Genomic DNA, 56,812 nt, shown 5'->3' with positions numbered 1-56,812 from the left:
TCCGGCCTCGTTGGCCCCGGTGCGTGTCAACAACGTCATGCCCTCCTACACCTAGCCGCGCCGCGCGACGGATCGCCGGTCCCGGATAGGCTCGGTCCATGTCCGAGACCGCGCCCGCTGCACCCCGCGAGGAGGCGACGATCCTGCACGTGGACATGGACGCGTTCTTCCTGTCCGTCGAGCTGCGCGAACGGCCCGACCTCGAGGGGCGTCCCGCCGCCGTCGCCGCCCCGAGCGGCCGGTCCGTGGTGCTCTCCGCCTCGTACGCGGCGCGGGCCTACGGGGTCCGCTCGGCGATGCCCCTGGCGCACGCCCGCGCCCTGTGCCCGCCCCTCGTGGTCATCCCGCCGCGCCAGCAGCTCTACCGGGCCGTCTCCGCCGAGGTGATGGCCGTGCTCGCGGACGTGACCCCCGTGATGGAGCAGCTCAGCGTGGACGAGGCGTTCCTCGACGTCGCCGGCGCCCGCCGCCGGCTCGGCCCGCCCGAGCACATCGGCCACCTGATCCGGGAGCGCGTCCGCTCCGCGCTGGGGCTGCCGTGCACCGTGGGCGGATCGGCCGTGAAGTTCGTGGCCAAGACGGCGTCCACCGCGGCCAAGCCCGACGGCCTGCTGATCGTGCCGCCGGAGCGCACCCTGGACTTCCTCCATCCGCTGCCCGTGGGCCGGCTGTGGGGCGTGGGCCCCAAGGCGGCCGAGCGGCTCGCCCGGCGGGGGGTGGCGACCATCGGCGACCTCGCCCGGGTGGACCCCGCGCGGCTGGAGGCATCGTTCGGGGCCGCCGGCCGGGAGTGGGCGTCGCTCGCCCGGGGCATCGACCCGCGCCCCGTCGCCCCGCGCCCGGCGGCCCGCAGCATCGGCGCGGACCACACCTTCGACGTCGACCCCGTCGACGTCGCGGGCGTCGACCCGGAGGTCCTGCGCCTGTGCCACCGGGTCGCGGCCCGGCTGCGTGCGGAGCAGGTCACCGCCGGCGCGGTCACAGTCCGCCTCAAGGCGCCGGACGGGTCGGTCCGCAGCCGCACCGCCCGCCTCGCCCGGCCGACCGCCACGGGCCACGACCTCCTCGGCCCGGCGCGGCGGCTCGTCCGCGAGCTGCACGCCGAACGGCCGCATCCGGTCCGGCTCGTGGGCGTGCGCGCCGAGCGCCTCGGGGACGAGGCCGATCAGCCCCCGGCCCAGGAGGCGCTCTTCGGCGGTCCCGCCTGGGGGACGGAGGGCGAGGCGTCGGAGGCGGGCGACTGGGCCGGTGCCGAGGCCGCCCTGGACGCCGTCGCCCGGCGCTTCCCGACGGCGGCCGTGCGGCCGGCGTCGCTGCTGGGTCGCCGCGAGGCCCGCGCCGACGCCCGCCGGGACGCGCCGCGGCCGGGCCCCGGAGGCCCGGACCGGGAGTGAGGGGTTCCGGGGCCGGCGACGTCGCCACCTGGCTGGGGTGGGGCGGCAGGTCCTATCCTGGAGGGCAAGTCGGACGCGCGGGCGTCCCCTCCCGGTCCCGGAGGTGTCGGAGGCCGCGTTCGAAGGAGTCGCCATGCCCCTCTCAGAGCATGAGCAGCGGATGCTGGACCAGCTGGAGCAGCAGCTGCGCACCGAGGACCCCCGGCTGGCCACCCAGATGGCGGACACGGGGCGGCATCGGCTGCCCGTGGGTCGCGTCGTGGCCGGGGCCGTCCTCGCCGTGGTCGGGCTGCTCGTCGTGGTCCTCGGGGTCGCCCACCACGCGATCCTCCTGGGCGTGCTCGGCGTCGTCGTCATCGGGGCCGGCATCTTCCTGCTGACCACGCGGCCGCGCGCCGTCGCCTCCGGGGCCTCGGGCCCGGTGGCCCGACGGTCGGGCGCACCGCGACGGCAGGGGGGCGGCGACTTCATGGGCCGCCTCGAGCGGCGCTGGGACGAGCGGCGGGCCCGAGGCGACTGAGCGCCTGGCCCGCCGGGCCCCCACCCTCCTCCACTCCAGGCCCCGATCCGCTCCGGATCGGGGCCTTTGCGCTGCCCGAGGCCCCGTCGTCGCCGCGGCCCTCCGCCGGGGGCCCACCGGTCCTCCACTTCCCTCCACGGCGACGCCGGCCCCGGGACCCGCGGGATGGCGTGCCGGACCCGGAAGCCTCGACACGCCCGTGGCGCCGGGACCCGCGTTCCTGGGTTGATGGTGGAGGGAAGTGGGGTAATGTGGAGGAAAGGAGAGAGCATGGGTCCCGACCTTGGTCGGGAGGGACCGCTCGACGAGCCAGGGGGTGTGCCGTGTTCTTGGGCACGTACACCCCCCGGCTCGACGAGAAGTCCCGGCTGATCCTCCCCGCCAAGTTCCGCGAGGAGCTGGCGGAGGGGCTGGTCCTGACCCGGGGTCAGGAGCGCTGCATCTACGTGTTCAGCGCTCGTGAGTTCGAGCGGGTCCACGAGCAGATGAGGTCGGCTCCACTGTCCTCCCGCCAGGCCCGTGACTACATCCGCGTCTTCCTCTCGGGGGCGTCGGACGAGGTCCCGGACAAGCAGGGTCGGGTGACCGTGCCGGCGCCGCTGCGGCAGTACGCGGGGCTGGACCGGGACGTGACCGTGATCGGCGCGGGGACGCGGGTGGAGATCTGGGACTCGGAGTCCTGGAACACCTACCTCGCCGAGCAGGAAGCCGCCTTCTCCGAGACCGACGAGGACGTCCTGCCCGGCGTCTTCTGACCGTGACCACCCGACCTCGAGCGCGACCTCCAGCCGACGCCGCCGCACCTGACCCGTCTTCCCCTGGGCCAGGCGCGGCGGCGGACGGATGGGGATCCCGCCCGAGGTCCGCCAGGACCGCGATGTGAGCAGGAGGTCGAGAGTGGACGCAGGCCAGCCGCGCCCCGAGGACCGCCACCTGCCCGTGATGCGGGACCGCGTCGTCGACCTCCTCGCCCCCGCCGTCCAGGCCGCGCTCGAGGCCGGCCGCACGCCCGTCGCCGTCGACGGCACGCTGGGCATGGGCGGGCACACCGAGGCCCTGCTGGCCCGGTTCCCCCAGCTGCGCGTCATCGGCATCGACCGCGACGCCCACGCCCAGGCCATGGCCGCCGAGCGCCTCGGCCCCCTCGCCGACCGTCTGATCCCCTTCCACGGCACCTACGACCGGGTGCCCGAGGCCATGGCCGCCGCGGGCGTCACGAAGGTCGACGCCGCGCTCTACGACCTCGGCGTGTCCTCCTACCAGCTGGACGACCGGGAGCGTGGCTTCGCCTACTCCTACGACGCTCCGCTGGACATGCGCATGGACGACACCGCCGAGCGCTCCGCCGCGACGCTCGTGGCGGAGCTGGACGAGCAGGAGCTGCGCCGGATCATCCGTCGCGACGGTGAGGAGCGCTTCGCCGGCCCCATCGCACGGGCCATCGTCCGGGCCCGCGCCGAGGCCCCCATCGAGACCACCGGCCGCCTCGTCGAGGTGATCCGCTCGGCCGTCCCCGTCGCCGCGGGGGCCACCGGCGGGCACCCGGCCAAGCGCACCTTCCAGGCCCTGCGCATCGCCGTGAACGAGGAGCTCGACATCCTCGACGCCGCCGTGCCCGCCATCCTCGACGCCCTCCACGTGGGCGGCCGCCTCGTGGTGATGAGCTACCACTCCCTCGAGGACCGCATCACGAAGCGGCATCTGAGCGCGTGGGCCACGTCCACGGCGCCCCCGGGGTTCCCGGTGGTGCTGGAGGAGCACGAACCCGTGGTGCGGGTGCTCACCCGCGGCACCGAGAAGCCCACCGAAGAAGAAATCTCAGAGAACCGTCGCGCCTCCTCCGCGAAAGTGCGTGCGGTTGAGAAGATCAGGACGTCCAGGACCACGGCATGACGCTGCACGAGGAGATGAGCATGGCCGCACACGCACGGATCGCAGAGTCGCTGCGCCCCGGGTCGACCCCCGTCGCCCCCGCGCGGCCGGCTCCGCAGGAGCGCACGCCGCTCTCGGTGGTGCCCGCCCCGCTGCCCCGATCCCGCTCCGGGGTGACCGTGCTGTGCGTCCTCGTGGTGCTCGCCGCGCTCGCGGCGGTGCTCGTCATGAACATCACCATGTCCAACCGGCAGTACGCCCTCCTCGACCTGCGCCAGGAGCAGCAGGCCGTCACCGAGACCAATGAGCGGCTGGCCGAACAGGTGGGCCACCTCGAGGCGCCGCAGAACCTGGCCGCGCGCGCCGACGCCCTCGGGATGGTCGCCCCCGCCGGCACCGCCTCCGTGGACGCGGGCACGGGCGAGTTCAGCGGCGAGGCCCAGGCGGCCCAGGACGGCGACGTCTCCGCCACCTACGTCGCGCCGCCGGCGGACGCGGACGCGGTCCGCCAGGGGGCGTCCGACGACGGCCAGGACGAGATCGAGGGACCGCGCACCCTCGGCGGCGAGGACGCCTCCGCCGCCCCCGACCAGGACGCCGCCGACCGTTGATCGACCGTCCCGCCTCGCACCTTCCCCGCGGCGGATCGACGGTCGGGCCCGCTCCCGGGCACCCCGCCGTGCGCACCCGCATCCTTCTCCTGCTCGTCTTCGTCCTGCTCGGCGGGCTCGCACTGCGGCTCGTCTACGTGCAGGGCATCGACCCCACGGGGCAGGCCGCGGCGGCCATGGACCAGCGCCTGACCCACCAGGAGACCCTGCCGCAGCGCGGGTCCATCCTGGACCGCGACGGCGACGTGCTGGCCGCCAGCGTGCGCCGCTACGACATCGTCGTGGACCAGCGCCTCGTCAAGGACTTCAACGAATGGGACCGCGAGGCCCGGGAGACCGTGCTGGTGGACGTGGACTCCCGCCTGGCCAGCCTGGCCGAGGTGCTCGGCATGTCGGAGGAGGAGGTGCGCGAGGCCACCATCGGCTCCCGCCCGTACGCCGTGGTGCGTCGCTCCGTGACCCCGGAGGTGCGGGACAAGGCCATGGCGCTCAACGTGCCGGGCCTGCTCTCCGAGGCGGTGGACCGCCGCACCTACCCGAACGGGTCGGTCGCCGGCAGCATCATCGGCTTCATGGGTGGCGACGGCACCGCCCTCGAGGGCCTCGAGCTCAGCCAGGACGACGTCATGACCGGCACCCCGGGCACCCGCACGTTCGAGGTGGGCGCGGACGGCATCCGCATCCCCAACGCCCCGCTCGAGGAGGTTCCGGCCGTGGACGGCGCCGACCTGCGCCTGACCGTGGACAAGGACGCCCAGTGGTTCGCGCAGGAGACCCTCGGCGCCCTCGCCGCCGAGTACGACGCGGAGTGGGCGAACGCCGTCGTGATGGACGTGAAGACGGGCGACGTGATCGTCATGGCGGACTCCACCACGGTGGACCCCGCCGACCCCGACGCCACCGAGGGGAACTTCCGCACCTCCACCGTGATGAGCACCCCGTACGAGCCGGGCTCCACGGGCAAGGCGCTGCCGATCGCGGCCGCCGTCGACGCCGGGAAGGTCACCGCCACGGACGGCTTCACCGTCCCCAGCAGCCAGGACTTCGACGGGCAGACCATCCGGGACTTCTCCCCGCACCCGACGTTCGACATGACCGTGGCAGGCATCTACGCGCGCTCCTACAACACGGGCACGGTGCAGATCGCCGAGAAGATCACGGACGAGCAGCGCTACGAGTACATGCGCTCCTTCGGGGTCGGCCAGCCCATCGACCTCGGCCTGCCGCAGCAGGCGGGCAGCGTCCTCGTCCCGCCCGAACAGTGGGACGGCCGCCAGCGCCTGACCACGGCCTTCGGCCAGGGCTACACCCAGACCACCCTGCACACCGCCCAGATGTACCAGGCCCTCGCCAACGGCGGCGTGCTGATCCCGGCCCGGCTGATCGACGCCACGGTGGACGGCGACGCCGCGGAGAAGCGCTGGGAGTCGTCCGCGGAGCCCCACCGCGTGGTCTCCGAGGAGACGGCGGCGCAGATGCTCCGCATGATGGAGACCGTCGTGACGCAGGGCACCAGCAAGGCCGCCGCGATCCCCGGGTATCGCGTGGGCGGCAAGTCCTCCACCGCCGAGGCCGCGAGCGACACCGGCACGTACGACGGCTACAACCTCGGCTTCACCGCCGTCGCCCCGCTCGACGACCCCCGCTTCGTGGTGTCCGTGTCCATGCATCGGCCGCCGTCGAAGCAGGGCTCCCGGGACGTGTCCATCGCGGCCGCCACGATCATGGAGTACATGCTCCGCCAGGCGGACGTGCCCGCCACCGGAGCCGAGCCGAACGACTACCGCGTCTTCGTGGACGATCCACAGGACCGGCCGTGGTGACCCACGCCTCCGGCCCCGAGCACCCCAGGAGCACCCCCATGACCACCCCGAGTGACCCCCCTGCTCCGCTGACCCCGGCCCAGCAGGACGCCGCCTTCCGGCCCTCCCACACCCCCGCCACGCCCTGGCCCGCCCTCGCACAGGCGCTGGCCGGGGCGGGGATCGCGGCCCACGTCCACGGCGCGGCCCCGGCCGACGGCGTCACGGGGGTCAGCCTCGACTCGCGTGTCGTGCGCCCGGGCGACCTCTACGTCGCCGTCCCGGGGGCGCGCGCCCACGGCGCGGCGTTCGCGGCCACGGCGCTGGAGGCCGGCGCCGTCGGCGTCCTGACGGACGCGGCGGGCCGCGCGCTCCTGGCGGAGCAGGGCCTGGTCGACGTCCCGGTGCTCGAGGTCGACGCCGTGCGCACCGCCGCCGGCACCGTGGCGGCCCGCGTCTACGGCGGCGGGGGCGACGCCGGCCCGCGCCTGCTCGGCGTGACCGGCACCAACGGCAAGACCACCACGAGCTTCCTCGCCGCCGCCCTGCTCGAGGCCCTGGGGCGCCGGTCGGGCATCGTGGGCACGATCCTGATCCGCGCGGGGGAGCGGGAGGTCCCCTCCACGCTCACCACGCCCGAGGCCACCCAGCTGCACGCCCTCATGGCGCTCATGCGCGAGGAGGAGGTGGACACCGCCGTCATGGAGGTCTCCTCCCACGCCGTGGCGTACCAGCGGATCGCCGGCCTGCGCTACGCGGTGGCCGGGTTCACCAACCTGACCCAGGACCACCTGGACATGCACGGCTCGATGCAGGAGTACTTCGCGGCCAAGGCCGGTCTGTTCGACCCCGCCCGCACCGACCACGCCGTCATCACGCTCGACGGCGGCGAGGGGCCCCGCTGGGGCGTCGCCATGGCCCGGGCCGCCGACGCTCCCGTCACCACGCTCGCCCTCGGGCCGGCCGCGCCGACGCCGGGCGCCCTGGCCGACCACGACCCCGGCCTCCGGGCGGACTGGGAGGTCGCCGAGCTCGCGCCGGACGGCCTCGGCCACCGCTTCACGCTGCGCCACGCGGCCACGGGCCGGGAGCTGCGGGCCTCCGTCGGTCTGCCGGGCCGCTTCAACGTGGCCAACGCGGCCCTCGCGGTCCTGCTCGTGCTGCACGCCGTGGGGGAGGAGCACCTGGACACGCTCGCCGCCGTCCTGGACGTGCCCGCGGGCGAGGGCCCCCTGGCCGCCGCCGTCCCGGGGCGGATGGAGGTCGTGGGCCGCGAGCCGGACGCCGTCGTCGACTTCGCGCACAACCCGGACGGCATGGTCCAGGCGCTGCGCTCCCTCGCTGACGCCCGGGCGGCGGCCGGGACGCGCGGCCGCACCCTGATCGTGTTCGGCTCCGCCGGTGACCGTGACCGTGACAAGCGGCCCGTGATGGGCGCGATCGCGGCCCGGGCGGCGGATGTGGTGATCGTCACCGACGACACCCCCCACTCGGAGGACCCGGCCCCGATCCGTGCCCACATCCTCGCCGGCGCCCGCGCCGAGGCCGACCGCATCGCGCGGGAGGAGGGCCGCACGGTCGTGATCGAGGAGGTGGCCGACCGCGCCGCGGCCATCCGCCGCGCCGTGGAGCTGGCGGGGCCGCAGGACGGCATCCTCCTGGCCGGCCGCGGGCACGAGACCACGATGGACTACGACGGCGAGCTCGTCCCGCTGGACGACCGGGTGGCCCTGCGCGAGGCCCTGGCCGCCGGTGCCGCTGTGGTCTCCGCCTCGGGCTCCGGCCCAGCCCGCGAGGGTAAGGTCATCGAGTCATGATCGCTCTCACCGCAGCCCAGATCGCCGAGGCCGTGTCCGGCACCCTCTCGGCCACCCTCGACCCCGCCACCGTGCTGGTGCACGCCACCCCCGACTCGCGGGAGGTCACCGCCGAGGGCACGCTCTACCTGGCGAAGCCGGGGGAGCGCGCCGACGGCCACGACTTCATCGACGCCGCGCTGGGCGCCGGCGCCGCCGCCGTGCTCGCCGAGCGCGCCACGCACGCCCCCGACGGCGCCGCGCACCCGGCGATCATCGTGGAGGACGCCGTGCTCGCGATGGGCGCGCTCGCCCGCGAGATCGTGCGCCGCGTCCGGGAGCACTCCCCGACCACCGTCATCGGCATCACCGGCTCGGCCGGCAAGACCACCACGAAGGACCTGCTCGCCGCGCTGCTGGCCACCCAGGGCCCCACCGTCGCACCGGTCGGCTCGTACAACGGCGAGGTCGGCGTGCCGCTCACGGTGTTCCGGGCGGAGCTGGACACGCGCTTCCTCGTGGTCGAGATGGGCGCGGACCACGTCGGCAACATCGCGTACCTCTGCGACATCGTGCGCCCGGACATCGGCGTCGTGCTCATGGTGGGCACCGCCCACGCGGGCAGCTTCGGCGGCGTGGCGAACATCGCGCGCACCAAGGGCGAGCTCGTGGAGGCCCTCGGCCCCGACGGCGTCGCCGTCCTCAACCTCGACGACGAGCGTGTCGCCGGCATGGCGGCGCGGACCGCCGCCCCGATCACCTGGTTCACCGCGGACGAGCGGGGCGTCGCCCGCGCGGCCGAGGACGTGGCCGCCGGCCGTGCGTCGGGCCTCGTCGCCGCACGGGACGTGCGAGCCGACGACCAGGAGCGCCCCGTGTTCGACCTGCAGGTCGGGACGGATGAGGCCGCCGTGCGGCATCCGGTCGCCTCCGGACTGACCGGCCTGCACCACGTGCACAACGTGCTGGCCGCCGCGGCGGCCGCCCACGCCGCCGGCATGGACCCGGCCGAGATCGCCCGTGGTCTCGACGGGCTCGGGCCCGCCAGCCGCTTCCGGATGGAGCGCACCGACCGCGCGGACGGCGTCACGATCATCAACGACGCGTACAACGCCAACCCCGAGTCCATGCGCGCCGCGCTGCGGACGCTGGCCACCCTCGGCCGCTCCAGCGGCCGCCGCACCTGGGCCGTCCTGGGGGAGATGCTCGAACTCGGCGATGCCCGCGTCCGTGAGCACACCCTCGTGGGCGAGTCCGTGGTGCGCCTGAACATCGCCCAGCTGCTGGTGGTGGGCGCCGGGGCCCGGCCGCTCTACATCGGCGCCCTCAACGAGGGCAGCTGGGGCGAGGAGGCGCACTTCGTCGACGACGCCGCGCAGGCCGAGGCGTTCCTCGCCGAGCACCTGCGCCCCGGCGACCTCGTCCTCGTCAAGTCCTCCAACGGCGTCGGGCTCGCGGCCCTCGGCGAGCGCCTCGCCACGGCCGACGCCGTCGCCGCCCCCTCCGCCTCCCCGAAGGAGTCCCGACCGTGATCGGACTGCTCATCGGCGGCGTGCTCGGCCTGGTCCTCTCGGCCGCCGGCACCCCGCTGTTCATCCGGTTCCTCGTCAAGCGCGGATACGGCCAGTTCGTCCGCGACGACGGCCCGACCACCCACAAGACCAAGCGCGGCACGCCCACGATGGGCGGCGCGGTCATCATCGGGTCCCTCGTGCTGGCGTATCTGATCACCCACGGGCTGCTCGCGGTGCTCGGCGTCGACTTCGGCGGGCCCACGGCCTCCGGCCTCATCCTGTTGCTGCTCACCGTGGGCATGGCCTTCGTCGGGTTCGTGGACGACTTCACGAAGATCACGAAGCAGCGCTCGCTCGGCCTGACGCCGCGCGGCAAGATCATCCTCCAGGCCCTGATCGGCACCGCCTTCGCCGTCCTCGCCCTGAACTTCCCGGACGAGCGGGGCCTGACCCCCGCCTCGACGGCGATCTCCTTCGCCCGGGACGTCCCGTGGCTCGACCTGGCCTTCGCCGGACCCGCGATCGGCGTCATCCTGTTCGTGATCTGGTCGAACCTCATCACCACCGCCACCACGAACGCCGTGAACCTCACGGACGGCCTCGACGGGCTCGCCACGGGCGCCACCGCCATGATCACGGGCGCCTACGTCCTGATGTCGCTCTTCCAGGCGAGCCAGTCGTGCGCGCTCGAGGGCACACGCGGCTGCTACGAGGTCCGCGACCCCATGGACCTCGCCCTGCTCGCGGCGATCCTCACGGGCAGCCTGCTGGGCTTCCTCTGGTGGAACACCTCCCCGGCCAAGATCTTCATGGGGGACACCGGCTCCCTGGGCCTGGGCGGCGCCCTGGCCGGCTTCGCGATCTTCACGCGCACCGAGATCCTGGTGGCCGTGCTGGCCGGCCTCATGGTCGCGATCACCCTCTCCGTCATCATCCAGGTGGGCTGGTTCAAGGTCTCCGGCGGCAAGCGCGTGTTCCTCATGGCGCCGCTGCAGCACCACTTCGAGCTCAAGGGCTGGGCCGAGGTGACCGTCGTGGTCCGCTTCTGGCTGCTGTCCCTGATGTGCGTCACCGTGGGGCTCGCGATCTTCTACGGCGACTGGCTCATCCGCCAGGGCGGCCTCGCGGGGGTGACCCCGTGACCGGCCCCGCGTCCGACGCCGCGCCCGCACCGGTGCGCCGGCCCCGCGCCGACACCGCCCGCACCGCCGACCTCACGTCCTGGGACGCCCCGGGGTGGGCCGGCCTGCGCGTCGTCGTCACGGGCCTGGGCGTCACCGGCTTCTCCGTGGCCGACACCCTGGCCGAGCTGGGCGCCGCCGTCGTGGTGGTGGACGGCGACGACGGCCCCGAGAACCGGGCGCGCGCCGAGACCCTGCGGATCGTGGGGGTCCGCGAGGTCCTGCTCGACCGGGCGGCCACGCAGGCGCTGCCCGAGGTCGACGGCGCCGCCGCGGACCTCGTCGTGACCTCCCCGGGCTGGCGTCCGGACCAGCCGCTGCTGATGGCCGCCCACGCGGCGGGCCTGCCGATCTGGTCCGACGTCGAGCTGGCCTGGCGGCTGCGCGAGCGCGCCGGCCGGAAGACCGCCGACTGGGTGTGCCTGACGGGCACGAACGGCAAGACGACCACCGTGACGATGGTCGAGGCCATCCTGCGGGCGGACGGCCGTCGGGCGGTGGCCTGCGGCAACGTCGGCACCCCCGTGCTCGACGCGATCCGCGACCCGGAGGGCTTCGACGTGCTCGCCCTCGAGCTCTCCAGCTTCCAGCTGCACTGGACGCACGGACTGGCGCCGGCGTCATCGGCGGTGCTGAACCTGGCCGAGGACCACGTGGACTGGCACGGCTCGATGGACGAGTACGCCGCCGCCAAGGGCAAGGTGTATGCGAACACGCGGGTGGCCTGCGTGTTCAACGAGCAGGACCCGCTGACCCGCACCCTCGTGGAACGCGCGGACGTCCAGGAGGGCTGCCGCGCGATCGGCTTCACCACGGACACCCCGGGCCTGTCCGACATCGGCGTCGTGGACGGGATCCTCGTGGACCGTGCGTTCCTGGACAACCGGCGTCACGAGGCGATCGCCCTGGCCGAGCGCGCCGACCTGGGCCCGGTGGCGCCGCGCCACACCATGGCCAACGCGGCCGCCGCGGCGGCGCTGACCCGGGCCGTCGGGGTGAGCCCCGCGGCCGTGGCCGAGGGCCTGCGCGCCTACGACCGCGGCGAGCACCGCATCCAGCTCGTGGCCACCTCCCGCGACGTCATGTGGGTCAACGACTCCAAGGCGACGAACCCGCACGCCGCGGACGCGTCGCTGGCGGCGTTCAGCTCCGTGGTGTGGCTGGCCGGCGGCCTGCCCAAGGGCGTGACCTATCACGAGCTGGTGGCCGCGCACGCCGACCGGCTCCGCGCGGTGGTGCTCCTGGGCAGGGACACCTCGGCCCTGCGCGCGGCCCTGGCCGCGCACGCCCCCGAGGTCCCCGTCCACGCCCCCCTCACCGCGGCCGACGGCACCGGCCCCGCCGACGGTGCGGCCGTGATGGCCGAGGCGGTGCGCGTGGCCGACGGCCTGGCCCGCCCCGGCGACACCGTGCTCATGGCGCCCGCCGCGGCGTCGATGGACCAGTTCCGCTCCTACGCGGCCCGCGGCGAGGCGTTCATCGAGGCCGTCGCCGGGCTGATGCGCGAGCACGGCTGGGACGTGCACGACGACGCCGCGCCCGACGCCGACTGACCCGCCGCCCACCCGACCGTCTCGCTTCCCCCGTGAGGAGGGCCATGTCCCCGATCGAGCTCCGCCCGGTGCGCTCCGGCGCGGACGACGACGCCCCCGAGCACCGGGAGCGGCTCCTGCGCCGGATGTGGCGGGTCCTCGAGGGTCGCCGCGCCCTCGACCTGTCGGTCCTGCTCATCAGCGGCTGCACCGCCCTGCTCACGGTGCTGGGCCTCGTGATGGTGCTCTCCTCGTCCTCCGTCGAGGCGATCGGCACCGGCGGCGGCTCGTACGCTCTGTTCCTGCGCCAGACCGCCTGGGCGGTGGCGGGCGTGGCGGCCCTGCTCGTGTTCTCGCGCCTGCCGGTGCGCGTCTTCAAGGCGCTCGCCTGGCCGGCGTTCGGCGTGGCCGTGATCCTGCTCGCGCTGGTCGCGTTTTCCCCGCTCGGGGTCACCGTGGGCGGCAATCGCAACTGGCTCGGCATCGGCGGGTTCCGGATGCAGCCCTCCGAGGCCGCCAAGCTCGCCCTGGCCCTGTGGGCGGCGGCGGTCCTGGAGCGCAAGCACCGCCTTGTCACCCAGGTGCGGCACGCGCTGATCCCGGTGCTGCCCGGCGGCCTGTTGCTGCTGGTCCTGGTGATGGCGGGCAGCGACCTCGGGACCGCGATCATCCTCGCGCTCGTGCTGGCCACGGTGCTGTACGTGGCCGGCACCCACTGGGGGGTCTTCCTCACCTTCCTGGCGCTGAGCGTGCTGAGCATCCTGGCCCTGACCCTCCTCGCCCCGCACCGCATGGTCCGGGTGCAGGCCTGGCTGGGGGACTGCTCCGACGCCACCGACCCCTGCTTCCAGCCGGCGCACGGGATGTACGCCCTGGCCTCGGGCGGCTGGTGGGGCGCGGGCCTCGGCCAGTCCCGCCAGAAGTGGAGCTACATCCCGGAGGCCGAGAACGACTTCATCTTCACCATCCTCGGCGAGGAGCTCGGGCTCGTGGGCACGCTGGTGGTGCTGCTGGCCTACCTCGGCCTGGCGATCGGCATCTACCGCGTCGCCGCCGGGACCACGTCCACGTTCATCCGCCTGTCCACGTGGGGGATCCTGGCCTGGCTGGTGGGCCAGGCGTCCGTCAACATCGCGATGGTCTCCGGGATCATCCCCGTGGTGGGCGTCCCGCTGCCCTTCATCTCCTATGGTGGTTCCGCGCTCACCCTGTCCTTGAGCGCGGTCGGCATCGTGCTGGCCTTCGCCCGCCACGAGCGTCGCCGTGCCGCGCAGCCGGACGCCCGCCCGCAGGCGGAGGAGCCGGACACCGACCCCCTCCCCGTGATCCCCACCCCCGTCCTCCAGGAGCCCCGATGACGCAGACCTCTCATCCCTCCGGACCCCTGCGGGTGGTGCTGGCCGGCGGCGGCACCGCCGGCCACATCTCCCCGATGCTCGCGATCGCCCGCGCCCTGGAGGATGACGGCGGCGGCCCCGTCGAGTGCACCATGGTCGGCACCGCCTCCGGCATGGAGACGCGTCTCGTCCCCGAGGCGGGCTACGAGCTCGACCTGATCGACCGGGTCCCGATGCCGCGCCGCCCGTCGATGGACGTCGTCCGCTTCCCGGCCCGCATGCGCGCCGCGGTCGCCACGGCGGCCCGGATCCTGCGGGACCGGCGCGCCGACGTCGTCGTGGGCGTGGGCGGCTACGTCGCCACCCCCGTGTACCTCGCCGCGTTCCGGGCCGGTGTGCCCGTGGTGGTCCACGAGGCCAACGCCCGCCCCGGCCTGGCCAACCGCATCGGCGCCCTGCGGGCCACGCACGTCGGCACCGCCCTGCCGGACACCCGCCTCCGCGGCGCCCGCTGGGTGGGCATGCCGATGCGCCCCGAGATCTCCGGCCTGGACCGGGCGGCCGCCGGCCGTGCCGCCCGTGAGGCCCTCGGCCTCGACCCGGACCGGACCACCGTCGTGGTGACCGGCGGCAGCTCGGGTGCGCTGGCCGTGAACCGCACCGTGCGCGCCGCGCTGGGCGACCTCCTCGACGCCGGTCTGCAGGTCTTCCACCTGACCGGGCGGGACAAGGCCCTCACCGAGGACGACGGCAGCCTCCTGGTCCGGGACGGCTACGTCCAGCGGGAGTACCTGGCGGGCATGGAGCAGGCCTACGCCGCCGCCGACCTGATCGTCGCCCGCTCGGGCGCCGGCACGGTCTGCGAGGTGTCCGCGGTCGGCCTGCCCGCCGTCTACGTCCCCCTGCCCATCGGCAACGGCGAGCAGGCGCTCAACGCCCGCCCCGTGGTGGAGGCGGAGGGTGCGCTGCTCGTCCGCGACGACGCCTTCGGGCGCGCGTGGGTGCAGCGTCAGCTGATCCCGCTGGCGACCGACCCCGAGCGTCTGGCGCGCATGGGGGAGGCGGCCGCCCGCTTCGGCGTCCGGGACGCGGACGTCACCATGGCCGGCCTCGTGCGCTCGGCCGCCCAGGAAGGAGCCCGGCGATGAGCCGCGACGAGAGCACCCGTCCCGCGGCCGAGGGCCGCTTCGCCGACCTGGGCCGCGTGCACCTGCTGGGGATCGGCGGCGTGGGCGTGTCGGGGGTCGCCCGCATCCTCCAGGAGCAGGGCGTCGCGGTGTCCGGCTCCGACGCGAAGGACCTGCCCGTAATGCGCGAGCTCGCCGCGGGCGGCGCCCGGATCACGGTCGGCTACGACGCCGCGCACCTCGGCCGGGACGTCACCACGGTGATCGCCTCCTCGATCGCCGGGCCGGGCAACCCGGAGCACGACGCCGCCGTGGCACGCGGACTGCGCGTGCTGCACCGTTCCGAGGGCCTCGCCCTGGCCATGCGCGGCCACCGGGTGCTGGCCGTCGCCGGCACGCACGGGAAGACCACCACGTCCTCCATGGCCGCCATGGCCTTCTCCGACGCCGGCTGGGACCCCACGTTCGCCGTCGGCGCCGCCGTCGCCGGGCTCGGCACCAACGCCCGGGCGGGCCGGGGCGAGTGGTTCATCGCGGAGGCCGACGAGTCCGACGGCACCCTGGTGAACTACCCGAGCACGATCGGGATCGTCACGACCGTGGAGGCCGACCACCTGGACCACTACGGGACCGAGGAGGCGGTGCACCAGGTCTTCCGGGACTTCGCGGGCGGGCTGCCAGCCGCCGCCCAGGGCGGGGTCCTCGTGGCCTGCCTCGACGACGCCGGCGCGGCGGAGCTCGCCGCGTGGGCCCGTGACAACGCGGCCGCCGACGTCGTGACCTACGGCACGGCGCCCCGCGACGGCGTGGTGCCGGACCTGCTGGTCACCGACCTCGCGGTGGAGCCGGGCGAGACCGGAGTGGGCCAGCGCGCCACGTTCCGGATGGCGGACGGGCCGGAGCGCACCCTGCACCTGCAGGTGCCCGGCCGGCACAACGCGCTGAACGCCGCCGCCGTGGTCCTGGCCGCCGTCCGGGCGGGCATGGCCTTCGAGGCCGCCGTGCGGGGCGTCGAGGCCTTCCGGGGCACGGCCCGCCGATTCGAGTTCCGTGGCGCCGCGCGCGGCGTGCGGGTCTTCGACGACTACGCGCACCATCCCACGGAGGTGGCCGCCGCGGTCTCCGCCGGCCGTGCCGTGGCCGGTGACGCCCGCGTGCACGTCCTGTTCCAGCCCCACCTGTTCTCCCGCACCCGGGACTTCGCCGCCGAGTTCGCCGCCGCCCTCTCCGGGGCGGACGCGGTGCGCGTGCTGCCCGTGTACGCGGCTCGGGAGGAGCCGATGCCCGGCGTCGACTCGTCCCTCATCGCCTCCCGCCTCACCACGGGCGCCGCCGAGGACCGTGTCGTCGCCGAGGACCGCGCCGAGGCGGTGCGCTCGCTCGCGGCGGGCGCCACGGCCGGCGACGTCGTCCTGACGATGGGCGCGGGGGACGTCACCGCCTTGGGTGCGGACCTGCTGGCCGAGCTCGGTCGGGACGCGGCGCCCGGCGTCGCCCACCCGTGAGGCTCGGCCGCGGGACGCCGCCGGTCGCACCAGCCGGGGCCGACGCCTCCACCGTGGTCCGATTCCCGGGCCGCACCGCGCGCCGGCGCCGCGCCACGCGCTGGGGTGTGGCGGCCGCGGTCCTCGCGGTGCTGACCGCCCTGGGCTGGGTCGTGTTCTTCTCGCCCGTGCTCGCGGTGGACCGCGTCGAGGTCACCGGCACCCGCCATGTCTCCGCCGCCGAGGTCCAGGAGCGCCTGGAGCCCGTGTACGGCGTGCCGCTGTCCCGCGTCGGCGCCGGCTGTGTGGGCGAGCTGGTCGGTGGTCTGCCCGGAGTGGCCGAGGTCCAGACCGTTCCCCGCCTGCCCACCGGCCTGGAGGTCGTGGTCCGGGAGCATGAGACGCGGGCCCGGCGGGACGGCGACGACGGTGTGCAGCTGCTGCTCGCAGACGGCACCGTCCTGACGGGAGTGCCGGAGGAACGGCTCGAGGGCGAGGACCTCCCCGCGTTCTCGGAGGAGCTGGCGCAGCGGGCGCAGGAGGAGCGCGCCGAGGTGGCCGAGGTGCTGGCCGCCCTGCCGGAGGCCGTGGCGGATCGTGTCGAGACGGCCGACTCCCGGGGCCCGGGCCAGGTCCGTCTGGCGCTCGAGGGTGGGGTGACCCTGGTCTGGGGCGACGCGCAGGACGCCGGCCTCAAGGGGTCCGTGGCCGAGGCGTTCCTGGCGGACGAGCGGCACGGGTCCGCGGCGGGCGGCGTCGCCGAGATCGACGTCTCCGTGCCCACGCGGCCGATCACGCGCTGAACCGGGGCCACAGGAGTCTCCAGTAGAACGTGAAGGTGAAGGTCGGGGCGCGGGGCCTCATGCGAGTCGGGGTGCCATCACTGCGGAGGCTCGTCCTTCGAGTCTCACGTGAAAGTTGATGTTGAGGGCGTCTTTTCCGCGTGGACACGCCGTTTTCTTTTGCGCGTGACGCGGGCCTCCCAGTACGGTGGATCCGAACGCGCGCGAGGCTCGCTTCACGCTGTGCTTGAAGGTGTCCACCCCGGGTGGCCGCCGATCACCGGGGCGATGTGCCTCGCGCTGACCTCTCGAGATCTCGAACAAAGGGAACCAACACCGTGGCTGCACCCCAGAACTACCTGGCCGTCATCAAGGTCGTCGGCATCGGCGGCGGCGGCGTGAACGCCGTGAACCGCATGATCGAGGTGGGGCTCCGCGGCGTGGAGTTCATCGCCATCAACACGGACGCCCAGGCGCTGCTGATGTCGGACGCGGACGTGAAGCTGGACGTGGGCCGCGAGCTCACCCGTGGACTCGGCGCGGGTGCGAACCCCGAGGTCGGCCGCCAGGCCGCCGAGGACCACGCGGAGGAGATCGAGGAGGTCCTGCGGGGCGCGGACATGGTGTTCGTGACCGCGGGCGAGGGCGGCGGCACCGGCACCGGCGGAGCGCCCGTCGTGGCCCGCATCGCGCGCTCGCTCGGCGCCCTGACCATCGGCGTCGTGACCCGTCCGTTCACGTTCGAGGGCCGCCGTCGCGCCGGCTCCGCCGAGGCGGGCATCGACGCCCTGCGGGACGAGGTCGACACCCTCATCGTGATCCCGAACGACCGCCTGCTGTCCATCTCGGACCGCAACGTCTCGGTCATGGACGCCTTCCGTCAGGCGGACCAGGTGCTCCTCTCCGGCGTCCAGGGCATCACCGACCTGATCACCACCCCGGGCCTGATCAACCTCGACTTCGCGGACGTGAAGTCCGTGATGCAGGGCGCGGGCTCCGCGCTCATGGGCATCGGCCACGCGCAGGGCGAGGACCGCGCCGTCAAGGCGGCCGAGCTGGCGATCGCCTCGCCGCTGCTCGAGGCCTCCATCGACGGCGCGTACGGTGTGCTGCTCTCCATCCAGGGCGGCTCCGACCTCGGCCTCTTCGAGATCAACGAGGCCGCGCGACTGGTCCAGGAGGTCGCCCACCCGGAGGCCAACATCATCTTCGGCGCGGTCATCGACGACGCCCTCGGCGACGAGGTGCGCGTGACCGTGATCGCCGCGGGCTTCGACAAGGTGGACGTCACCTCCGCCCCGGCCGCCCCGCAGGCCGTGCAGCAGCAGGCGGCCCCGCAGCGGGCCGCGGCCCCCGCGCAGCCGCAGCCCGTCCCCGCCCAGCCGCAGCCGGCCGCCCCGGCCCCGCCGCAGCAGGCCGAGCGCCCCGCCGTGCGCGGCACCGTGCCGCTGGCCCCGCAGGAGCAGCAGCCGCGCCGCCAGCAGGACCTGCCCACCGTGGTGGAGCCGGACCTCGGCGCCGGGTCCTCGGACCTGGACGTCCCGGACTTCCTCAAGTGACGGCCGCGGAGGGGCCGGCCGGGACCACACGGGTCCCCGCCGGCCCCTTCGTGCACCGCGAGACCGTCCGCACCGCGACGGGCGCCGTGCACGTCGCCTGGACCTCCGTGGCCGCCGGCAACCTCGCGCTGCACGTGGTCCCGCCGGACGAGGCCGAGGGGCTCGCTCGCGTCAGCGCCGCCCGTCGCGCCCTGGAGCGCGTGATGGGGGTCCCCGAGGGCGCCACGCTCTATCTGGACCAGGTGCACTCGGCCGACGTCGTGTGGGCGGACGGGCCCGGGCGCGGCGGTGCCCCGGCCCCCGTGGCCGACGCCGCCGTGAGCCGCGACGGGTCCCGGCCGCTGGCCGTCATGGTGGCCGACTGCCTCCCCGTGGTCCTCGTCGACGAGACGACCGGCGCGACCGCCGTGGCCCACGCCGGGCGACGCGGGCTGCTGGAGGGCGTCCTGGAGGCGACCGTCGATCGGCTGCTCTCCCTGCGTCCGGAGGCCGACCGAGCCGGTCCCGGCCTGCGCGCCTGGATCGGCCCCGGCGTGTGCGGCCGCTGCTACGAGGTGCCCGCGGCCATGCGCGACGACGCCGCCGCCCGCCTCCCGGCGACCGCCGCCACCACGTCCTGGGGCACCCCCGCCCTCGACCTGCCCGCCGGCGCCGCGGAGGTCCTCCGTGCCCGCGGGGTGGCCGCCGCGACGATCGACGTGTGCACGCGGGAGGACGAGCGCCTGTTCTCGCACCGTCGGGCGCCCGGTGAGGGCCGGTTCGCCGGCCTCGTCTGGCGCGCCGACCCCGACGCCACCACCCCGAGAGGAGACGCATGACCGCCCCCGCCACCGCCGGGCCGACCCCGACGGACCCCCGCGCCCGGGAGATCGCCGACGCGCTCGCCGCGGTGCACTCCCGCATCGCCGACGCCGCGCGGGACGCCGGGCGCGAGGCGGAGCCCGCGCTCGTCGTCGTGACCAAGACCCACCCCGCCGAGGACGTCGTGCGCCTCGCCGCGCTCGGCGTGACCGACGTGGGGGAGAACCGCGACCAGGAGGCCCGGCCCAAGGCCGAGGCCGTCGCCGCGGCCCTGGGGGCGGACGCCCCGCGCTGGCACTTCGTGGGCCAGCTGCAGACCAACAAGGCCAAGTACGTGGTGCGCTACGCGTCCGTGGTGGAGTCGGTGGACCGACCCGAACTGGCCGAGGCGCTCTCGCGGGCGCTCGTGCTGCGGCGCGAGCGCGAGCCCGAGGCCGCGATCCCCGACCTGGAGTGCCTCGTGCAGGTGGACGTCGACGACCGCGCCGACGAGGACCGTCCCGAGGGGATCGGTCCGCGCGGCGGCGCCCGCCCCGAGGACGTCGCCGCCCTCGCGGCCGTCGTCGCCGGCCTGCCGGGTCTGCGGCTGGGCGGGCTGATGTGCGTGGCACCGCGCGGCCTGGACCCGGAGGACGCGTTCCGCCGGCTCGCCGCTCTCGGCGCGCGCGTGCGGCAGACGCATCCGGAGGCCACCGCGCTGTCGATGGGGATGAGCGCGGACCTCGAGGCGGCCGTGCGCGCCGGGGCGACACAGGTGCGCATCGGCTCCGACGTTCTGGGGGCCCGGGACGCGGTGGGCTAACGTTGACCCCGCGCGTCCCGGCGGGACGCGACAGGACCGTGCGGACGCACGCGCACCGACGACGAACGACGGCGGCCCCCGGGGCCGGAGGACGTGGTGAAGGAAGACTCATGGCTGGTGCCCTGAAGAAGACGATGATCTACCTCGGCCTGGCCGACGGCGACGAGTACGACGAGCAGCCCCGTGCCACCGAGCGGGAGACCGCGCCCCGACACGAGGTCGTCGAGGCGCGCCGCCCCGCGGAGCCGGACACCGACCCCCACATGGAGGCCGTCCGCCCGACTGCGGTCCGCGATCCCGAGCCGGCCGAGCGGCCGGAGCCCGTGACCCCGTCCGGCTCCACCGCGGCCGATCCCGTCGAACCCCGGCGTCCGGCGCGTCCCGAGCCGGCCGACCCGGGCTACCGGGCCCCGGTGACCCCCATCAAGCGAGCCGCAGCGTCGTCTGCCGAAGGAGCCTCCGTGCACACCCTGTCCACCGTCCACCCCCGCTCCTACAACGACGCGAAGGCGATCGGCGAGGCCTTCCGCTCCGGCGTCCCCGTGATCATGAACGTGACCGACCTCGGTGAGAACGAGGCCAAGCGCCTCGTGGACTTCGCGGCCGGCCTCGTCTTCGGCCTGCACGGCTCGATCTCCCGCATCACCAGCAAGGTGTTCCTGCTGACCCCGGCCACCGTGGACGTCGTCGGCGCCGAGCAGGGCGAGTCCGGCGCGGCCGACTCCCCGTTCGACGGCGACTGAGGCGCCCATGCAGCTGCTCCTCGCCCTCGCCTACCTCGCCCTGACGGTGGTGCTCGCGGCGCTGACCGTGCGGATCGTCCTGGACGTCACGCAGTCGTTCGCCCGCCACTGGCGCCCCACCGGGGCGGCCCTCGTGCTGGCCAGCGGCGTGTACGGGGCCACCGATCCGTTGCTGCGCCCCGTGCGTCGTGCCGTGCCGCCGGTGAACCTGGGCGGCATCGGCCTGGACGTGGCCTTCCTCATCGTGTTCCTCGGCGTCGTCCTGCTGCGGGTCCTGGTGCTGAGCCTGGCCGGCGTGGCCTGACCCGCGGCCCGGGGCGGCTGTCGGCCCCGGTGGTAGTCTTCGCGGCAGGATCGGCGCCGCCCCTCACCGGCGCGCCGACCGCCGACGCGCCGGGCCGCCCGGCCGTCCCCGAGCACCGAGCAGAGAGCGAGACGGTTCCATGGCGCTGTCCTGGGAAGACGTGGTCAACAAGCAGTTCCAGCCCACGAAGTTCCGCGAGGGCTACGACCAGACCGAGGTGGATGACTTCCTCGACGAGATCGTGGCGGAGTTCAAGCGCCTGATCGCCCTCAACGAGCAGCTCGAGTCCGAGAACGCGGAGCTGCGCGCCGGCGGCGCCGCCCCGGCCGCCGGCCCCGCTGCGGACACCCCGGAGGCCGCCGCGACCCCGGCCTCCGCCGAGGAGTCGGCCCCGGCCGCCGCCCCCGAGTCCGCCGACGCGGCCGCGACCTCCGCCGCCGGCGTCCTGGCCATGGCCCAGCGGCTGCACGACGAGCACGTCGCCGCGGGCGAGCAGCGCAGCACCGAGCTCGTCGCCGAGGCCGAGGCCACCGCGGCCCGGCTCGTCAGCGACGCCGAGGAGCAGAAGGCCCGCACCCTCGAAGCCCTGGCCGAGGAGAAGGCCGGCCTGGAGGGCGAGGTCGAACAGCTGCGCAGCTTCGAGACCGACTACCGCAGCCGCCTCACCTCCTACATCGAGGGCCAGCTGCGCGAGATCCGCGCCCAGAAGCGCGTCGAGCCCCCCACGCCCACGGCGTGAGCCGAGCCGTCGACGCCGCGCCGGCCCCGCGATCCCCTCGCGCGGGCCGGCGAGCCGTGCTCACCGCCCTCATCGTGGCGGTGCTGGCCTACGCCCTCGACCAGCTGACCAAGTACGCGGTCGAGAGCACGATGCAGCTGGGGGACTCCGTCACGGTGATCCCCGGGGTGCTGCGCTGGCACTACATCCTGAACCCGGGCGCGGCCTTCTCCATCGGCGAGGACCACACCTGGGTGTTCACCGTCATCCAAGCCGTGGTGGCGGTGGCCGCCCTCGTCGGGATCGCCCGCGTGCGCTCGACGCCGTGGGCCCTGGCGCTGGGCGGGCTCGCCGGCGGCGTGCTCGGCAACCTCACGGACCGGCTGTTCCGGCCCCCGGCGTTCGGGCGCGGCCACGTGGTCGACATGATCTCCGTGCCGCACTTCGCGATCTTCAACGTGGCGGACTCGTTCATCGTCTGCTCCGTCATCGGCGTCGCCCTGCTCGTGATGACCGGCCGCCGCCTGGACGGCACACGGGAGGCGTGAGGACATGGGCATGAGACCGGGACTGACCGAGCGGCTCGAGGTCACCGAGGCCGAGGCGGGCCGGCGGGTCGACGCGGTGCTCGCCGACGCGTTCGGCGTCTCCCGCTCGCTGCTGGCGGACTGGTTCTCCCGGGGCCTGGTGCGGGCCGAGTCGCGCTCCGGCCGCCGGGACCGCGTCCTGGCCAAGTCCGCGAAGGCCGTGGCGGGGGAGACCCTCGCCGTCGACGTCCCCGACGACCCCGACCCCCTGGAAGTGAGGGCAGAGCGCGTGGACGCGCTGAGCATCCTGTACGAGGACGAGGACCTGGTGGCCGTGGACAAGCCCACCGGCGTGGCCGCACACCCCTCGCCCGGCTGGGTCGGGCCCACCGTGGTGGGCGCCCTGGCCGCCCTCGGCTACGACATCACCACCTCGGGCGCCCCCGAGCGCCAGGGGATCGTGCACCGGCTCGACGTCGGCACCACCGGGGTCATGGTCGTGGCCAAGACCGAGCGCGCCTACACGGCCATGAAGGACCAGTTCCGCGAGCGCGTGCCGGAGAAGGTCTACCACGCCGTCGTCCAGGGCATCCCGGACCCGCTGAGCGGCACCGTGGACGCGCCCATCGGGCGGCATCCCGGCCACCACTGGAAGTTCGCGGTGCTCGACGACGGCCGGCCGTCCGTGACCCACTACGAGACGCTCGAGGTGTTCGGCCGGGCCACCCTGCTCGAGGTCCACCTGGAGACCGGGCGCACCCACCAGATCCGCGTGCACACCTCGGCGCTGCGCCACCCGTGCGTCGGCGACCTCACGTACGGGGCGGATCCGCGCCTGGCGGCCGAACTCGGGCTGACCCGCCAGTGGCTGCACGCCCACCGGCTGGCGTTCCCGCACCCGGTCACGGGGGAGCCGGTGACGATCACCTCCCCGTATCCGGACGACCTCGCCCACGCCCTGGCGGCGCTGCGCGGCGACGAGGACTGAGCCGGCACCGTCGACGTGACCCCCGTCCCGGTCCGGCCCCGCCGCCCGGGCACCACGAGTAGGCTGGTGCGGCCCCGCCGTCCTCCCCGTCGAAAGGCCCACCCCACATGACCGTGTCCGCCGACGCCCGCCCCGACGCCGTGAAGGACGGCGGCTTCGTCCACCTGCACACGCACACCGAGTACTCCATGCTCGACGGCGCCGCGAAGCTGGACGACCTGTTCGCCGAGGCCCAGCGGCTGGGCATGGACTCGCTGGCCATCACGGACCACGGCTACCTCTTCGGCGCCTACGACTTCTGGTCCAAGGCGAAGGCGGCGGGCGTCAAGCCGATCATCGGGCTCGAGGCCTACGTGGCCCCCGGGCATCAGCACCGCACGGACAAGGAGAAGACCCGCTGGGGCGAGCCCCACCAGCGGGGGGACGACGTGTCCGGCGGCGGTGCGTACACGCACATGACGCTGCTGAGCGAGACCACCGAGGGGATGCACAACCTGTTCCGGATGGGCTCGATCGCCTCGCTGGACTCGGTGTACGCCAAGTGGCCGCGGCTGGACCGGGAGCTGCTGAGCCAGTACTCGAAGGGCCTGATCGCCACCACGGGCTGCCCCTCCGGCGAGGTGCAGACGCGCCTGCGCCTGGGCCAGTACCGGGAGGCGATGCAGGCGGCCTCGGACTTCCGGGACATCTTCGGCAAGGACAACTACTACTGCGAGATCATGCACCACGGCCTCGACATCGAGCGCCGGGTGATGACGGACCTGCGGCGGCTCGCCAAGGACCTGGGCCTGCCGTTCGTGGCCACGAACGACCTGCACTACACCCACGAGCACGACGCCAAGGCGCACGAGGCGCTGCTGGCCCTGCAGTCGGGCTCGAAGCTCAACGAGCCCAGCTACGACCAGGGCGGCTCCCGCTTCGCGTTCTCCGGCACCGAGTACTACCTGAAGTCCCCGCGGCAGATGCGCGAGCTGTTCGCGGAGCTGCCCGAGGCCTGCGACAACACGCTGCTCATCGCCGAGCGGTGCGAGGTCGAGTTCGACACGAAGGCCAACTACATGCCGGTCTTCCCCACGCCGGAGGGCGAGGACGAGACCAGCTGGCTCATCAAGGAGGTCGCCTCCGGTCTGGCCTACCGCTACCCGGACGGCGTGCCGGACCACGTGCGCATGCAGGCGGACTACGAGCTGGACGTCATCATCTCGATGGGCTTCCCCGGGTACTTCCTCGTCGTGGCCGACTTCATCAACTGGGCCAAGGAGAACGGCATCCGGGTGGGCCCGGGCCGCGGCTCGGGCGCCGGATCGATGGTGGCGTACGCGCTGCGCATCACGGACCTGGACCCGCTCAAGCACGGGCTGATCTTCGAGCGGTTCCTCAACCCGGACCGCGTGTCCATGCCCGACTTCGACGTCGACTTCGACGACCGCCGTCGCTCCGAGGTGATCGACTACGTCACCCGCAAGTACGGCGACGAGCGCGTCACCATGATCGTCACGTACGGCACCATCAAGACCAAGCAGGCTCTGAAGGACTCGGCCCGCGTGATGGACCAGCCCTTCTCGATGGGCGAGTCCCTCACCAAGGCGCTGCCGCCGGCGGTGATGGCCAAGGACATCCCGCTCAAGGACATCGAGGACCCCGCGGCCCCGCGCTACGGGGAGGCCGCGCCCTTCCGCGAGCTGATCGCGACGGACCCGGTGGCGAAGGAGGTCTTCGAGACCGCCAAGGGTCTCGAGGGCCTGAAGCGGCAGTGGGGCGTGCACGCGGCCGGCGTGATCATGTCCTCGGTGCCGGTGATCGACGTCATCCCGATCATGCGCCGCCTCCAGGACGGCCAGGTCATCACCCAGTTCGACTACCCGATGGCGGAGTCCCTGGGCCTGATCAAGATGGACTTCCTGGGGCTGCGCAACCTCACGATCATCTCGGACGCGCTCGAGAACGTGAAGGCGAACCAGGGCGTGGACCTGGACCTGGAGACCCTCGACGTGGACGACCCGGCGGCCTACGAGCTGCTGGCCCGCGGTGACACCCTCGGCGTGTTCCAGCTCGACGGCGGGCCCATGCGCTCGCTGCTGAAGATGATGCGCCCGGACAACTTCGAGGACATCTCGGCGACCATCGCCCTGTACCGCCCCGGCCCCATGGGCGCGAACTCGCACACCAACTACGCGCTGCGCAAGAACGGGCAGCAGGAGATCACCCCGATCCACCCGGAGCTGGAGGAGCCGCTGCGGGAGATCCTGGACACCACCTACGGCCTGATCGTGTATCAGGAGCAGGTCATGGCGATCGCCCAGAAGGTGGCGGGCTACTCGCTCGGCCAGGCCGACATCCTGCGCCGTGCGATGGGCAAGAAGAAGAAGTCGGAGCTGGACAAGCAGTACGAGGCGTTCCACCAGGGGATGCTGGACCGCGGCTACTCGGAGGCCGCGGTGAAGGCCCTGTGGGACATCCTGCTGCCCTTCTCGGACTACGCGTTCAACAAGGCGCACTCGGCCGCCTACGGCCTGGTCTCCTACTGGACGGCCTACCTCAAGGCGCACTACCCGGCGGAGTACATGGCCGCGCTGCTCACCTCGGTGGGCGACGACAAGGACAAGCTGGCCATGTACCTCAACGAGTGCCGCCACATGGGCATCACCGTGCTGCCCCCGGACGTGAACGAGTCCCACCTGACCTTCACCCCCGTCGGCCGGGACATCCGCTTCGGCATGGGCGCCGTCCGCAACGTGGGCGCCAACGTGGTCAAGGGCATGGTCCAGGGGCGCGAGGAGAAGGGCTCGTACACGGGCTTCGGCGACTTCCTGGCGAAGGTGCCGCTCGTGGTGTGCAACAAGCGCACCATCGAGTCCATGATCAAGGCCGGCGCCTTCGACTCCCTCGGCTACGCCCGCCGCGCCCTGCTGGCCGTGCACGAGGAGGCCGTGGACGCCACCGTGGCGCAGAAGCGCAAGGAGGACCACGGCGAGTTCACCTTCGACCTGTTCGCGCTCGGCGGCGGCGACGAGGACGACTCCGACGCCGCGGACGGCGTCGCCGTCCCGGACCTGCCGGAGTGGGCCAAGAAGGAGAAGCTCGCGTTCGAGCGCGAGATGCTGGGCCTGTACGTGTCCGACCATCCGCTGCAGGGCCTCGACGGCGTCCTGGCCCAGCACGCCGACGTCCAGATCACCCGCGTCCTCGACGACGACGGGCCCGCGGACGGCGCGATCGTCACCATCGCGGGCCTGATCACCACGCTCGAGCGCCGCATCGCCAAGTCCTCGGGCAACGCGTACGCGCGCTGCGAGATCGAGGACCTCGGCGGCTCGATGGACGTCATGTTCTTCGGCCAGGTGTACGCGCCCATCGCGATGATGCTGGCCGAGGACCTCGTCGTCGCCGTCAAGGGCAGGGTGCAGCGCCGGGACGACGGGTCGGTGTCCCTGTCCGCGATGGAGCTGACCATCCCGGAGCTCTCGGACGGCCCCGGCGGCCCCGTGCGGATCACGCTGCCGGCGTTCAAGGCCACGGAGCAGGTCATGGGCCAGCTGGCGGACGTGCTGCGCACCCACGAGGGCTCCTCGGAGGTGCGGCTGTCCCTGGTGGGCCAGCGTGCCACGCAGGAGTTCCAGCTGGGCCCGCAGTTCCGGGTGAGCCCGAACCCGGCGCTGTTCGGCGACCTGAAGATCCTGCTGGGTCCGGCCTGCCTCGGCTGAGCGGACGTAGCATGGGAGTGCCCCGCCCAGGAGGAGAGAGCTGATGCACTGCCCGTTCTGCCGCCATGAGGACTCGCGCGTGGTCGACTCACGCTCCCTCGACGACGGCTCCGCCATCCGTCGGCGTCGGCAGTGTCAGGCCTGCGGCAAGCGGTTCACCACCATGGAGACCACCGCCCTGACCGTCGTCAAGCGCTCCGGGGTGGCGGAGCCGTTCGACCGCTCCAAGGTGATCAACGGCGTCCGGAAGGCGTGCCAGGGGCGGCCGGTGACGAGCGACGACCTGGCCATGCTCGCCCAGGAGGTCGAGGAGACGGTCCGTGCCACGGGCAACGCCGAGGTGGACGCCCACGACGTCGGCCTGGCCATCCTCGATCCGCTGCGCCGTCTCGACCAGGTGGCCTTCCTGCGCTTCGCCTCCGTCTACCGGGACTTCGAGTCCCTCGACGACTTCGAGGAGGCCATCGCGGAGCTCCGGGCCGGTGACGGGGACGACCGCGGCCGTCCCGCCGTGCAGCCGCGGCTGTTCACCCGCTGACCTGGGCCGATGCGACGGCGCCGCCGGGATCGACGGTGCAGTGGTGCGCACGGCCTCCAGACGCTACAGTGATCCCCGGGCCGACCTCGGTCGGCCCGGCAAGACTGCCGAGGGCGGTTCCGGAGGGGAAGCCGGAACCGCCCTCGGTGTCTGCGCCCTCAGTTGCCGTCGGCGAGCGAGCCGTGCGCGGCCAGGGCGGCGCCCACGATGCCCGCGTTGTTCTGCAGCTGGGCCGGGACGATCGGGGTGCGCAGGCGCAGCAGCGGCAGGTAGTCGTCCGGCCGCTTGGAGATGCCGCCGCCGACGATGAACAGGTCCGGCGAGAAGATCCGCTCCACGTGGGAGAAGAAGCGCTGCAGTCGCTCGGCGTACTCGGCCCAGCTGAGCTGATCGCGCTCCCGGGCCTTCGCGGAGGCCCGCGACTCGGCCATCACGCCGTCGAGCTCCAGGGAGCCGACCTCGAAGTTCGGGACGAGCACGCCGTCGTGGATCATCGCGCCGCCGATGCCGGTGCCGAGGGTGATCACGTGCACCAGGCCGCGCACGCCCCGCCCGGCCCCGTAGCGGGCCTCCGCGAGGCCGGCCGCGTCGGCGTCGTTGACCACGGTCACGGGGCGGCGCAGGTGCTCCTCGAACCTGCCGCGCAGGTCCGTGCCGATCCACGAGTGGTCGATGTTGTTCGCGGACAGGCACACCCCGTCCTTGACGATCGAGGGGAAGCACACACCCAGCGGGGCGGAGGGCTTCGGCGCCTTCTCGCGCCCGTCGAGCTCGGCGGTGATGGCCGCCAGGGTCGCCGCCACGGGCTCGGGCATGGCCGGCTGCGGCGTGGGGATGCGGAAGCGGTCCCCGCGCAGGGTGCCCGCCTTCGGCCCCGACCCGAGGCGGACCAGGCCGCCCTTCATGCCGGTCCCCCCGACGTCGATGCCGATCGTCGTGGGGTATTTGGAGGAGCGCTGGGCGGTGCTGGTGTGCGTCGTCACGGCCCCCAGCTTAGTGCCGGGTCACGGCAGCGTGAGAATCTCCGCGCCGTCGTCCGTGACCACGATCGTGTGCTCGAACTGCGCGGTGCGACGGCGGTCGCGGGTCACCACGGTCCAGCCGTCGTCCCACTGGTCCCAGTCGATCGTGCCGAGGGTGAGCATCGGCTCGATGGTGAACACCATGCCGGGCACGAGCAGGCGGTCGTGGGCCGGGGCCGCGTCGTAGTGGGGGATCACGAGGCCGGAGTGGAAGTCCACGCCCACGCCGTGGCCGATGAAGTCGCGCACCACGCCGTAGCCGAAGCGCTTGGCGTAGGACTCGATGGCGCGGCCGATCACGTTGACCTGACGGCCGGGCTTCACGGCGCGGATGCCGCGGCGCAGGGCCTCCTCGGTGCGCTCGACGAGCAGCCGGGACTCCTCGTCCACGTCGCCGACCAGGTAGGTGCGGTTGTGGTCCCCGTGGACGCCGTCCAGGTACGCGGTGATGTCCAGGTTGACGATGTCCCCGTCCTCCAGGACGGTGCCGTCCGGGATGCCGTGGCAGATGACCTCGTTGATCGAGGTGCAGATGGACCGCGGGAAGCCGCGGTAGCCCAGGCAGGACGGGTAGGCGCCGCGCTCCACGAGGAAGGCGTGCGCGATCCGGTCCAGCTCGTCCGTGGTGACGCCCGGGCGGATGTGGGCGGCGGTGTGCTCCATGGCCTGCGCGGCCAGGCGGCCGGCGGCGCGGATCCGCTCGATGCCGGCGGCGTCGTAGACGTCCGAGGCGTTGCCCTCGTCCGGGGTGGCCTTGCCGACGTACTCGGGGCGCGGGATCGCGGCCGGCACGGGCGGGGCGGGGGACGGGGCCCCGGGCGTCAGAGTGCCGACGGGGGCGAGCGACCCGGGCTCCGGCGCGGTGGGGCCCGCAGGGCGGGGACCGTTGTGGCTGGACGGGGCGGCGGGGTTCTGACGCTGGGACATGTCCTCCAGCCTATCGGCCCGGCTATTGTGGCCCCCATGACCGAGACGAGCGAGTTCTGGTACAACGTCAACACGCATCAGGTGGAGGTGGGCGCCCAGTCGGACTGGTCCCAGCTGCTGGGCCCGTTCGGCACCCGTGAGGAGGCCCAGGCCGCGATGGACCGCGTGCGGGCGAACAACGAGGCCGCCGACGCGGAGGACGCGCGCGACGACGACTGGGACAGCCGTCCCGTCGACGACGCCTCCTGACCGCGGCACCGGACGACACCGGGCCCCCGTCCTGAGGGACGGGGGCCCGGTCGTCTCAGGGGGCGGGTTCAGCCCTCGAAGCCGTGCTCCGGGGCCGGGAACGCGCCGTCGAGCACGTCCGCGCGATAGGCCCGGACCGCCTCACCCACGACCTCGTGCAGGCGGGCGTACTGACGGACGAACCGGGGCACCCGTCCCTCGCGTAGACCGAGCATGTCCTGCCACACGAGCACCTGGCCCGTGGTGCCCGGGCCCGCGCCGATGCCCACGGTGGGCACCCGCAGTGCGGCGTCGACGGCGGCGGCGACGTCCGAGGGGACCATCTCCATCAGGACGGCGAACGCCCCCGCGGCCTCGAGGGCCTGGGCCGACACGGTCATCCGCTCGGCCGCCCCCGCGCCGCGGCCCTGCACCCGGTAGCCGCCGAGCACGTGCTCGGACTGCGGGGTGAAGCCGATGTGGGCCATGACCGCGACGCCGGCGGCCGTCATCGCGGCCACGTGCTCGGCGAAGCGCTCGTCGCCCTCCACCTTGACGGCGTGCGCGCCGGACTCCTTCACGAGGCGGACGGCCGACTCGACGGCCTGCCGCGGGGAGGCCTCGTACGAGCCGAAGGGCAGGTCCGCGACCACGAGGGCACGCTCGGCACCGCGCACCACGGCCTGGGTGAACAGGATCATCTGGTCCAGGGTGACCGGCAGGGTGGTGGGGTGGCCCAGCATGGTGTTGCCCACCGAGTCGCCCACGAGCAGCACCTCGACGCCGGCCTCGTCGAACAGGGCCGCCGTCATCGCGTCGTAGGTGGTGAGCATCGCGAAGCGCCGGCCCTCGTCCTTGGCCCGCTGCAGGTGGACCGTCCGGTACCGGGACGGGGCGGGCGGACCGTAGGGGGCGGTGTCGTCAGGCTGCCGGGGGGACTGGGGAGCAGACATGGGCCGGAGTCTACGCGGCGCGTCTAGAGTGGCGGCATGGATCGACAGCAGGACTACGTGCTCCGCACCATCGAGGACCGGGACGTCAGGTTCGTCAGGCTCTGGTTCACGGACGTGATCGGTACGCTGAAGTCGGTGGCCCTGTCTCCAGCCGAGGTGGAGAACGCCTTCACGGAGGGCCTGGGCTTCGACGGCTCCTCGATCGACGGATACACCCGCATCTCGGAGTCGGACATGCTGCTGCAGCCCGATCCCTCGACCTTCCAGATCCTGCCCTGGCGCGGCGACCAGGGACAGAGCTCCCGGATGTTCTGCGACGTGCTCACCCCGGACGGCCGCCCCGCCCCCGCCGACCCGCGGCACGTGCTGCGCCGCGTGCTGGACCGGGCCGCGGACCAGGGCTTCACGTGCTTCACCCACCCGGAGATCGAGTTCTACCTCCTGCAGTCGGACCAGCCCGGCCCGGACGGGGAGCCGGTGCCCGTGGACCGCGCGGGCTACTTCGACAACGTGCCCGGCTCCGACGCGGCCGACTTCCGCCGCGACGCCGTCAGCCTCCTCGAGGGCATGGGCATCTCCGTCGAGTTCAGCCACCACGAGAACGGCCCCGGCCAGAACGAGATCGACCTGCGCGCGGCGGACGCGCTCACGACGGCGGACAACGTGATGACGTTCCGGACCGTCGTCAAGGAGGTCGCCGCCGCCCAGGGCACCTACGCCACGTTCATGCCCAAGCCGTTCTCCCACCACCCGGGCTCCGGCATGCACACCCACTTCTCCCTCTTCGAGGGCGACGCGAACGCGTTCTACGACCCCGCGGACGAGTTCCGGCTCTCCGTCACGGGCCGCCGGTTCATCGCGGGCCTGCTGCGCCACTCCGTGGAGATCACCGCGGTGACCCACCAGTTCGTCAACTCCTACAAGCGTCTCTGGGGCGGGGGAGAGGCCCCGTCGTACACCTCGTGGGGGCACAACAACCGTTCCGCCCTCGTGCGCGTTCCCCTGTACAAGCCGGACAAGGCCGGCTCGGCCCGCATCGAGTACCGCGGCATCGACGCCTCGGCCAACCCGTACCTCGCCTACGCCCTGCTGATCGCGGCCGGACTCAAGGGCATCGAGGAGGGCTACGAGGTGCCCGAGGCCGCCGCCGAGGACATCAGCGCGTTGACCACCCACGAGCGGCGCGTGCTCGGCCATGTCCCCCTGCCCGGCACCCTGCACGACGCCCTGCGCGCCGCCGAGGAGTCCGAGTTCGTGGCATCCGTGCTGGGCGAGCACGTCTTCGACGCCCTGCTGCGCAACAAGCGCCAGGAATGGGACGACTACCGGGTGGAGGTCACGCCGTACGAGCTGCGGCGCTACCTCTCCGGCCTCTGAGGCGCCGGCCGTGTCCGCCCTGCCCGACGCGGCGACCGCCGACGCCCCGGACCGCCGCACCCTCGCGCACGCCGGCGTCGCCGACGCCGGCCGCGTGCAGACGCTGCTCACCTCGCCCGAGTTCGAGGGCGTGGACGTGCGTCCCCTCGTCGAGCTCCTCGGCCACGCCGCCGATCCCGACCGGGCCCTGCTGCTGTGGGTGCGCCTGGCCGAGCGCGAGCCCCGCGTCCACCACGCCCTCCGGGACCCCGGGACGACGGCCCGCCTGCTGCGGCTGCTCGGCGCCTCCGAGGCCCTCGGCGAGTTCCTCATCCGCCGTCCCGAGCACCTGGACCTCGTCCTCGACCCGGACGCGGCCGCCGCCACCGCGCCCGCCCTCGCCCAGCCCGACCCGACCGCCGGCGAGCCCTGGGGTGATGCGTCCGCCGCCCTGCGCCGCCTGCTCCTGGACTCGGTGGGCGCCGACCCGGACGCCGACCGCCCCCTCGCGGCCGTCACCGGCAAGGACGCCGCCGTCGCCTTGCGCCGCGCCTACCGCCGCCAGCTGGCCGCGATCGCCCTGCGCGACCTCGACTCCGCCGAGCCCACGGCGGCCGTGTCCTCGGTGGGCCGCTGGCTCGCGGACCTGGCCGGCGCCACCGTGGACGCGGCGCTCGCCGTCTCACGGGCCGTCCTCACCGAGCGGGAGGGCCCCGTGGTGGACCGCGTGGACCTCGCCGTGATCGGCATGGGCAAGTGCGGCGCCGGCGAACTCAACTACGTCTCAGACGTGGACGTCGTGTTCGCCCACGCCGTCCGCGAGGCCGCGGACGGCGCGGACCCCGACGCCCAGGTCCCGGACGGGCCGCGCGCCGCCGCGCTCGCGGCCGAGCTGGCCGCGGGCATCGGCCGCGTGATCCAGGGTGCGGCCCCCGAGCCGGGACTGTGGGAAGTCGACGCCAACCTGCGTCCCGAGGGCAAGGACGGCGCCCTGAGCCGCACCGTGGAGTCCCACGCCGAGTACTACCGCCGCTGGGCCCACGGCTGGGAGTTCCAGGCCCTGCTCAAGGCCCGCCCGATCGCGGGCTCGCCACAGCTCGGCGAGCGCTACATCGCGGAGATCTGGCCCCGGGTGTGGGAGTCCTCCGCGCGCGACGGGTTCGTCGAGTCCGTCCGGGCCATGCGCGCCCGGGTCCTGGACACCCTCGCCCCCGCGGAGCGCGAGCGGGAGATCAAGCTCGGGCCCGGCGGTCTGCGCGACGTCGAGTTCACGGCCCAGCTGCTCCAGCTCGTGCACGGCCGTGCGGACGAGTCGCTGCGGGTGCGCGGCACGCTCGACGCGGTGCGGGCGCTGCACGCCGCCTCCTACGTCACCACGCGAGACGCGCGGGCGTTCGACGAGCACTACCGGTGGCTGCGCACCCTCGAGCACCGCATCCAGCTCGTGCACCTGCGGCGCACCCACCTGATGCCGGTCAAGGAGGAGGCCCGCCGCGTCGTCGCCCGGTCGATGCGCGGCGCCGCCGACCGGGGCCCCGCCACCGGCGAGGACCTCCAGGCCGAGTTCACGCGCGTGCGCCGCGCCGTGCGCGGTCTCCACGAGACCGTGTTCTACCGGCCGCTGCTGTCGACGACGGCCGCCCTGTCCGCCGAGGACGTGCGGCTGTCCGCGGAGGCCGTCCGCGACCGCCTGGCGGCGCTGGGCTACCGCGACCCGCAGGGCGCCCTGCGGCACATCGAGGCCCTCACGCAGGGCGTCTCGCGCCGGGCCGCGGTCCAGCGGCAGCTGCTGCCGGCCATGCTCGGGTGGTTCGCGCGGGGCGCCGACCCCGACGGCGGCCTGCTCGCCTTCCGCCGGCTCTCCGAGTCGCTGGGCGGCACGGCCTGGTATCTGCGGATGCTCCGCGACTCCTCGGACGCCGCCCGGCGGCTGTGCCTGGTCCTGTCCGGCTCCCGGTTCGTGGGGGACCTGCTCGAGCACTCGCCCGAGGCCGTGGCCTGGGTGGGGGACGACCGGGAGCTCGACCCCCGGGGCGCCATACAGCTCTGGCGCCAGGTCGACGCGCGGCTCGACCGCCGCGTGGCCGCGCAGGAGGCCCCCGCGGCCGTGCGCCATGTGCGGCAGGTGCGGCGCAGCGAGACCCTGCGCGTGGCCCTGGCGGACATCTCGGGGCTGCTGGACCTCGAGGCCGTCACCGGGGCCCTGTCGGACATCGACCAGATCACCGTCGTCGGCGCCCTGCGCGTGGCCTCGCGCGCCGTCGTCGGGGACGCCGACCCGCTCACCGACGTGCTCGTGGTGGCCATGGGCCGCCAGGGCGGCCGGGAGATCACCTACGGCTCGGACCTCGACGCCCTGTTCGTGCACCGGCCACGCCCCGGCGTCGACGAGGGGCGGGCGCGCGAGCAGGCCGAGGAGGTCGTGCGGACGCTGATGTCCCTGCTGCACCGCCCCGCGACCCCGCCGCTGCCCGGCGAGCGGCCGCTCGAGGTGGACGCCGACCTGCGCCCCGAGGGGCGCCAGGGGCCGCTCGTGCGCACCCTGGACTCGTACCGGGAGTACTACGGGCGCTGGGCGGAGGTGTGGGAGCGTCAGGCGCTGCTGCGCGCCCGGCCCCTGGCCGGCGACGACGACCTCGCCACCGACTTCCGGCGGTGGGCCGACGGGGTCCGCTACGCCGGGGACCTGACCACCGCGGACGCGCGGGAGATCCGGCGCATCAAGGCCCGTGTGGAGGCCGAGCGCCTGCCCCGCGGCGCGGACCCCTCCCGGCACGTCAAGCTCGGCCGCGGCGGGCTCTCGGACGTGGAGTGGCTGGTGCAGTCCCTGCAGCTGCGCCACGCGGGAGAGGTCGAGGACCTGCGGGTCACCGGCACGCTGCCGGCCCTGCGGGCGATCGCCCGGCACGGGCTGCTGCCCGAGGCCGAGGTCGCCGTGCTGGAGGAGGCGTGGCTGCTGGCCACCCGGATCCGCGCCGCCCTGCTGCTGTGGACGGGCAAGGTCTCGGACGTGCTGCCCACGAACATGCGCGACCTCGAGGCCGTGGCCCGCCTCAGCGGGGTGGGCACGGCCGGCGGGGAGCTCGAGGAGCGCTACCTGCGGGTGACCCGCCTGGCCCGTCAGGTGTTCGAGACCCGGTTCTACGGGCTCTGAACGACGCCGGCCCGCCACCTCGACGGGGTGGCGGGCCGGCCGTGCTCCGGTGTCGCGAGCGCCGGCTCAGGCGCGCACGACGTGCTCCCCGAGCAGCTCCAGGGTGCGTCGCCGCACGCCGGCGTCCTGGGCCGCCGTCGTGATGATCAGCTCGTCCGCCTGGACCCGCGCCGCGAAGTCGTGCAGCCACGCCGCCGTCGTCGGGCCGGTGCCCACGGCCGTGCACTCGAGCATCCCGAGCACCTGCTGACCGGCGGGGGAGTGCAGCAGCATCTCGACCTCGTCGTCGGTGAGGGTGCGGCCCCGGCCGAGCATCATCCGGATGCGCGCCCGCTGCGCGGCCTGCCACTCCCGCTCGGCCACCTCCTCGGTGTCCGCGGCGATCACGTTGGCCGCCGCGATGAAGTGCGGCTCCGCGAGGGCCTCGGAGGGCTCGAAGTGCTCCCGGTACAGGCGCGCCGCATGCTCGAGCATCTGCGGTGCGAAGTGGCTCGCGAACGCGTAGCCCAGGCCGAGCTGCGCGGCCAGCTGGGCGCCGAACGCCGAGGAGCCGAGGATGTACAGCGGCACGTTGGTGCCCTTGCCGGGGTAGGCGTCGATGCCGGGGATCAGGCTCTGGCCGGTGAGGTAGCCCTGCAGCTCGAGCACGTCCTGCGGGAAGCGCTCGGCCGCCGACGGATCCCGGCGCAGCGCCTGCAGCGTCCGCTGGTCGGTGCCGGGGGCGCGACCCAGGCCCAGGTCGATGCGGCCGGGGTGCAGCTCGGCCAGGGTGCCGAACTGCTCGGCGATCACCAGCGGCGAGTGGTTGGGCAGCATGACGCCGCCGGAGCCGAGGCGGATCGAGTCGGTGTGCGCGGCCACGTGCGCGATGAGTACGGCCGTGGCGGAGGAGGCGATGGAGGGCATGTTGTGGTGCTCCGCGTACCAGACGCGCCGGAAGCCGGCGGCCTCGGCGACGCGGGCCTGCTCCACGGATTCGGCGAAGGCTTCGCCCATCGGGGCGCCGTCGCGGACGAGGGCGAGGTCCAGCAGGGACAGCGGCAGGGGGGTGGGGGCGGTGTGCTCGGTCATGGTGCTCCTGGTCTGCGGGCCGCCCGGCCGGGCGGAGGTCTCCACAGATCCAGCGCCCACCGGCCCCGGACTATTCCGCGGCCGGGCACGACGACGGCCGCCCGCCTCCGGCGTGGGAGACGAACGGCCGTCGTCGGGGCCGCGGCGGGCGGATCAGACCGAGTAGTACAGCTCGAACTCGTAGGGGTTCGGGCGCAGGGCCAGCGGGGCGATCTCCATCTCGCGCTTGTACGCGATCCAGGTCTCGATCAGCTCCTCGGTGAACACGTCGCCGGCCAGGAGGAACTCGTGGTCCTCCTCGAGGGCGTTCAGGGCCTCGTCCAGGGTGGCGGGTGCCTTCTGGATGTCGGCGGCCTCCTCGGCCGGCAGCTCGTAGAGGTCCTTGTCGATCGGCTCGGCCGGCTCGATGCGGTTGCGGATGCCGTCCAGGCCGGCCATCAGCTGCGCGGCGAACGCGAGGTACGGGTTGCCCGAGGCGTCCGGGGCGCGGAACTCGATGCGCTTGGCCTTCGGGTTGGAGCCGGTGATCGGGATGCGGATGCCCGCCGAGCGGTTGCCCTGCGAGTAAACCATGTTCACGGGGGCCTCGAAGCCCGGCACCAGGCGGCGGTAGGAGTTCACCGTGGGGTTGGTGAAGGCCAGGACCGCGGAGGCGTGCTTCAGCAGGCCGCCGATGTACCAGCGGGCGGTGTCCGAGAGGTTCGCGTAGCCCTTCTCGTCGAAGAACAGCGGCTCGCCGCCGTTCCACAGGGACTGGTGGCAGTGCATGCCGGAGCCGTTGTCGCCGAAGACGGGCTTGGGCATGAAGGTCGCGGACTTGCCGAACATGTTGGCGACGTTCTTGACGACGTACTTGAACTTCTGCAGGTCGTCCGCCGAGTGGGTCAGCGTGTTGAAGCGGTAGTTGATCTCCGCCTGGCCCGCGGCGCCCACCTCGTGGTGGGAGCGCTCTACCTCGAGGCCGACCTCGGCCAGGACCGAGCAGATCTCGTCGCGCAGGTCGGCCTGCTTGTCCGTGGGGGAGACGGGGAAGTAGCCGCCCTTGAGGCCGGTCTTGTGGCTCAGGTTGCCGCCCTCGTCCTCGCGGGAGGCGTTCCACCAGGCCTCGTCCGAGTCCACGGCGTAGAACGAGCCGCGGGGGGAGGACTCGTAGCGGACGTCCTCGAAGATGAAGAACTCGGCCTCGGGGGCGAAGAACGCCGTGTCGGCGATGCCGGAGGAGCTCAGGTAGGCCTCCGCGCGCTGGGCCACGCCGCGCGGGTCGCGCAGGTAGGGCTCGCCGGTGCGGGGGTTCACGATGGAGAAGTTCATCGTGAGGGTCTTGCGGACCCGGAAGGGGTCCACGAAGGCCGTCGCGACGTCCGGGATGAGCTGCATGTCGGACTCGGCGATGCCGGCGAAGCCCCGGATCGAGGAGCCGTCGAAGAGCTGGCCCGTGACGAAGAAGTCCTCGTCGACGCTCGAGGCGGGCACGTTGAAGTGGTGCTGCATGCCGGGGAGGTCGGTGAAGCGGACGTCGACGAACTCGATCCCCTCATCCTTGATGTACGCGAGGACGTCCGCGGGGGAGGTGAACATGGTGCGCTCCTGTGGTCGTGACGATGGTGGCATGTCCGGCACGGCGGCGCTGGCGTGGCGGGTGTCATCACCCTACTTGCCCGGCGGCCTCCGTGGGCGTCGGTGACGCCCCACGGCGAGCCTCGCGGTTCCGCGCCGGTAGGCTGGGCCGGTGGCACGCAGAGCACCCGACCCCGCGCAAGAGCCCGAACCGACCCGCCGCGACGAGCCGCTGATCACCCGGCGCGACCTCGCCGGCTGGGTGGACGGTCCGGGCGGCGGCCTGGCCGGCGGCCGCTGGCCGGGGGACCTGCTGGGCCTGCCCGAGCACGGCCCGACCTCGATGGCCACTGCGGCCCGCCGCGCCGTCGCCCTCGTGATCGACTGGTTCCTGGCCCTGGGCGTGTCCTGGCTGCTCTTCGACTCCGACGCGATCGCCACCCTGATGGTCTTCGCCACCATGCACATCCTGGGCATCACCCTGCTGGCCACCACCGTGGGCAAGGCCGTGTGCCGCACCCAGGTGGTGCGCCTCGGCGGCCGGACCGCCCCCGTGCACCGCGTGGTGGTGCGCACGGCGCTGCTGTGCCTCGTGCTGCCGGCCGTCGTCGTCGGCCCGGACGGCCGCGGCATGCACGACAAGGTCGCCGGCACCGTCGAGATCCGCATGTGAGCGCACCGGCCCGCGCCGGACGACGCCGGATCCGACTCGACGCGAGGCCGGACACGACGAAAGGGGGGCGCCCCGCCGAATCCTCGGCGGGGCGCCCCCCTTTCGCGCGGGTGCGTCGGCGCTCAGCGGCCGCGCATGGCGCGCCGGCTCGGGCGCACCTTGTTCGGGTCGACGCCCTTGGGGATGGGCAGCCGGTTGGTGTTGAGCGCGGTCAGACGCTTGTCCACGGCCTGGACCTCCTGCGCCGTGAGGGCCTTCTTCATGCCCTTGAGCGTGCCGGGCAGCTCGTGCAGCGGGACCTGGCCCTGGCCGTTGCCGGACTCCACCACGGTGACGGGCACGCCGGGCAGGAAGCGGCGCATGGCCTTCTCCTCCTTGACCACCAGCGCGGCGACGCGGGGGGAGGGGCCCTCCGTCACCAGCACGACGCCCGGCCGGCCCACGGCGCGGTAGACGAGGTCCTGGGTCTTCGGGTTCACGGCGGCCGGCTGCTCGGACACGATCCAGCCGCGGCCCAGCGTGGAGAGCGCGGCGCCGGCGGCGCCGGGGCGGCCCTCGAGCTGGGCGAACCCGGCGCGGCGCGCCTTCCGGTTCAGGATGACGACGGCGGCGAGCACACCGAACGGGATCGCGATGAGCAGCCACGTGATCCAGTTGTCCAGCAGGAGGCCGATGACGAGGCCGACGACCAGGGCGCCCAGGAAGGCCAGCAGCATCCACAGTCCGACCTTGGGGTCGTGCGCCTTGGTCATGGCGTAGGCCTGCTTGAGCTGGGAGATCACGCCCGGGCCCTTCGTGGCGCGCTTGTCCCGGCGCTGGGCCTTCGCCTGCTCCTTCTCGCGGAGGCGACGCTCGCGCTGCATGGCCTTGACCTCCTTGAGCGTGGCGGAGGTGGAGCCGGAGGAGGACGCGGGGGGCTGGCTGTTCTTCGTCATGACGGGGTCCAGTCTAGTCGGGCGGCTCAGGACATCTGGGCGACGACGGCGGAGGCCTCCTGGCGGGCGGTCTTCTCCCCGGCCAGGTGCGCCAGGTTCTCCGGCAGGGTCCGGCCGAGGCGCTGCATGGCCTGCGCATAGAGCTTGCCCGCGCGGTACGACGAGCGCACCAGCGGGCCCGCCATGACGCCCTGGAAACCGATCTCCTCGGCGCGCTGGGACCACTGGACGAACTCCTGCGGCTTCACCCAGCGGTCGATGGGGTGGTGCAGCTTCGAGGGCCGCACGTACTGCGTGATGGTGATGATGTCGCAGCCGGCCTCGTGCAGGTCCACCAGGGCCTGGTCGATCTCGTGGTCCTCCTCGCCCATGCCGAGGATGAGGTTGGACTTGGTCACGAGCCCGTCGGCCTTGGCCATCGTGAGCACCCGGAGGGACTTCTCGTACGTGAAGGCCGGGCGGATGCGCTTGAAGATGCGCGGCACCGTCTCCAGGTTGTGCGCGAACACCTCGGGCCGCGCGTCGAACACCTGCTGGACGAGCTCCGGCACCGCGCCGAAGTCCGGCGGCAGGATCTCGACGCCGGTCCCCGGGTTGAGCGCGTGGATGCGGCGGATGGTCTCCGCGTAGAGCCACGCCGCGCCGTCCTTCTGGTCGTCACGGGCCACGCCCGTGACGGTGGCGTACCGCAGGTCCATCTCGCGGATGTTCTCGGCGACCTTCTGCGGCTCCTCCATGTCCAGGGGGCGCGGCTTGCCGGAGGTGATGTCGCAGAAGTCACACCGGCGGGTGCAGATGTCCCCGCCGATGAGGAACGTGGCCTCGCGGTCCTCCCAGCACTCGAAGATGTTGGGGCAGCCGGCCTCCTCGCACACGGTGTGCAGGCCGGCGGACTTGACCTTGTTCTTCAGGCCGATGTACTCGGGGCCCATGTGGACCTTGGCCTTGATCCACTCGGGCTTGCGCTCGACGGGCACCTCGGCGTTGCGCGCCTCCACGCGCAGCAGGCGGCGTCCTTCGGGGGCGAGGCTCATGCGGGGATTCCTTCCGTGGGGGTGACGGCGATGTACGCAGGCCCGAGCTCGTCCAGATGACGGGTGAGCACCGGCACGACGTCGGCCGGGGTGATGGTCCGGCCCGTCTCGACCGACAGGGTGGTGGTGGCGGCGTCCGTGATGCCGCACGCGATGATGCCCTCGTAGGGGGCCAGGGAGTTGGAGCAGTTCAGTGCGAAGCCGTGCATCGAGACGCCGTCGTGGATGGACAGGCCGATGGCGCCGACCTTGCGGTCCGGGCGGGCCGTGCCGTCGTCGTCCCGGTCCGCGAGGACCCAGATGCCTGCCCGCCCGTCCACGCGGACGGCCGTGACGCCGAACTCGGCGGCGGTGCGGATCAGCAGCTCCTCGAGGAACCAGACGTAGTCCTTGACGTGGGCACGGTCGCGCAGCCGGACCACGGGGTAGCCGACCAGCTGGCCCGGCCCGTGCCATGTGATCTTGCCGCCGCGGTCCACGTCCACGACGGGGGCGCCGTCCGTGGGGCGCTCGGCGTCCTCGGTGCGGCGACCGGCCGTGTAGACGGCTTCGTGCTCCAGGAGGAGGAATTCGCCGTCGGAGCGGCCGGCGACGACGTCCGCGTGCAGGGCGCGTTGGGCGTCCCAGGCGGCGTGGTAGTCCACCAGGTCGGGCGCCAGGCCGAGCACGCGCAGGGGCGGCAGGGGTGTCTCGGGCATGACGTCCACTGTAGTCCTCGGGCCCGGACCTGTGGACAACCGCCGTGACGCTCGGGGACATGCGGCACCCTGGGCTGGAACGGACGGCGCGGCGGAGAGGGGAGACCGATGCGGGACTGGGACGAGGCGGACGGCGGCGCGGCCGGACGCGTCGGCGGCGGGCCGGAGACCGAACCGGAGAGGTCGTCGGAGCCGGGCACGGCTGCGCCGCGCGCCCCGGGCTGGGAACCCGTCCGGCTGCTCGGCGCGGGCGCCCAGGCGGAGGTCTGGCTCGTCGAGGACGGTCGGGGCGTCCGGGCCGCCCTGAAGGTGCCCCGTGCCGGCGCGGCGCCGGATGCGCTGGCGGCGGAGGCGCAGGCCGGACGGGTCGCGCATCCCCATCTGCTGCGCGTGCTCGGCGTGGTGGAGACGGACCGGGGCCTCGGGGTCCTCACCGAGCACCGCGCGGCCGGCACGCTGCAGGACATGGTGCAGCGGGTCGGACCCCTGAGCCCGGGGCAGGCCGTCACCGTGCTCGTCCCGATCGCCCAGGCTCTCGCGTGCCTGCACCGCGAGGGGGTGGTGCACGGCGACGTGTCCCCGGCGAACGTCCTGTTCGGCGTCGACGGCAGCCCGGCCCTCGCCGACCTCGGCGTCGCCCGGGTGGTCGGCGGGGCGTCGGGGGCCGGGGCGACGCCGGGCTTCGCGGCCCCCGAGGCGCTCGCCGCGGTGGAGGGGGCCGGGGCGGAACCGGGGGCGTCTCCGGCGGTGGGGGCGCCGAGTGACGTCCATGCGTGGGCCGCCCTGGGCTGGTACGCGCTCACCGGTCGGGCGCCGGGCGCCGCCGGGCATCGGGCGCCGCTGCCCGTCCTGGTCCCCGAAGCGTCCCCCGAGCTCGCGCTGCTGCTCGATGCGGCGCTCTCCCCGGACCCGGCGGCGCGGCCGAGCGCGGAGGAGGCCGCCGCAGCCGTATACGCGACGGCCCGGCCCGAGCCGGTCCCGCTGGGAGAGGCCGCCCCCGCCGAGGTGGCGCACCTGCTGCCCACGGTGCTGCCGGGCTCCGGGCCCACGCGGCGACGCCGGGGACGACGCGCGGCTCCGAGACGGCGCGCGCTCGCGCGCCGACGGGGGGCGGCGCCACGCCGGGGCGTCCTCGTGGCCGCCGGGCTGGCCACCGCGCTGGCCGTGGGCGGCGGCACCGCCGGGCTGTGGTGGCCGGCGTCCCTGGGCGACGCGACGGAGGGGGCGCCGGAGCCGGCGGGCGCGGTGCCGGCCGGCACCTCGGTGGACGCGGCGCGCCCGGCGGACGGGACGCCGGAGAGCGGGACGCCGGCGAGGGTGCCGGACGCGGGTGCCCCCGGCGAAGACGCCGCCGGGGAGGACGCCGTCGACGTGGGCGAGGCGCTGGCCGCGGTCGGCCACGCCCGGACTGCCGCGCTCATCGACCCGGAGCCTGCGCGACTGGACGCCTACGCCGTGCCCGGGGGACCGGCGTGGGAGAACGACCGGGATCTGCTGCGCCGGCTGACGGACGAGGGGTTCGCCTTCTCCGGCCTCGAGGTGACGGTGGAGCAGGCCGGACCCGCCCGGCGGGCCGGGGACGACGCGCTGCGTGTCGACGCCGTGCTCCGGACGTCGGCCCACACCGTGCTGGACCGCGCGGGACGCGTGGCGGCGCATCGGGAGGCGACGGCCGAGGAGGTCGTGCTGGTCCTGCGCAGCGGCCACGGAGAGGGCCCCGAGGGGCGGGACGGCGGCGCGGCGGGTCGGACGTGGCGGGTCGAGACCGTCGATCCGCGCTGACCCCGGGCCCGGATCCAGCGCCGGAGGCCGGCGGTCCAGACGGGGGGACGCCGCGGGCCCCGGGGAGAAGCTCCCCGGGGCCCGCGGCGTGGTGCGGCGTCAGCCGCCTGGGCTGATCACTGCCAGAGGACGGCGACCAGGATGTTCACCAGGCCCAGACCGCCCACCGCGTGGGCCAGGCCCGTGGGCACGACCTCCCCGCGGTTGGACTTGCGGCGGCCGATCAGGGCGGCCACGAAGACGATGACGCCGATCAGGAACTTGACGCCCAGCTTCATGTGGTTCGGCTCCCCGCTCATGGCGAGGCCGAAAAGCACCACGCCGGAGACGATCATGCCCACGGAGCCCCACCACTGCGAGGTGGTGACGGTCGGGTTGCGGAAGTGCGCGAACCAACCGCCCACGATCGCTGCGGCGGACACGATGTGCACGGCCACCAGGATGCTGTGCAGGATATCCACAGTCCTTCTCCCTTTCCGTCAGAGACCCAGCTCGTTGGCGAACTCGCCGCCCTCGAGACGCTGACGCAGCGTCGTCAGGAAGCGGCCCGCGTCGGCCCCGTCCACCAGGCGGTGGTCGTAGGTCAGGGACAGGTACATCATGTGGCGGATGGCGATCGAGTCGTTGCCGTCCGCGTCGGTCACCACCATGGGGCGCTTGACGATCGCACCGATGCCCAGGATCGCGACCTGCGGCTGGTTGATGATCGGCGTGTCGAACAGCGCGCCCACGGAGCCGATGTTCGTGATCGAGAACGTGCCGCCCGAGAGCTCGTCCGGCGAGATCTTGTTCGTGCGGGTGCGCTCGGCCACGTCGGCGATCTTCTGGGCGAGGCCCGTCAGGTTCAGGGAGCCGGCGTCCTTGATGACGGGCACCAGCAGCCCCTTCTCCGTGTCCACGGCGATCGCGATGTCCTCGGACGCGTGGTACGTGATCTCCTTGTTGTCCTCGGAGAACGACGCGTTCAGCTTGGGGTGCTGCTTGAGGGCCTCGGCGACCGCCTTGGTGATGAACGGCAGGTACGTCAGGTTCACGCCGGCCTGCTGCTGGAAGGAGGCCTTGGCCTTCTTGCGCAGCTGCACGATGCGGGTGACGTCCACCTCGTGCACCTGGGTCAGCTGGGCGGACAGGTCGAGGGACTCGCGCATGCGCTGGGCGATGACCTGGCGGATGCGCGGCGCCTTCTCCACCTCGCCGCGGACCGAGGGGTCCACGGAGGAGCTCGCGGCCGGGGCGGACGCAGCGGCCGGGGCGGACGACGGGGCGGCAGCCTCGGAGGCCTGCTCGGCCGGAGCCTCGGACCCGCCCGCGGCGGCCTGCGAGGCCAGCGCGGCGGCGAGCACGTCCTGCTTGCGGATGCGGCCGCCGACGCCCGTGCCGCGAACCGTGGACAGGTCCACGTTGTTCTGGTGGGCCAGGCGGCGCACCAGCGGGGTCACGTAGCCCTGGCCGGGCTCGGTGGCGGAGGGCGCCTCGGCGGACTCGGCCTGCGCGGAGTCGCGCTCAGCGGACTCGCGCCGGGAGGCCTCCTCGGACGGAGACGCCTCCGGCGTCTTCTCCGACTTCTCGGCGCCGGCGGCCTCGGCGGCCTCCTCGGTCTCCTCGGGGGCCTCGGCCTCGGTCGCCTTGTCCTCGATCTCCTCGGCGGACGCCTCGTCCTGACCGGAGGAGCCCTCCGACGGGGCGGAGCCGCCGCCGGCGGAGCCGGAGCCGACGAGTGCGAGGACGGCGCCCACCTCGACGGTGTCGTCCTCCTCCGCACGGATCTCCAGGAGGGTGCCCGCCACGGGGGAGGGGATCTCGGTGTCGACCTTGTCGGTGGAGACCTCGAGCAGCGGCTCGTCGACCTCGACCTCGTCGCCGACGGACTTCAGCCAGCGGGTCACGGTGCCCTCGGTCACGGACTCGCCCAGCGCGGGCAGGGTGACCTCGGAGGCCTCGCCGCCGGCCGACGGGGCCCCGTCCGAGCCCTGGTCGGTGGAGGCGCGCTCCTCCGGAGCCGGCTCGCCTGCGGGCTCCTGCTGGGCGTCGTCCTGCTGCGCCTCCTCGACGGCGGGCTCCTCGGCCGCGGCGTCGTCCTCCGACGCGTCGGCGGAGCCGCCGCCGGAGCCGTCGCCGATCGTGGCCAGCGGGGCGCCGACCTCGACCGTGTCGTCCTCCTCGACCAGGATCTCCTCGAGCACGCCGGCCACGGGGGACGGGATCTCGGTGTCGACCTTGTCGGTGGAGACCTCCACCAGGGGCTCGTCGACGGCGACCTCGTCGCCGACGGCCTTGAGCCAGCGGGTCACGGTGCCCTCGGTGACGGATTCGCCCAGGGCGGGCAGGTTCACGGTTTCAGACATGGTTCCGATGCTCCTCATGAGGGGTGGGCGCCGGGGGCGCCCACCCGGGGTTGCGAGGTGGGCCCGACGCACGGGCCCGGGATGGTCAGTGCGGTGGGTCAGCTGTGCAGCGGGTGGCCGAACAGGGCCATGGCGGCCTCGCCCAGGGCCTCGTTCTGCGTGGGGTGCGCGTGCACGAACTGGGCGACGTCCTCGGGGTAGGCCTCCCAGTTCACGATGAGCTGCGCCTCGCCGATCTGCTCGCCGATGCGCTTGCCGATGCCGTGCACGCCCACGATCGGGCCGTTCTTCTGGCGGATCATCTTGATGATGCCGCCGGTGCCGAGGATCGAGGACTTGCCGTTGCCGGCCAGGTTGTACTCGGCGACCTCGACGTTGTCCTTGCCGAACTCCTCCTCCGCCTTGGGCTGGGTGTAGCCCACGGACATGATCTCCGGCTCGGTGAAGGTGACCTTCGGGATGTTGATGTCCTCGACGACCATCGGCTTGTTGCCGGCGATCTCCTCGGCCACGAAGATGCCCTGCTGGAAGCCGCGGTGCGCCAGCTGCAGACCAGGAACGATGTCGCCCACGGCGTAGATGTTGCCGACGCCGGTGTGCAGACGCTCGTCGGTGAGGACGAAGCCGCGGTCCATCTTGACGCCCTGCTCCTCGTAGCCGAGGCCCTCGGTGTTCGGGCCGCGGCCGACGGCGACGAGGCAGACCTCGGCCTCGAACTCCTTGCCGTCCGCGAGGGTCACCTTGACGCCCGAGTCGGTCTCCTCGACCTTGTCGAAGAACGTGCCCAGGTTGGTCTTGATGCCCTTCTTCTTGAACTCGCGCTCGAGGACCTTGATGATCGCCGGGTCCTCGTTGGGGACCAGGGTCTTCAGGCCCTCGATGATGGTGACGTCGACGCCGAAGGAGTTCCACAGGGACGCGAACTCGGAGCCGATGACACCGCCGCCGAGCACGATGGCCGACTTCGGGGTGTAGTCCAGCTCGAGGGCCTCCGTGGAGGTCATGATCTTCTTGGAGATGGGCAGGCCCATGGTCTTGGCCACGGAGCCGGAGGCCAGCACGATGTTCTCCGCCGTGTAACGGGTGCCGTCGACCTCGACCTCGTTCTTCGAGACGAGCTTGCCCTCGCCCTCGATGACCTGGACCTTGCGCATCTTCAGCAGGCCGGCCAGGCCCTTGTGCTTGCCGGCGACGATGCCGTCCTTGTAGTCGCGCACCTTCGCCATGTCCACGGACTCGAGGGTCGCGTTGACGCCGAACTTGGCGGCGTTGCGGGTCTCATCGGCCACCTCGGCGGCGTGCAGGTAGGCCTTCGTGGGGATGCAGCCCCAGTGCAGGCAGGTGCCGCCGACCTTGGACTTCTCCACGAGGGCGACGGACTTGCCGTACTGCACGGAACGCAGGGCTGCGGCGTACCCGGCGGAGCCACCGCCGAGGACGAGGACGTCGAATTCCTGAGCGGTTGCCTTGTCGGCCACGATGTTGCTCCTTGGTGCTGGGGTCGGTGGATCGTGGTGGTGGTGCGTCACCGCCACCCCCGGCCGTCGGCGGCGGGCCGCGCGGCCGGGGACGCGGTGGACATCGGGACCAACCTTACCGGGCACGCCCCTCGATGAGACCCACCAGGGTCCGCACCATCACGCCGGTGGCGTCCTGCGGGGTGTAGCCGTACGCGGCCGACTCGTTGAAGGAGGGGCCGGCGATGTCGAGGTGGGCCCAGGGGGTCCGTGCGGCGGCGTCGCCCTCCGACCGTCCGGCGTCGACGAATTCGCGCAGGAAGGTGGCGGCGGTCATCATGCCGCCGAAGCGGTCGCCCATGTTGGAGATGTCCGCGACGCGCGAAGTGAGCGAGGCGCGCAGCTGCTCCGGCAGGGGCATGCCCCACGCGAGCTCCCCGGCCGCGTCGGCCGCGGCGACGACCTCGTCGCGCAGCGCGTCGTCACCCATGACGCCCGTGTGGCGCACGCCGAGGGCGACCAGCTGGGCACCGGTGAGGGTGGCCACGTCGAGCACCGCGTCGGGTCGCTCGTCGGTGGCCGCCACGAGGGCGTCGGCCATGACGACGCGGCCCTCGGCGTCCGTGTTCATGACCTCCACGGTCTTGCCGCCGTACATCGTGATGACGTCGGACGGGCGGATGGCGGTGCCCGAGGGCATGTTCTCGGCCAGCGCCAGCCAGCCGGTCACCTTCACAGGGACGTCCAGGGCCGCGGCGGCGCGCACGACGGCGAAGACGGTGGCGGCGCCGGCCATGTCCGACTTCATCGTCATCATCGAGGCGGCGGGCTTCAGCGAGATGCCGCCCGTGTCGAAGGTGATGCCCTTGCCCACCAGCGCGATGTGCGCGGCGGCGTCGGCCGGCGCGTGCTCGATGCGCACGAGCCGCGGCGGGCGGGAGGAGCCCTGGCCGATCGCGAGGATGCCGCCGAAGCCCTCGGCGCGTAGGCGGTCCTCGTCCCACACGTCCACGCTCACGGACGAGTCCGCGAGGTCCTCCGCGACGGCGTCCGCGAACGTGGCCGGGTAGAGGTGCGAGGGGGCCGTGTTCACCAGGTCGCGCACGGCGCAGACCGCGTCGCCCACGACGGCGGCCCGGCGCAGCACGGGGTCGGCGTCCGCGGCGGCGAGCGGGGTGACGACCTCGATCTCGCGGACGGGACGGGACGTGTCCGTCTCGGCGCGGGCGCGCTCGGACTTCTGGGCGGTGAAGGCGTACGCGCCCAGGACGGCGCCCTCGGCGACGGCGGCCAGTCGGGCCGGGGTGTCGGCCGGCAGGGCCAGGGCCACGGCGTCGGTGCCGGCCAGGGAGCGCACGGCAGCCCCGGCGGCGCGGCGCAGGGACTCGTCCGCGGCCTCGCCGTCGTCGTCCAGACCGCCGACGCCGGCCAGGACCAGCAGCGGCACCGGCACGCCGCCCAGGCCCGGCAGGCGATGGACCTCGTCCTCGGCGCCCCGCACGCCCAGCAGCTCGAACGAGGCCTCGAGGGCGGTGGCCGCCTCGGCCGGCAGCGCGTCCGTCAGGAGCACGGGGCCGTCCGGGCCGGTGCCCACCCCCACCACGAGGGCGGAGGCGGTCAGGTCCTCCAGGGCACAGGCGGTCAGGGTCGGGCGGTCCAGGGTGATCACGGACGGGCCTCTCTTCCGGGGGTGGGGGGATGCGCCCGGCGGGGTGGGCCGGGCCGTCCCGCGTCATCCTAGCCAGAGGGCTCGCGCGCCCGTCCAGGGCGCGCGGGCGCGGAATAGGAGGGTGCCGTGCCGTGGTTGACTGACGCCAGAGGATAGGGAGGGATCCGCGTCCGTCGCCATCCGGGCGGCGGGGACGGCTCTCCCGCAGACGGACCACCGGAAGGGGAACGAGACGTGCAGGACGCCGCGCCGCTGTACACCCGTCATGAGGGGGCGCCCGTGCCCCCCGGCCTGGGCATGCTCGTGGCCCTGACCGGGCACATGGACGCGGGCCGGGTCGCTCGGCAGGTGCGGGCCGCCCTGCATGAGCACCTGACCCATCGGACCGTCGTCTCCTTCGACGTCGACTCGATGTTCGACTACCGCGCCCGGCGTCCCCGGCTCCGGTTCGACCGGGACCGCTACCGCGATCTGCGCCTGCCCGCGCTCGAGGTGCAGCTGGTCGAGGACCTGCTCGGCCACCCCTTCCTGCTGCTGTCCGGCCCCGAGCCGGACTTCCGGTGGCAGGCGGTGACGGAGGCCGTGCTCGGCCTCGCGCAGGAGTGGGAGGTGGACTCGCTCACGTTCCTCGACGCGGCCCCGCTGCCCGTGCCGCACACGCGGCGGCTCGGGGTCACGACCCACGGGTCCCGCGCCGAGGCCGTCGAGGGGCTGTCCACCTGGAGCCCGCAGGCGGACATCGTCGCGGGGCTGCTGCAGATGCTGGAGCTGCGCGCCGAGGAGGCGGACCTGCCGACGGCGGGCTACACCGTCCATGTGCCGCACTACGTGGCCGAGGCGTCCTTCCCCCAGGCGGCCGTGGCCGCGCTCGAGTACGCGGGGGCCGCCATGGGGCTCATGCTGCCCTCGGACGACCTGCGAGACGCCTCGCGGGACATCGAGGCCGAGCTGGAGCGCCAGGTCTCCGGGTCCGGGGAGATCCAGCAGATGATCGCCGGCCTGGAGCGCAACTACGACCAGAACGCCGAGGACCAGGAGCGGTCGTTGCTCGAGACCGAGCAGGGCCTGCCCGACGGCGACGAACTCGCCTCCGCCGTCGAGGCGTACCTCGCCGCGCGGGACGCCGGCGGCGGGTCCGCTCCTGCACAGGAGGACGGACCCGGCCGTCCGTCCACCGGCGACGGGGACTGATCCCACCGCGGGCGCCCGGTCGGCCAGGGTGGCGGCATGGAAGCCCCCACCTCACTCGACGTCCCCGTCCTGCCGGCCCGCGGCCCGGAGGACCTGCTCGCCTACGTCGGCCACGCCCTCGGGCGGTTGCCCGAGGGCAGCCTGGTCCTCCTCACCCTGCGCGACGGGCGCCTGCGCGCCGTGGTGCGGGTCGACCTGCCTCCCGAGGAGGTCGACGTCGGCGCCTGGGCCTGCGCCGTGGCCGAGGTGTGCCGGCGGGACGCAGCCGCGGACGCGACGCTCTGCCTCGCGCTGCCGGACGGCGCCCGGGCCACGCTCGCCCGTCCCGGCTGGGCCGCGGCGCTCGACGACGCCCTGGCGTCCGCGGGTCGCCCCCTGACCGCGGCCTGGACGTGCGCGCGGGGACGGGCGCGCCCCTGGTGGGGGAGCGGCGTCGCCGAGGAGGGCCCGCTCGACCCCCGAGCCGCGCCGCTGTCCCTGCACCTGATGACCCGCGGTTCGGTCTGGGACCGTGCAGCAGTGCCCGACCCGGTCCCGCGCCGCGGTCCCGCGGCGGCCCGGGCCGACGACGCGCGGTGGCGGCCTCCCGAGCAGGACGCGCCCGCGGCACGCCGCGCGTGGCTGGCGCAGTGGGAGTCGGTGCTGACCGGCGCGGCTCGTGACCGCGGCGCGCCCGCACCGGCCGTGCTGGGCTCGCCGCTGACGCGTCCGGCCTGGCGCGACGGCCTGCTGCTCCATGCCGCCGCGCCGTCCGGCGCGGCCACGGGGGATCCGGGGGACGAGGAACGGATCCTCACCGCGGCCTCGGGCCGGGCGCCGGCCTGGGATCGGCTGGACGCCCTGCGGGCGGGGCTGCGCGCGCTCGTGCCCGTCGCGACGCCGGCTGTGGCGGCGCAGGCCCTGGCGCTGGCCGGGTGGGTCGGCTGGGCCCGCGGCCACGGCTCCGACGCGGACGCCCACCTGACCGCGGCGGCGGCGCTGAGTCCCGGCGACCCGTTCGTCTCCGTCCTGCGACGCATCGTGGCCGCGGGGTGCGTCGCAGGCTGGGCGACCGACCCGGCCACCGCGTGGCGGCCCGACGGTGGCCGCCCATGAGAGAATGATGCGGCTTCACGACGGCACGGCCGACCGCAGCCCGTTTCCCGGGTGCGGAATAGATCGGTCTCAGCCGTCGTTGGCACTCACGGACCCTGCAGTCGGCGGGCCCGGACGACGTCGGTCGTCCGAGGCCCGGACTTGACAGGGTCACGTGTATATGGACTGCAAGGATCCGCGGGTGGCCGCGGACGAGACGGAAAGGCCTCGAGTGACCACTTCGACGACCAGCGGTGCGCAGGACGGCAAGGAGACCACTGCCTCCGGGGCCACGACCACGCGCACCCGCTCCACGGCAGCCAAGAAGTCGACCGCCACGAAGAGCGCCACGACCAAGAGCGCCACGACCAAGGGCGCCACGACGCGGACGACCGCGACGAAGTCGGCGGCGACCAAGACCGCTGCCACGCCGACGGCCAAGAAGAAGGCGACCCGGAAGCCCGCCGCGGCCAAGACCACCGCCGCGGCCAAGACCACCGCCACGGCCAAGACCACCGCCGCGAAGAAGACCGCCACGACCCGGGGCAAGAAGGCCACCGCCTCCGCCGCCTCCGCCGAGCAGGCCGAGGACGACGAGGAGTTCGTCGAGGCGCGCGAGCGCACCGAGGCCGCGGACGCCGTCGAGGAGGACGTGGTGGAGGACGAGACCGCCACCGAGGACTCGGACGACGAGGACGCGGACGGCTCGGACGCTCCGGAGCGTCCGGCGATGGACGCGGAGGCCGTGACCGGCACGAAGGCCGCCACGGGCCAGAAGGTGGCCCAGTCCAAGGGCGCGTTCGTCATGGACGACTCCGAGGACGACGCCCCGGTGCAGCAGGTGGTCGTGGCGGGCGCCACGGCGGACCCGGTGAAGGACTACCTGAAGCAGATCGGCAAGGTCGCCCTGCTCAACGCCGAGCAGGAGGTGGACCTGGCCATGCGCATCGAGGCCGGCCTCTACGCCGAGCACGTCGTGCAGCACGAGGCCTCCGACGACTACCGCGAGCGCCGGGACATCCAGCTGATCATCGCGGACGGGCGCAAGGCCAAGAACCACCTGCTCGAGGCCAACCTGCGTCTGGTGGTCTCCCTGGCCAAGCGCTACACCGGCCGCGGCATGCTGTTCCTGGACCTCATCCAGGAGGGCAACCTCGGCCTGATCCGCGCCGTCGAGAAGTTCGACTACACCAAGGGCTTCAAGTTCTCCACGTATGCCACGTGGTGGATCCGTCAGGCCATCACCCGCGCCATGGCGGACCAGGCCCGCACCATCCGCATCCCGGTGCACATGGTGGAGGTCATCAACAAGCTGGCCCGCGTGCAACGGCAGATGCTCCAGGACCTCGGCCGCGAGCCCACCCCGGAGGAGCTGGCCAAGGAGCTGGACATGACCCCGGAGAAGGTCGTGGAGGTGCAGAAGTACGGCCGCGAGCCCATCTCCCTGCACACCCCGCTCGGCGAGGACGGCGACTCCGAGTTCGGCGACCTGATCGAGGACTCCGAGGCCGTCGTGCCCGCGGACGCCGTCTCCTTCACGCTGCTCCAGGAGCAGCTGCACTCGGTGCTGGACACGCTCTCCGAGCGCGAGGCCGGTGTCGTCGCCATGCGCTTTGGCCTGACCGACGGCCAGCCCAAGACGCTGGACGAGATCGGCAAGGTCTACGGAGTGACACGAGAGCGCATCCGCCAGATCGAGTCGAAGACCATGTCCAAGCTGCGTCACCCCTCCCGCTCGCAGGTGCTCCGGGACTACCTGGACTGAGAGAGTTAGGTGCTGTGCGGTGGATTCCGCTTGTTTCCGGGCCTGTTGGGGCCTGACGAACATGAGCGTACCACCGCATAGCGCTCTCAGTACAGATATTGCTAGGATGGGGGCATGACGACGCCCCCCGATGTGCCCGAGCTGGACCTGTTGGACCTGCTCGACTCGTGGACCCTGGCGCTGTCTGCTGAGCGCAAGTCCGCTCAGACCATCAAGTCCTACCGGGCGGGCGTGGAGCAGTTCGTGGAGTTCCACACCTCACGGGGAGCGGCCCCCGTACTGGACAAGCGGCATGTGCAGATGTTCATCAACGCACTGGCCGACCAGGGTCGCGAGGGGTCCACACTGCGCGCCCGCCAGTTGTCGCTACGCCGGTTCTCCGCATTCCTGGTTGACGAGGGCGAATTGGCGACGGACCCGCTCGTCGGCCTAAAGGCCCCCAAGTTGGATGCGAAGGTGGTCGAGCCGCTGACCGATGACCAGGTGAAGGCGCTCATCAAAGCGTGCTCGGGCCGGGAGTTCTACGACCGCCGTGACGAGGCGTTGGTGCGTCTGATGGTGGAGACTGGCCTGCGTGCAGGCGAGGCCGCAGCTATCAGGGCCGAGGACGTGGACCTGCTGCGCGGGACCGTCATTATCCGGCGGGGCAAGGGTGGTAAGGGCCGTGTTGTCCCGTTCGGCCCCCAGACCGCCCGCGCCCTGGACCGTTACCGGCGACTGCGCGCCCAACATCGGCTCGCCCACACTGATGCATGGTGGCTGGGGGATCGGGGGAGGGCGTTCTCCTATGACGCACTGCATAAGACGCTCAAGGCCCGCGCCGCAGCGGCGGGACTATCTCACTTCCATCCGCACCTGTTGCGGCACACCGCCGCTCACCGCTGGCTCGCTGCCGGCGGGTCTGAATCGGGCTTGATGGCCGTCGCGGGATGGGAGCGACCCGACATGTTGCAGCGTTACACCCGCGCCCGCGCCACAGACCGCGCTATTTCCGAATCCCGTTCGCTCAACCTGGGGGACCTGTGACTGTTGAAGTTGTGACCAAGATTCGGTGCCCGAAGGATGGGCGTCTCGTGGCCGCTCTCGAACGTCACCACGGTCACCTAGTCCTTCGCCGCCCCGGTGGGCGCGACGGGCACACGGAGAGTTTCCGCACGGACATGGAAGCTGTGATCGCGGATGCGGCGATGATGGGCGACTATCCGAGCGCAGCCAATGCAGCTCGACGCGCGCGAGCAGCCCTCGACGCAGCGGCCACCGGTCCTATCGTGACACCTGAAAGCCTGGAGGCCGTCCCGACTGATCTGGACCTGGGCCTGTCCCGCATGGGGCGGGCGCCCCTGGATCGAAACGCCGTCTGTCCGAAATGCCACGGCAACTATCGAATCAACCTGATTGTGTGTGGCGACACGGTAGACGCTGTGCTAGTCTAAACCTGCACAGCCTGACGTGTTTGGCGTCAAACGCAACAAGTCGTGAGAGATGGGCCGCTCGCGAGGTGACCGAAAGGTCTACTCGCCATGCCCACTTCCGCTGAGTCCAGGCTCCGTGCATCCATCGCCGCCCATGAATCCTGGGCACACACCGAAGACCGCTCCGCACGCACCGCCCCCGCCCGCGCCGCGCTCATGGCGCGATTCGAGCATGAGGCCGACCCGGAGGGCACCCTCCTTCCCGCTGAGCGTGCTCGCCGTGCCGAGCACCTGCGCCGCGCGTACTTCCAGCGCCTGGCCCTGAAGTCGGCTCAGTCTCGCCGCCGTGCCCGCGAAGCGTCCGCCGCCGTGGCTGCCGAGGCCGAGCTGCGCGCCCTGGGTGGCGATGCCCAGTGAGAGCCGCCGTCCCCGCCCCGGCTGCGAGCGGATGCTCGCCGAAGCCCACACCCCAGGTCATCAACCGCCTGACGTTCACCGTCAAGGAACTGGAGACCTACCTGCGCCACGAGCTGCGACTCTCCCGGCGGGGCGCTGACCTGATCGCGCGCCACGTCGAGACATCCGAACCTCTGGCCCGCGACGTCCTCCCCGAGCGATGGGCCGACGACCTCCACCCGCGCCCCGCCCGGCACCTGCGCTCCGTGGACCGGCTGACCGAGGCGGGCAACGTCGGACCCGACCGGACCCCGACGATGGGCGAGGACGAACACGCCGCCTACCAGACAGTGACTCGTGGCCGTCGCCGCGACGCCGCCCTGGCGTACATCGATGCCCACAACAACCGGCGGGCGGGGGTGGTCGCATGAGCCTCTCGCACATGGAAGAACGCCGCCCCCTCACCCCGGGGACGGCGTTCCAGAAACCAACTGACCCGGCCACCACCAATGCGCCTAAGTCTGCTCCTAGTCTAGCGGATGCGGCTGATTTGGTCGCGGGTGTTTTCGTGCTCGTGGTCACCGTCCCCGGAGACCCTGAGCCGCGCCACCGTCGCCGCGTCTTCCTCCAGGCTCAGCCCGCCCAGCGGGCCGCAGATCGCGCCGTCGCGCGCGGCCACCGGGCCGAGGTTGTCCTCTGCCGCCTCGTGCCGGAGGGCCACGGATGGGGGGAGACCGCATGAGCGCCGCCGAGACCGTCGCCGAGCGGATCGAAGCGGACCGCGCCATGTTCCAGGCCGGATGGAATGCGGCCCTCGCCGCTCACCCGCCCTGCGAGCACGTACACCCCGCCGTCGCGGATTCGGTAGCGCGCATCTTCCACGGCTGGGACGGTGCCGAGGCTGCCCGCGCCCGATCCGTGACCCACTTCAACGCCTGGTACGCCCAGGCCCGCGCCGGACTGAAGGAGGCGACCGACCATGACCGCCGCGCCGCATGACCTGGAAGAGATCGACCTGAACGCTGTCACCCGTGAGCGCCCGGACTACTTCGCCCCCGACCTCTACGCCGAGCAGACGCCCACACCTGAGCGTCCGGGGGAGCAGCACCGGGGACAGCTCCGCATGGCCCACCGGCTCGCCGAAGCCTATGAGGGCCGTTTGATGTACGTCAACGGCATGGACTGGCACCACTGGGACGGCACACGGTGGGCACCGGATGAGACCGCCGCCGCTGAACGGGCCGTGCACGATGTGCTGCGCTCCGCTCTGGCCGAGTCCCACGAAGGTGACCGCAATCTGCGTGATGATGTGCGCCGGTGCGAGAACGCCGCCGGCATTCGGGGCGTCCTGGACATCGCGGCCACCCTGCCCGGTATCCGTGTGCCGGTGTCCGCCCTCGACGCCGACCCCTACCTGCTGAACGTCGCCAACGGGACATTGGACCTGCGAACACGAACCCTGAGCCCCCACGACCCCGCCGACCGCTTGACGCGCGTGTGTCGTGGCGCGTGGGACCCGGACGCGGACGGGGGCGTGTGGGAAGCGTTTCTGGCAACGATCCTCCCGGTCGAAGCAGAGCGGGAATATCTGCGACGTGTCATCGGGCAAGCCGTGTTCGGGGCCGTCCGTGAGCACCTGTTCCCGGTGTTGACCGGGACCGGGGCGAACGGCAAGGGAACCGCGTATACGGCCATCGCTCACGCGCTGGGGGACTACGCGGCGGTTATTGACCCCGACATGCTGATGACCTCCGGACGGGGGCCGGGCGGGCCGGAGATGATGCAGCTGTTCGGTGCCCGTTTGGTCATCGGCTCTGAGACCGAAGAGGGCAAGCCCCTGGACGCGGCGCTGATGAAGCGCCTGACCGGTGGTGATCCCATCACGGCGCGCAACCTGTACCAGCCGCCTGTCACCTGGGAGCCCTCGCACCAATTCGTGTTCGTCACCAATCATCTGCCGAAGGTGAAGGGCAACGATCCGGCGGTGTGGCGACGGGTCCGGGTCATCCCGTTTGACGTGGTGATTCCGCCCGAGCACCGGGACACGGCCCTGCCCGAGCGTCTGCGCGCCGCCGCTGACGCTGTGGTGACGTGGGCCGTGCGCGGGTGGTGGGACTACGAGGACCACGGCATGGGTGAGCCTGACGCGGTGAAGGCCGCGACGGACGCCTACGCGGTCCAGTCTGACGCGGTGCGCCGGTTCATCGCCGAGAACTGCGTCGTCATGTCCGGCGCGTCCGCGCGCTCCAGTGACCTGCACCAGTCATGGGCGGCATGGGCGGTGCAGGACGGGGCAGACCCCCTGAGCGCTAAGGCATTCGGGGCTGAGCTGGACCGCCTGGGATACCCGGCTAAGCGCAGGAAAGTGGGCATGGTCCGGTTCGGAATCGGACTCGCCGCCGAGTGCGAGGACTGACCGGGTGAGGGCGTGTCAACTTGTCTGTGTAAGCGGGGTGGTCACAGGTAGGGGTTGATCC

At 73.4% G+C, this 56,812-nt stretch carries 50 protein-coding genes; 37 read left to right on the top strand and 13 right to left on the bottom strand.

All coding sequences use genetic code 11. The annotated features are described in order from the left end of the window. The first annotated feature begins 98 nt into the window (after nt 1-98). The 24 genes from dinB to nrdR all read left to right on the top strand — a co-directional run bounded on the left by dinB (nt 99) and on the right by nrdR (nt 27,636). Nucleotides 99-1,394, top strand: a complete 1,296-nt coding sequence (gene dinB / locus NR072_RS02450; RefSeq protein WP_256836006.1) for a DNA polymerase IV — start codon at nt 99-101, stop codon at nt 1,392-1,394. Nucleotides 1,395-1,527: 133 nt separating this feature from the next. Then, nucleotides 1,528-1,914: a DUF3040 domain-containing protein gene (locus NR072_RS02445; RefSeq protein WP_256836005.1), complete on the top strand. Its 387-nt coding sequence runs from the start codon at nt 1,528-1,530 to the stop codon at nt 1,912-1,914. 323 nt (nt 1,915-2,237) lie between these two features. Then, nucleotides 2,238-2,669, top strand: a complete 432-nt coding sequence (mraZ, locus tag NR072_RS02440; RefSeq protein WP_002854575.1) for a division/cell wall cluster transcriptional repressor MraZ — start codon at nt 2,238-2,240, stop codon at nt 2,667-2,669. A gap of 142 nt (nt 2,670-2,811) precedes the next feature. Beyond that, complete coding sequence (rsmH, locus tag NR072_RS02435) at nt 2,812-3,807, top strand: 16S rRNA (cytosine(1402)-N(4))-methyltransferase RsmH (protein WP_073116573.1); 996 nt, start codon at nt 2,812-2,814, stop codon at nt 3,805-3,807. Beyond that, on the top strand, nt 3,804-4,397 hold the full coding sequence (locus NR072_RS02430; RefSeq protein WP_144879636.1) for a hypothetical protein: 594 nt from the start codon (nt 3,804-3,806) through the stop codon (nt 4,395-4,397). Before rsmH ends, NR072_RS02430 begins: the two co-directional genes overlap by 4 nt. A 68-nt stretch (nt 4,398-4,465) precedes the next feature. Beyond that, nucleotides 4,466-6,220 (top strand): penicillin-binding protein 2, encoded by a 1,755-nt coding sequence (locus tag NR072_RS02425; protein ID WP_240335720.1) that lies wholly within the window; start codon nt 4,466-4,468, stop codon nt 6,218-6,220. A gap of 38 nt (nt 6,221-6,258) precedes the next feature. Further along, nucleotides 6,259-8,016, top strand: a complete 1,758-nt coding sequence (locus NR072_RS02420) for a Mur ligase family protein (RefSeq protein WP_256836004.1) — start codon at nt 6,259-6,261, stop codon at nt 8,014-8,016. Next, a complete protein-coding gene (murF, locus tag NR072_RS02415; RefSeq protein ID WP_256836003.1) occupies nt 8,013-9,527 on the top strand; it encodes a UDP-N-acetylmuramoyl-tripeptide--D-alanyl-D-alanine ligase in 1,515 nt (504 codons plus the stop codon). Before NR072_RS02420 ends, murF begins: the two co-directional genes overlap by 4 nt. Beyond that, nucleotides 9,524-10,651, top strand: coding sequence for a phospho-N-acetylmuramoyl-pentapeptide-transferase (gene mraY, locus NR072_RS02410; protein ID WP_060973595.1), 1,128 nt, complete (start codon nt 9,524-9,526; stop codon nt 10,649-10,651). Before murF ends, mraY begins: the two co-directional genes overlap by 4 nt. Beyond that, nucleotides 10,648-12,243, top strand: coding sequence for a UDP-N-acetylmuramoyl-L-alanine--D-glutamate ligase (gene murD, locus NR072_RS02405; RefSeq protein ID WP_060973594.1), 1,596 nt, complete (start codon nt 10,648-10,650; stop codon nt 12,241-12,243). The genes mraY and murD overlap by 4 nt, the downstream gene beginning before the upstream one ends. 44 nt (nt 12,244-12,287) lie before the next feature. Beyond that, entirely contained in the window at nt 12,288-13,580 is a 1,293-nt protein-coding gene (gene ftsW / locus NR072_RS02400; RefSeq protein WP_044659504.1) for a putative lipid II flippase FtsW, read from the top strand. Next, nucleotides 13,577-14,707, top strand: a complete 1,131-nt coding sequence (gene murG, locus NR072_RS02395) for an undecaprenyldiphospho-muramoylpentapeptide beta-N-acetylglucosaminyltransferase (RefSeq protein WP_041102719.1) — start codon at nt 13,577-13,579, stop codon at nt 14,705-14,707. Before ftsW ends, murG begins: the two co-directional genes overlap by 4 nt. Beyond that, complete coding sequence (murC, locus tag NR072_RS02390; RefSeq protein WP_041102720.1) at nt 14,704-16,191, top strand: UDP-N-acetylmuramate--L-alanine ligase; 1,488 nt, start codon at nt 14,704-14,706, stop codon at nt 16,189-16,191. The genes murG and murC overlap by 4 nt, the downstream gene beginning before the upstream one ends. 53 nt (nt 16,192-16,244) lie before the next feature. After that, complete coding sequence (locus tag NR072_RS02385; RefSeq protein WP_051995230.1) at nt 16,245-16,973, top strand: cell division protein FtsQ/DivIB; 729 nt, start codon at nt 16,245-16,247, stop codon at nt 16,971-16,973. Between the two features lie 317 nt (nt 16,974-17,290). Further along, nucleotides 17,291-18,511, top strand: a complete 1,221-nt coding sequence (gene ftsZ, locus NR072_RS02380; RefSeq protein WP_182488389.1) for a cell division protein FtsZ — start codon at nt 17,291-17,293, stop codon at nt 18,509-18,511. After that, nucleotides 18,508-19,329 carry a polyphenol oxidase family protein gene (locus tag NR072_RS02375; protein WP_060974345.1) on the top strand — a complete coding sequence of 274 codons (822 nt, stop codon included), beginning with the start codon at nt 18,508-18,510 and terminating at the stop codon, nt 19,327-19,329. The genes ftsZ and NR072_RS02375 overlap by 4 nt, the downstream gene beginning before the upstream one ends. Then, nucleotides 19,326-20,114, top strand: coding sequence for a YggS family pyridoxal phosphate-dependent enzyme (locus tag NR072_RS02370; protein ID WP_061867225.1), 789 nt, complete (start codon nt 19,326-19,328; stop codon nt 20,112-20,114). The genes NR072_RS02375 and NR072_RS02370 overlap by 4 nt, the downstream gene beginning before the upstream one ends. 110 nt (nt 20,115-20,224) lie before the next feature. Next, nucleotides 20,225-20,857, top strand: coding sequence for a cell division protein SepF (gene sepF / locus NR072_RS02365; protein WP_061867226.1), 633 nt, complete (start codon nt 20,225-20,227; stop codon nt 20,855-20,857). 7 nt (nt 20,858-20,864) lie between these two features. Next, complete coding sequence (locus NR072_RS02360) at nt 20,865-21,161, top strand: YggT family protein (protein WP_049146938.1); 297 nt, start codon at nt 20,865-20,867, stop codon at nt 21,159-21,161. A 139-nt stretch (nt 21,162-21,300) separates the two neighbouring features. After that, nucleotides 21,301-21,900: a DivIVA domain-containing protein gene (locus NR072_RS02355; RefSeq protein WP_036314182.1), complete on the top strand. Its 600-nt coding sequence runs from the start codon at nt 21,301-21,303 to the stop codon at nt 21,898-21,900. Nucleotides 21,901-21,956: 56 nt separating this feature from the next. Beyond that, on the top strand, nt 21,957-22,427 hold the full coding sequence (gene lspA, locus NR072_RS02350) for a signal peptidase II (RefSeq protein WP_115166288.1): 471 nt from the start codon (nt 21,957-21,959) through the stop codon (nt 22,425-22,427). A gap of 4 nt (nt 22,428-22,431) precedes the next feature. Further along, nucleotides 22,432-23,394, top strand: coding sequence for an RluA family pseudouridine synthase (locus NR072_RS02345; protein ID WP_095694680.1), 963 nt, complete (start codon nt 22,432-22,434; stop codon nt 23,392-23,394). A 107-nt stretch (nt 23,395-23,501) separates the two neighbouring features. Beyond that, on the top strand, nt 23,502-27,098 hold the full coding sequence (gene dnaE / locus NR072_RS02340; protein ID WP_256835999.1) for a DNA polymerase III subunit alpha: 3,597 nt from the start codon (nt 23,502-23,504) through the stop codon (nt 27,096-27,098). 43 nt (nt 27,099-27,141) lie between these two features. Beyond that, complete coding sequence (gene nrdR / locus NR072_RS02335) at nt 27,142-27,636, top strand: transcriptional regulator NrdR (RefSeq protein WP_002855838.1); 495 nt, start codon at nt 27,142-27,144, stop codon at nt 27,634-27,636. 158 nt (nt 27,637-27,794) lie between these two features. Here the strand turns inward: nrdR and ppgK are convergent, their stop codons facing one another. Next, complete coding sequence (gene ppgK, locus NR072_RS02330) at nt 27,795-28,619, bottom strand: polyphosphate--glucose phosphotransferase (protein WP_036339941.1); 825 nt, start codon at nt 28,617-28,619, stop codon at nt 27,795-27,797. 21 nt (nt 28,620-28,640) lie between these two features. Continuing rightward, nucleotides 28,641-29,585 (bottom strand): type I methionyl aminopeptidase, encoded by a 945-nt coding sequence (gene map, locus NR072_RS02325; RefSeq protein WP_145951434.1) that lies wholly within the window; start codon nt 29,583-29,585, stop codon nt 28,641-28,643. Between the two features lie 36 nt (nt 29,586-29,621). Between map and NR072_RS02320 the strand changes: the two genes are divergently transcribed. Then, the gene (locus NR072_RS02320) at nt 29,622-29,834 is read left to right on the top strand and encodes an SPOR domain-containing protein (protein ID WP_036340724.1); all 213 of its coding nucleotides are present in this window, start codon (nt 29,622-29,624) and stop codon (nt 29,832-29,834) included. Between the two features lie 68 nt (nt 29,835-29,902). Here the strand turns inward: NR072_RS02320 and panB are convergent, their stop codons facing one another. After that, the gene (gene panB / locus NR072_RS02315) at nt 29,903-30,766 is read right to left on the bottom strand and encodes a 3-methyl-2-oxobutanoate hydroxymethyltransferase (RefSeq protein WP_044659514.1); all 864 of its coding nucleotides are present in this window, start codon (nt 30,764-30,766) and stop codon (nt 29,903-29,905) included. A 36-nt stretch (nt 30,767-30,802) separates the two neighbouring features. On the opposite strand from panB, the gene glnA (NR072_RS02310) reads away from it, so the two are divergent. Continuing rightward, nucleotides 30,803-32,143, top strand: coding sequence for a type I glutamate--ammonia ligase (glnA, locus tag NR072_RS02310; protein ID WP_095694676.1), 1,341 nt, complete (start codon nt 30,803-30,805; stop codon nt 32,141-32,143). Between the two features lie 10 nt (nt 32,144-32,153). Next, on the top strand, nt 32,154-35,276 hold the full coding sequence (locus NR072_RS02305; protein WP_182488390.1) for a bifunctional [glutamine synthetase] adenylyltransferase/[glutamine synthetase]-adenylyl-L-tyrosine phosphorylase: 3,123 nt from the start codon (nt 32,154-32,156) through the stop codon (nt 35,274-35,276). Between the two features lie 66 nt (nt 35,277-35,342). Here NR072_RS02305 and NR072_RS02300 read toward each other — a convergent pair whose 3' ends face one another. Both NR072_RS02300 and glnA (NR072_RS02295) read right to left on the bottom strand, forming a co-directional pair. Further along, nucleotides 35,343-36,347, bottom strand: coding sequence for an LLM class flavin-dependent oxidoreductase (locus NR072_RS02300; protein ID WP_036314199.1), 1,005 nt, complete (start codon nt 36,345-36,347; stop codon nt 35,343-35,345). A 153-nt stretch (nt 36,348-36,500) separates the two neighbouring features. Further along, nucleotides 36,501-37,925: a type I glutamate--ammonia ligase gene (gene glnA / locus NR072_RS02295; protein ID WP_036314201.1), complete on the bottom strand. Its 1,425-nt coding sequence runs from the start codon at nt 37,923-37,925 to the stop codon at nt 36,501-36,503. Between the two features lie 151 nt (nt 37,926-38,076). On the opposite strand from glnA (NR072_RS02295), the gene NR072_RS02290 reads away from it, so the two are divergent. Then, nucleotides 38,077-38,577, top strand: a complete 501-nt coding sequence (locus NR072_RS02290; RefSeq protein WP_049146950.1) for an RDD family protein — start codon at nt 38,077-38,079, stop codon at nt 38,575-38,577. Nucleotides 38,578-38,699: 122 nt separating this feature from the next. On the opposite strand, the gene NR072_RS02285 is transcribed toward NR072_RS02290, so the two are convergent. The 3 genes from NR072_RS02285 to lipB are packed head-to-tail and all read right to left on the bottom strand — an operon-like array spanning nt 38,700 to nt 41,244. Next, nucleotides 38,700-39,512 (bottom strand): DUF4191 domain-containing protein, encoded by an 813-nt coding sequence (locus tag NR072_RS02285; protein WP_036314203.1) that lies wholly within the window; start codon nt 39,510-39,512, stop codon nt 38,700-38,702. 26 nt (nt 39,513-39,538) lie between these two features. Beyond that, nucleotides 39,539-40,546 carry a lipoyl synthase gene (lipA, locus tag NR072_RS02280; protein WP_036383060.1) on the bottom strand — a complete coding sequence of 336 codons (1,008 nt, stop codon included), beginning with the start codon at nt 40,544-40,546 and terminating at the stop codon, nt 39,539-39,541. Then, on the bottom strand, nt 40,543-41,244 hold the full coding sequence (lipB, locus tag NR072_RS02275) for a lipoyl(octanoyl) transferase LipB (RefSeq protein ID WP_036314221.1): 702 nt from the start codon (nt 41,242-41,244) through the stop codon (nt 40,543-40,545). The genes lipA and lipB overlap by 4 nt, the downstream gene beginning before the upstream one ends. A gap of 108 nt (nt 41,245-41,352) precedes the next feature. Between lipB and NR072_RS02270 the strand changes: the two genes are divergently transcribed. Continuing rightward, nucleotides 41,353-43,026, top strand: a complete 1,674-nt coding sequence (locus NR072_RS02270; RefSeq protein WP_049146952.1) for a serine/threonine-protein kinase — start codon at nt 41,353-41,355, stop codon at nt 43,024-43,026. Between the two features lie 116 nt (nt 43,027-43,142). On the opposite strand, the gene NR072_RS02265 is transcribed toward NR072_RS02270, so the two are convergent. The 4 genes from NR072_RS02265 to NR072_RS02250 form a co-directional block, all read right to left on the bottom strand. Then, complete coding sequence (locus NR072_RS02265; protein WP_010078527.1) at nt 43,143-43,487, bottom strand: hypothetical protein; 345 nt, start codon at nt 43,485-43,487, stop codon at nt 43,143-43,145. 18 nt (nt 43,488-43,505) lie between these two features. Further along, the gene (sucB, locus tag NR072_RS02260; protein ID WP_036314088.1) at nt 43,506-45,371 is read right to left on the bottom strand and encodes a 2-oxoglutarate dehydrogenase, E2 component, dihydrolipoamide succinyltransferase; all 1,866 of its coding nucleotides are present in this window, start codon (nt 45,369-45,371) and stop codon (nt 43,506-43,508) included. Nucleotides 45,372-45,469: 98 nt separating this feature from the next. Beyond that, a complete protein-coding gene (gene lpdA, locus NR072_RS02255) occupies nt 45,470-46,849 on the bottom strand; it encodes a dihydrolipoyl dehydrogenase (RefSeq protein ID WP_036383063.1) in 1,380 nt (459 codons plus the stop codon). Nucleotides 46,850-46,964: 115 nt separating this feature from the next. Further along, a complete protein-coding gene (locus NR072_RS02250) occupies nt 46,965-48,497 on the bottom strand; it encodes a leucyl aminopeptidase (RefSeq protein WP_256835996.1) in 1,533 nt (510 codons plus the stop codon). 234 nt (nt 48,498-48,731) lie between these two features. Between NR072_RS02250 and NR072_RS02245 the strand changes: the two genes are divergently transcribed. The 6 genes from NR072_RS02245 (at nt 48,732) to NR072_RS02220 (ending at nt 54,766) form a co-directional block, all read left to right on the top strand. Continuing rightward, nucleotides 48,732-49,688 carry a PAC2 family protein gene (locus NR072_RS02245; protein WP_256835995.1) on the top strand — a complete coding sequence of 319 codons (957 nt, stop codon included), beginning with the start codon at nt 48,732-48,734 and terminating at the stop codon, nt 49,686-49,688. Nucleotides 49,689-49,724: 36 nt separating this feature from the next. Next, nucleotides 49,725-50,783 carry a DUF4192 family protein gene (locus tag NR072_RS02240; RefSeq protein ID WP_044659524.1) on the top strand — a complete coding sequence of 353 codons (1,059 nt, stop codon included), beginning with the start codon at nt 49,725-49,727 and terminating at the stop codon, nt 50,781-50,783. Between the two features lie 160 nt (nt 50,784-50,943). Next, entirely contained in the window at nt 50,944-52,527 is a 1,584-nt protein-coding gene (locus NR072_RS02235) for an RNA polymerase sigma factor (protein ID WP_256835994.1), read from the top strand. A 114-nt stretch (nt 52,528-52,641) separates the two neighbouring features. Next, complete coding sequence (locus NR072_RS02230; protein WP_256835993.1) at nt 52,642-53,553, top strand: tyrosine-type recombinase/integrase; 912 nt, start codon at nt 52,642-52,644, stop codon at nt 53,551-53,553. A gap of 494 nt (nt 53,554-54,047) precedes the next feature. Continuing rightward, nucleotides 54,048-54,356: a hypothetical protein gene (locus NR072_RS02225; protein ID WP_256835992.1), complete on the top strand. Its 309-nt coding sequence runs from the start codon at nt 54,048-54,050 to the stop codon at nt 54,354-54,356. Continuing rightward, nucleotides 54,353-54,766 (top strand): hypothetical protein, encoded by a 414-nt coding sequence (locus tag NR072_RS02220; protein WP_049161558.1) that lies wholly within the window; start codon nt 54,353-54,355, stop codon nt 54,764-54,766. Before NR072_RS02225 ends, NR072_RS02220 begins: the two co-directional genes overlap by 4 nt. 101 nt (nt 54,767-54,867) lie before the next feature. On the opposite strand, the gene NR072_RS02215 is transcribed toward NR072_RS02220, so the two are convergent. Then, nucleotides 54,868-55,014 (bottom strand): hypothetical protein, encoded by a 147-nt coding sequence (locus NR072_RS02215; protein ID WP_256835991.1) that lies wholly within the window; start codon nt 55,012-55,014, stop codon nt 54,868-54,870. A gap of 59 nt (nt 55,015-55,073) precedes the next feature. Here NR072_RS02215 and NR072_RS02210 point away from each other — a divergent pair, with 59 nt between their 5' ends. Further along, entirely contained in the window at nt 55,074-55,334 is a 261-nt protein-coding gene (locus NR072_RS02210; RefSeq protein ID WP_256835990.1) for a hypothetical protein, read from the top strand. Next, nucleotides 55,315-56,751 carry a phage/plasmid primase, P4 family gene (locus tag NR072_RS02205; RefSeq protein ID WP_256835989.1) on the top strand — a complete coding sequence of 479 codons (1,437 nt, stop codon included), beginning with the start codon at nt 55,315-55,317 and terminating at the stop codon, nt 56,749-56,751. The genes NR072_RS02210 and NR072_RS02205 overlap by 20 nt, the downstream gene beginning before the upstream one ends. The last annotated feature ends 61 nt before the right edge of the window (nt 56,752-56,812 follow it).

Source organism: Micrococcus sp. Mcc89, assembly GCF_024519795.1.
Lineage (GTDB): Bacteria > Actinomycetota > Actinomycetes > Actinomycetales > Micrococcaceae > Micrococcus > Micrococcus luteus.
Note: the sequence above shows the minus strand (reverse complement) of the source record. Positions and strands in the feature narration are given on the sequence as shown.

Excerpts from the sequence above, each read along its gene's own strand:
- nrdR (WP_002855838.1), top strand. The coding sequence starts at position 27,142 with ATGCACTGCCCGTTCTGCCGCCATGAGGACTCGCGCGTGGTCGACTCA.
- NR072_RS02360 (WP_049146938.1), top strand. The coding sequence starts at position 20,865 with ATGCAGCTGCTCCTCGCCCTCGCCTACCTCGCCCTGACGGTGGTGCTC.
- murF (WP_256836003.1), top strand. The coding sequence starts at position 8,013 with ATGATCGCTCTCACCGCAGCCCAGATCGCCGAGGCCGTGTCCGGCACC.
- NR072_RS02210 (WP_256835990.1), top strand. The coding sequence starts at position 55,074 with ATGAGCGCCGCCGAGACCGTCGCCGAGCGGATCGAAGCGGACCGCGCC.
- NR072_RS02285 (WP_036314203.1), bottom strand. The coding sequence starts at position 39,512 with ATGACGAAGAACAGCCAGCCCCCCGCGTCCTCCTCCGGCTCCACCTCC.
- sucB (WP_036314088.1), bottom strand. The coding sequence starts at position 45,371 with ATGTCTGAAACCGTGAACCTGCCCGCCCTGGGCGAATCCGTCACCGAG.
- dinB (WP_256836006.1), top strand. The coding sequence starts at position 99 with ATGTCCGAGACCGCGCCCGCTGCACCCCGCGAGGAGGCGACGATCCTG.
- NR072_RS02420 (WP_256836004.1), top strand. The coding sequence starts at position 6,259 with ATGACCACCCCGAGTGACCCCCCTGCTCCGCTGACCCCGGCCCAGCAG.
- lipA (WP_036383060.1), bottom strand. The coding sequence starts at position 40,546 with ATGAGCCTCGCCCCCGAAGGACGCCGCCTGCTGCGCGTGGAGGCGCGC.
- lipB (WP_036314221.1), bottom strand. The coding sequence starts at position 41,244 with ATGCCCGAGACACCCCTGCCGCCCCTGCGCGTGCTCGGCCTGGCGCCC.
- ftsW (WP_044659504.1), top strand. The coding sequence starts at position 12,288 with ATGTCCCCGATCGAGCTCCGCCCGGTGCGCTCCGGCGCGGACGACGAC.
- NR072_RS02300 (WP_036314199.1), bottom strand. The coding sequence starts at position 36,347 with ATGACCGAGCACACCGCCCCCACCCCCCTGCCGCTGTCCCTGCTGGAC.
- NR072_RS02345 (WP_095694680.1), top strand. The coding sequence starts at position 22,432 with ATGGGCATGAGACCGGGACTGACCGAGCGGCTCGAGGTCACCGAGGCC.
- murG (WP_041102719.1), top strand. The coding sequence starts at position 13,577 with ATGACGCAGACCTCTCATCCCTCCGGACCCCTGCGGGTGGTGCTGGCC.
- map (WP_145951434.1), bottom strand. The coding sequence starts at position 29,585 with ATGTCCCAGCGTCAGAACCCCGCCGCCCCGTCCAGCCACAACGGTCCC.
- NR072_RS02430 (WP_144879636.1), top strand. The coding sequence starts at position 3,804 with ATGACGCTGCACGAGGAGATGAGCATGGCCGCACACGCACGGATCGCA.
- NR072_RS02235 (WP_256835994.1), top strand. The coding sequence starts at position 50,944 with ATGGACTGCAAGGATCCGCGGGTGGCCGCGGACGAGACGGAAAGGCCT.
- NR072_RS02270 (WP_049146952.1), top strand. The coding sequence starts at position 41,353 with ATGCGGGACTGGGACGAGGCGGACGGCGGCGCGGCCGGACGCGTCGGC.
- NR072_RS02205 (WP_256835989.1), top strand. The coding sequence starts at position 55,315 with ATGACCGCCGCGCCGCATGACCTGGAAGAGATCGACCTGAACGCTGTC.
- sepF (WP_061867226.1), top strand. The coding sequence starts at position 20,225 with ATGGCTGGTGCCCTGAAGAAGACGATGATCTACCTCGGCCTGGCCGAC.
- dnaE (WP_256835999.1), top strand. The coding sequence starts at position 23,502 with ATGACCGTGTCCGCCGACGCCCGCCCCGACGCCGTGAAGGACGGCGGC.
- panB (WP_044659514.1), bottom strand. The coding sequence starts at position 30,766 with ATGTCTGCTCCCCAGTCCCCCCGGCAGCCTGACGACACCGCCCCCTAC.
- NR072_RS02320 (WP_036340724.1), top strand. The coding sequence starts at position 29,622 with ATGACCGAGACGAGCGAGTTCTGGTACAACGTCAACACGCATCAGGTG.
- NR072_RS02445 (WP_256836005.1), top strand. The coding sequence starts at position 1,528 with ATGCCCCTCTCAGAGCATGAGCAGCGGATGCTGGACCAGCTGGAGCAG.
- NR072_RS02355 (WP_036314182.1), top strand. The coding sequence starts at position 21,301 with ATGGCGCTGTCCTGGGAAGACGTGGTCAACAAGCAGTTCCAGCCCACG.
- NR072_RS02230 (WP_256835993.1), top strand. The coding sequence starts at position 52,642 with ATGACGACGCCCCCCGATGTGCCCGAGCTGGACCTGTTGGACCTGCTC.
- NR072_RS02370 (WP_061867225.1), top strand. The coding sequence starts at position 19,326 with ATGACCGCCCCCGCCACCGCCGGGCCGACCCCGACGGACCCCCGCGCC.
- NR072_RS02240 (WP_044659524.1), top strand. The coding sequence starts at position 49,725 with ATGGAAGCCCCCACCTCACTCGACGTCCCCGTCCTGCCGGCCCGCGGC.
- glnA (WP_036314201.1), bottom strand. The coding sequence starts at position 37,925 with ATGTTCACCTCCCCCGCGGACGTCCTCGCGTACATCAAGGATGAGGGG.
- murC (WP_041102720.1), top strand. The coding sequence starts at position 14,704 with ATGAGCCGCGACGAGAGCACCCGTCCCGCGGCCGAGGGCCGCTTCGCC.
- NR072_RS02225 (WP_256835992.1), top strand. The coding sequence starts at position 54,048 with ATGCCCACTTCCGCTGAGTCCAGGCTCCGTGCATCCATCGCCGCCCAT.
- glnA (WP_095694676.1), top strand. The coding sequence starts at position 30,803 with ATGGATCGACAGCAGGACTACGTGCTCCGCACCATCGAGGACCGGGAC.